The organism is Marinimicrobium alkaliphilum (genome assembly GCF_003259155.1).
GTDB lineage: Bacteria > Pseudomonadota > Gammaproteobacteria > Pseudomonadales > Cellvibrionaceae > Marinimicrobium_A > Marinimicrobium_A alkaliphilum.
Window position 1 is genome coordinate 282,141 of the sequence record NZ_QGMQ01000002.1, and the last position, 56,122, is coordinate 338,262.

Here is a 56,122-nt window from a genome sequence, read left to right on the forward strand (position 1 = left end):
TGGTAGGGCAGGTCAGAGTTCTCAAAAAAGTGTCGGAACAGCGGGTCATCCATAAGCGGATGGCCGCGGCGCTGGCTGAGCTTGCGGGTATAGATGTTGACCACGGCAGGCGCGGCCCGGCGCACGGCCTCCGAATAGGATACGGGGCTCTCAAAGTCGCTCGACGACGTCGCCTGGCGCTGCCCGTTATTGGCCAGCTGGGGAAACGCCAACAGCGCCGCCAGCGCGGCGATCAGCCCCAAGGCCACTGGCCAGGCCAGGAAACGAAACAGCGGGTGGGTGGCCATATAAGCTCCGGTTACAGTGGCGAGGAGAGGGCGCGATCAGTTTTTACGCGCGATCTCCTCGTCCCGATCGACGCCAGTCTCAGTCTCGCTGGTCACCTCGGTCTCGGCCTCGCTTTCGCTCTCGGGCTGCGCCTCGGTATCGTCGAGCCCGTAATCTTCGCTCAGCGCGCCTTTTTCGCCCCGAGGGGCCCAGTCGCGTGGTGGCTCGACGCTGGTGTCCTCGCTGTAGGCATAGGCAGCGGTTTCACTGGACAACAAGTGGCCTTTCGCCGACTCCAGGATTTGTCGGCTGATGGCGGGCGTGGCAAGTTTGAGCGCACCTTTGGCCAGATGCTCATGCACATCCCGGTAGCTCTGGGTCAGATTGTTGACCAATGCAGAGGTCTCGCCAAAGTGCTGGGCGACGTCGTGCTGATAGTTTTTCAGGGCGTTTTCTGCCTCTGCAACCCGGCGCTCCATTTCGCGCGAATAGGTGTGACTGCGCAGTGCGTTGAGCAGTGCTGCCCCCGCTGCCGCGCCTGCGATCAGGCAGATAATGCCAGTAAACACCAAGGCTCCAAATGAATACACAAAACACTCCTTAAACGTTGAGTCAAATACTGCCGAGCTTCAGTGGGCAAGGATGCCCTTCTTACGTAAAAGTCTAGCCCGAACTGTGCCGTGCTGCTCGTGAGCGTGCAAGGCGCCATTTGTGAAAGTGTGAAACCGGACCGACGTTCAGGTTATTATACGGACTTTTTCGCTCGGGGCGGTGCTTTTGGGCGAGGAATTCCCCCAACAGCCAGGGCCTGGAAATAATGACGCTATTCTCGCAAAACCCCGGTGCAATTACCATTGATGGCCCCTGCGGGGCGCTCGAAGCGCGCCTGACTCCGGCTGCGAACGAGGGCATGCTCGGCGCGGGGTGGCTGGCGCTGGTGTGCCACCCGCACCCGCAACATGGAGGCACCATGAATAACAAGGTGGTGACCACGCTGGAGCGTTGTTACCGGGATCTGGGCGCCGAGGTCATTTGTTTCAATTTTCGTGGCGTCGGCGCCAGTGCAGGGACGTTTGACCATGCTGTGGGCGAGGTGGACGATCTGTGCGCTGTGGCTGAGTGGGCCAGGCGCCAGGCGCCGGACGCCAAGTTGCTGTTGGCCGGTTTTTCATTTGGGTCGTCGGTGGCCGCCCAGGCGGCGCATCGCCTGGACGGGGTCCGCCACCTGACGCTGGTCGCCCCGCCCGTGGAGCGCTATCCCTACGACCGGGACGGAGGCTTCCCCTGTCCTGTATGCGTGCTGCAGGGGCTGGAGGACGAGCGGGTGGATGTGCCCGGTGTCCAGGCCTGGACAGATGCCCTGCGGACGCCAGCGCGCTGGCTGCCTTTCCCCGCCGCTGGCCACTTTTTTCACGGCAAGCTGACGCCCATGAAGCGGGCCCTGGCCGATGCCCTTAGTGAGCAGCTCAAGCTTGAGGAGCGCCCACGATGAGTCATCAGGACGGTCCGCAGCGGCGCTATGAACGTGACCTGGAGTCCGGCAACTTTACCCGCGACCCCGCCCAGGCTGAGGCGGTTGAGCACCTGCAGCGGCTCTATGAGGCGCTTGTTGCCGGGGACCGCCGGCGGCCCGGCCCGCTGGCGAGAGCCTGGCAGCGCCTGCGTCCGCCCCGACGCACGCCGGTAACGGGGCTCTATTTTTGGGGCGGGGTGGGTCGAGGCAAGACCTGGCTCATGGATAACTTCTACGAGAGCCTGCCCTTTGAGGACAAGCTGCGCTCGCACTTTCACCGCTTTATGCGCCGGGTCCACGCCGAGCTTAAATCGCTCGACGGCGAAAAAAACCCGCTCGAGCAGGTGGCAGAGCGCATCAGTCGTGATGCCCGGGTGATTTGCTTTGACGAGTTTTTTGTCTCGGATATCGCTGACGCGATGATTTTGGCGACGCTGCTGGACGGTTTGTTTCGCCGGGGGGTGACCTTGGTGGCGACATCGAATATCGTGCCCGATGGCCTCTATCGCGACGGTCTGCAGCGCGGGCGCTTCCTGCCGGCGATCGAATTACTGAAAACCCACACCCGAGTGGTCAATATTGACGGTGGCGTTGACTATCGTCTGCGAGCCCTGGAGCAGGCCGAGCTTTACCACGCGCCGCTGGATGAAAGTGCCGACGAAAGTCTGATGGCCAGCTTTCGCGGTCTGGTACCGGCCGAGGGTGAGATCCGTCAGGAGGTTCCGCTCGAGGTCGAGGGGCGGCGCATCCATGCCCGCTATGTGGGGGAGGACGTCGCCTGGTTTGAATTTGCCGCTCTGTGTGACGGCCCGCGCTCGCAGAACGACTATATCGAGCTGGCGCGCGAGTTTCATGCCATCATTATCAGCAACGTACCGGGGATGGGGCGCGCCAATGACGATCAGGCTCGGCGCTTTATCAACCTGGTGGATGAATTCTATGACCGTCAGGTGAAGCTGGTTCTGTCCGCCGCAAGGCCGCTGACCGAACTCTATAGTGAAGGCCGCCTGAATTTCGAGTTTGAGCGCACCGTGAGCCGGCTGCTGGAAATGCAGAGCCATGACTACCTGGCCAAGCCTCACAGGCCCTGAGGGCCGGGGAGGGTGGTTAAAAAACCCGCAAGACCCCCTTGAAAAACACTGGACGCTTATGTAGTATTCGCGCTCGTTTGTGGGAAGCACCCCTCCTATTTTCAAGGCAGGTACAACATGAAGACATACAGTGCTAAACCTGAAACAGTCATCCATGACTGGTTCGTCGTCGATGCAGACGGCAAGACCCTGGGCCGCATGGCCTCAGAGATTGCCACTCGCCTGCGCGGCAAGCATAAGCCGGAGTTCACACCGCACGTGGACACTGGCGATTACATTGTCGTTATCAACGCGGAGAAAGTGCGCGTTACCGGTAACAAGGCTAAAGACAAGCTTTACTATCACCATACCGGTTACATCGGTGGCATCAAGTCGATCAGCTTCGAACAGCAGATCGCTAAGGCTCCCGAGCGCACTATCCAATCAGCTGTCAAAGGCATGTTGCCCCGGGGTCCCCTGGGTCGCGCCATGTATAAAAAGCTGAAAGTGTACGCAGGCAGTGAGCATCCGCACACTGCTCAGCAACCGAAAGCACTGAACATTTAACCGGGAAGCTGATTATGGCAGATTCACAGTATTACGGCACAGGCCGTCGTAAAACCTCCACTGCCCGGGTGTTCATTACCCCAGGTAAGGGAACCATTGTTATCAATGATCGCCCGATTGAGCAGTATTTCGGCCGCGAAGTGGCACGTATGATCGTGCGCCAGCCGCTGGAAAACGTCGAGATGGTCGACAAGTTCGATGTCAAGGTCACCGTCAAAGGTGGCGGTAGCTTCGGCCAGGCCGGCGCCATTCGCCACGGTCTGACCCGCGCCTTGATGGAATACGACGAAGCGTTGCGTCAGCCGCTGCGCGCCGCCGGCTACGTTACCCGGGATTCGCGCGCTGTCGAGCGTAAGAAGATCGGTCTGCGCAAGGCGCGCAAGCGTCCGCAGTACTCCAAGCGTTAAGATTTCTGGCCTCCGGCCTTTCCGGTGGGCAGAAACCATGCTTGCAAAAGGAACGCCCAGGTGCCAGAGCTCCTGGGCGTTTTCTTTATCCGGTACGGAAAGATTGAGCTTATCTTGTAAGATGGGCGTATTTTCATTAAGATTGAGCATTTTTTGAAACTCGAAAAATTATGCTAAGCCATTGTTTTCTGGCGAAATTACAGGCCGTCACAAGCTGTTAGGGGAGATTTCCGTCATGAGTAATGACGCTGTAAACGTAACGCGCCGCCGGGTGCTCACGGCTGCCACCGCGGTGGTGGGTGCTGTGGGTGCTGTAGGTGCTGCTGTACCTTTTGTGGGTTCCTGGAATCCGAGTGCACGTGCCCGGGCCGCCGGTGCCCCGGTGCGGGTGAATATTTCCCGCATGGAGCCGGGTGAAATGGTGACCGTTGAGTGGCGCGGTCGGCCAGTCTATATCGTGCGTCGCACGCGCGAGGCGCTGGCGACTCTGGAGCAGATCGAAGACCGTTTGCGGGACCCGGAGTCCGAAGTCCCCCAGCAGCCCGAGTATGCCCGCAACCGCCACCGCTCCATCAGAGAGGAATATCTGATACTGCTTGGCTTGTGCACCCACTTCGGCTGTGCGCCGACTTTCCGCCCAGATGTGGGCGCCCAGGACCTGGGTGGCGACAGCTGGCTTGGCGGTTTCTTTTGTGCCTGCCACGGGTCGCGTTTTGACATGGCTGGCCGCGTCTTCCGCGGTGTACCGGCACCGACCAACCTCGAAGTGCCCCCGCACGCCTATGAAGGCGACGGCTTGGTCATTATCGGCGTGGATCAGGAGGTTTAATAGATGAGCAAGATGGTAGGACTTTGGAACTGGATTGATAAGCGCCTCCCGGTACAGCGTGCCTGGGATACCCACATGGGCAAGTACTACGCGCCCAAAAACTTCAACTTTTGGTATTTTTTCGGCGTCCTGTCGCTATTGGTGCTGGTGAATCAGCTGGTCACCGGTATCTGGCTGACCATGAACTATGTCCCCTCGCCTGATGACGCCTTCCGCTCTGTTGAGTACATCATGCGCGATGTGGAATATGGCTGGTTACTGCGCTATCTGCACTCCACCGGTGCTTCGGCTTTCTTTGTGGTGGTGTACTTGCACATGTTCCGCGGCCTGATGTACGGCTCCTACAAGGCCCCGCGTGAGCTGGTGTGGATCTTTGGTATGACCATTTACGTGGTGTTGATGGCGGAAGCCTTCCTCGGCTACGTGTTGCCCTGGGGTCAGATGTCCTACTGGGGTGCGCAGGTGATTGTGTCCCTGTTCGGTGCGATCCCTGTGGTGGGTGAAGACCTGGTCCAGTGGATTCGCGGTGATTACCTGATTTCCGGTATTACCCTGAACCGTTTCTTTGCACTGCATGTAGTGGCCCTCCCGATCGTACTGTTGGCGTTGGTAGTGCTGCACATTCTGGCGCTGCACGAAGTGGGTTCCAACAACCCGGACGGCATCGATATCAAGGCCAACAAGGATGAAAACGGTATTCCTAAAGACGGCGTGCCTTTCCACCCCTATTACACGGTGCATGACCTGACCGGTATTGCGGTGTTCCTGTTCGTGTTCTGCTTTATCGTGTTCTTCTTCCCGGAGATGGGTGGGTTCTTCCTGGAGCACCCGAACTTTGAAGAAGCGAACAACCTGATGACGCCGGAGCACATCGCACCGGTGTGGTATTTCACGCCGTTCTACGCGATTCTGCGTGCGATTACGGTCGATGTTGGCCCGCTTGACTCGCGCTTCCTGGGTCTGATGGCGATGGGTGCCGCGATCGCGGTGCTGTTTGTACTGCCCTGGCTGGACCGCAGCCCGGTGCGCTCCATGCGCTATAAAGGCATGTTCAGCCGTGTCGCCCTGATCGTTTTTGTCTCGGCCTTCGTGATTCTGGGTTATCTGGGTGTTCAGCCCTCGACTGCAGGTCGTACGGCACTGGCGCAGATCTGTACCCTGATCTATTTTGCGTACTTTATCGGCATGCCCTTCTGGACCACGCGTGAGAAGACGTCACCGGTGCCCGACCGTGTGCAGAAGAAGGGGCTGCCGCTGCGTTTGACCCTGGGTGGCTTGGCGTTGTTTGCCGTGCTGGTTGTGGTACCGATTGCCGCCGTTGGCGCCGGTGCCCCCAGCTGTGGTGATGTGCCCTGTGACGTAATGAAAACCGACCCGCGCAATAAGGACTCCCTGCAGCGCGGTGCGAAGTGGTACATGAATTACTGCATGGGCTGCCACTCGGTGAAGTTTTCCCGCTACGAGCGTGTCGCTGACGATCTGGATATTCCCCACGACCTGATGCGTGACAACATGATCTTCTCCACCCACCGCATTGGCGAGCGTATGGAGATTTCCATGAGCACGCAGGACGGCGCCGCCTGGTTTGGGGTAGCGCCGCCGGACCTGAGTCTGGTGGCCCGCTCGCGCAGTCCCGAGTGGTTGTACACCTACTTGCGTAACTTTTACCGCGATGACAGCCGCCCGTTCGGCGTCAACAACCGGGTGTTCAGCAACGTCGGCATGCCCCACGCCATGCTTGAGCTGCAAGGCCTGCTGGAGTGTGGTGCAGGGCCAGAGCGCGATCAGCGCGGCAATGTGGTACGCGACGGTGCCGGGAACCCGGTCATTGATGAAAACTGCGGCAATCTCGTTGAAGGTGCAATTAGTGGTAGTATGAGCCAGGACGAGTTCGATCAGGTTACTTACGATCTGGTGAACTTCCTCGCCTACGTCGCTGAGCCTTACAAAGTTGACCGTCAGCGCATTGGGATTTATGTGCTGTTGTTCATTCTGGTTTTCTTTGTTTTTGCTTATCTGCTCAACCGTGAATACTGGAAGGACATCCACTGACACTGGTTTGACGTCGGCGTAACCGGGCGCGCAAGCGCCCGTTTGTGCTTTAAAAACATCTTACAGAGGTGAATCGAATGGGTGTTGTGACCAAGCGCTCCTCCATGGCGCTGTTTTCCGATGCCAGGGATCATTACAGTCATCGGGTCAGAATCGTTCTGGCCGAAAAGGGTGTGTCCGTCGATCTTGTCGACGTCGACCCGAAAAGCAAACCCCAGGAGTTGGCGGATCTCAATCCCTACAACTCACTGCCCACACTGGCTGACCGGGATCTTGCGCTGTATGAATCCAAAGTGATTATGGAATACCTCGACGAGCGTTTCCCGCATCCTCCACTGTTGCCCGTGTACCCGGTGGCGCGCGCGCAAAGCCGCTTGTGGATGCACCGTCTGGAAAAGGACTGGGCACCGCTGGTGGATATCATTGTCGGCGCTAAAAGCAAGGATCAGGCGGCCAAGGCGCGTAAGGAGCTCAAAGAGGGCCTTCTTGCGATCGGTCCGATTTTTGCCGAAATGCCCTTCTTTATGAGCGACGAGTTCACGATCGTTGACTGCTGCCTGGGCCCGATTCTTTGGCGTTTACCGATGCTGGAAATTGAGCTGCCCTCAACTCGGCAGAGCAAGCCCTTGCTGGACTATATGGAGCGCCTGTTTGCGCGCGACTCTTTTCAGCAGAGTTTGAGTGAGTTCGAGCGGGAAATGCGTCCCGCTGCCTGAAGTGAGTAACCGCGGGGCCATCGGCCCCGGTTTTTTATCTGTTCCTGTTACGGAGTTCCTCCATGGCCATGACGTCCAGTCGCCCCTACCTGATGCGTGCGCTTTACGAGTGGATTGTCGACAACGACTGCACCCCCCATATTCTGGTTGATGCACATCTTGAAGGTGTTCTGGTGCCACAGAGTTTCGTGAATAAGGACGGTCAGATCATTCTCAATATCAATCCGACAGCGGTCCAGGATCTGGTGATCGGTGACGACGCGATTCGTTTTAATGCCCGCTTTGGGGGAGTGCCCACGGATCTGTTCATTCCCTGTTATGCGGTGTTGGGCATCTATGCGCGGGAAAATGGTCAGGGTATGGCCTTCGAGCCGGAAACGCCGCCGCCGGCACCGCCGACGCCAGAGGACGATACCCCAACGGGGGTAGAGAAAAAACGTCCCAGTCTTAAAGTGGTTAAATAGCGATCAGAAAAGGCGTTTTTATAACTCTTGATACTTTTTGTGGTTCTTTTTATTGCTAATGTGTCTTTGCAGCACAGGCACCTCTAGCTGATACTAGATCCGTACTTACTATAAGAAAACAAGCAGTTAGGAGTAGCAGATGGCGATTTTACAGCACACCCTGGGCATCCTGGTTAACCCCGATCGCGAGTGGCAACGGATTCGCAACGAAGACCAGTCGTTTTTCAAAGTTTTTATGCTGCACGTGCCGATTCTGGCACTGATTCCTGTGATTGCCGGTTACTTTGGCCTGACCCAAGTAGGTTGGGTGGTGGGTAGCGGTCCGGTGGTGAAGTTGACTCACGAAAGTGCGCTGCTGATTTGCGCCTCCGCGTATATCGCGCAGCTGGTCGTGGTCTATGTGTTGGGCGAGTATATCAACTGGATGTCGCGGACATTCGGTGTGAGTGACAGCGCCAGCAAGCGTCATTACGAGGGCACGGCGTTGGCCGTCTATACAGCGGCGCCTATGATGCTGGCCGGGGTGGTACTCCTTTACCCCCAGCTCTGGCTGGTCGTAGGGGTGCTGGTGGTGGCCGCAGCCTATTCGGTTTATCTGACTTACGAAGGCATTCCGATTCTGATGGACATTCCCAAAGAGCGCGGCTTTATCTACGCCAGCTCGGTAGTCACCGTAGCCTTGGTACTGGCGGTGGTGGTGATGGTGTCCAGCGTGATCATCTGGAGCGCGGGCATGGGCCCGGTGTTCACCAGCTAATTGACATGTTCGGGGTGTGATAGGGCGGCTTCGGCCGCCTTTTTTGTGTCTGGGCGAAAAGCGTTTGAGCTTCACACAAGTGTCACAATTGATGGTTAAAGTGCTTGCCAAGGGTGAGGAGACCTCATCTTTACACACTATGACTTAATGTCCTGACTTGAAGATAACGGAGCGCTCAATGAACGCTAAGCAAATCCTGAAAGGCCTGGCTCTTGCCGGCTCACTGGTCTGTGCCTCGGCAAGCAACGCCCAGGTGGACCCCAATCTGCCGGAGTATCGTCCGGTCTCTGGTATCTCTGGCAACCTGAGCAGCATCGGTTCAGATACCCTGAACAACCTGATGACTCTGTGGGCGGAAGACTTCCGCAGCTTCTACCCCAATACCAGCGTACAGATCCAGGGTGCTGGCACCTCCACGGCGCCGCCGGCTCTGGCTGAGGGTACCGCCAATTTCGGTCCCATGAGTCGCACCATGCGCGACAGCGAAGTGGCGCAGTTTGAAGCCGCGCACGGTTATGCGCCGACCATGGTGCGTGTGGGTATCGATACCATTGCGGTATTCGTGAACCGCGATAACCCGATCGAAGGCCTGACCCTGGCTCAGGTGGACGCTATCTTCTCCAGCACCCGTCGCTGTGGTGGTGCTCGCGACATTACCCGCTGGGGTCAGGTGGGCATGGACGGCGCCTGGGCGAACCGCGATATTACCCTGTACAGCCGCAACGCCGTATCCGGTACTTACGGTTACTTCCGTCAGCACGCCCTGTGTGATGGCGACTTTAAAGACAACATGAATGAGCAGCCCGGTTCAGCCTCGGTGGTTCAGGGCGTGAGCGAGTCGCTGAACGGTATTGGCTACTCAGGTATTGGTTACGAAACGGCGGGCGTGCGCGCCATCAAGTTGGGTACAGAAGAAGGTCGCCTGTTTGAGCCTACCGGTGAAAACGCGGCAACCGGCGACTACCCGCTGGCCCGCTTCCTCTACGTCTACGTCAACAAGCACCCCGAAGACGGTCTGGATCCGCGCACCCGCGAGTTCCTGCGCATGGTACTGTCCAAGCAGGGCCAGGAAGTGACTCACCGCGACGGCTTTATCCCGCTGCCTGCGTCGGTCGCCGCGCAGGAGCGTCAGCGCTTGGGTATCGACCAATAACGTTCAGACACGTAGTGACATGAATATCGCTTGGGCCCCTTAAGGGGCCCTTTTTATTGTGGGGTTGTATGACGGTGTTGTGACAGTTTGTCATATAACTGTCATATGGCGCCGATACCATAGCGTCGTCATGAGCAATGGCCGGCGGTCGCCGGTCTGGCCAAGCCGAGGAGAGTTATGAACCAGTCTGCGCCTTCGCTATCGTCCGCGGGTAGAGAACCCGGTCAACCGGGTGCCTTGCCGGACGGTGAGCGCCGCAAACGCCTGCGTCGTTGGCGGACGATCAAAGATTATTTTGCCAAGTATTCCGTGGGCACATTTGGGGTGGGTGTGATCATCGCACTGGCTCTGATCTTTGTGTACCTTTTTAGCGAGGTGGCGCCCATGTTGCGCCCCGCCTCGTTGACGGTCGAAGCTCAGTATCCGGCTCCCGGGGGCACCCAGGCAGAAACCCTGCATATTGCCATGGATCGTCACAAGGCGGTGGCCGTGCGCTACACCAGCGAGCGCGAAGCGGTGTTTTTCAACACTGTCGATGGTAGCGTGATCCGCCGGGAGGCGTTGCCGATACCCGAGGACGTTAGGGTCACAGCCTTCGGCTTGGCGGAGCCACGCAATCGGCTATCGATTTTCGGATTGGAGAACGGCGAGGCACTGCTGGTACGCCATGAGTTTAACGAATCTTTTTCACGCGATGGGCGCCTGTACAACCCCAGCCTGGTGTATCCAGTACGCGATGGCGAGCGGGTGTTGTTGGACGTGGCGGGTGATGGCAGCGGCATCGCATCCATTGCCATTCAGCGCGGGAGCACCGGAACCAGCGTCGCGGCGGCGCTGGATGATGGCCGTTTGCGGCTGGTGCGTTTTGAAGAAACCACGTCCTTCCTGACCGGTGAGGTCACCGTTCGCCGCAACGCCTACGATATTCCGCGGTTGCCGGAAGGTGCAGAGCCGACCCGGGTACTGCTCGATATCACCATGCGCCATCTGCTTGTGGGAGACAATCAGGGGCACCTGCATTATTACGACGTCAGTCGCCCCGCCCAGGCCGAACGGGTGGACTCCAAGCGTATCATCCGTGCTGACAGCGCTGAAGTTTCGGCTCTGGAATACCTGCTCGGCACCGTATCAGTGATTGTGGGTGGTTCCGAGGGCAGTGTCAGTCAGATCATGCTGGTGCGCGATGAGGACAATATCAACCGTATCACCCGTGTGCGTGACTTCGAGTCGCACGCCTCGGCGGTGACAGGTATCTCTCCCGAGTATATCCGCAAGGGGTTTGTCACCTACGATGCCGGTGGCAATCTGAAGCTTCACTATTCCACCTCCTATCGCACCCTGCTGAGCCGCACAGTCACAGATGCTCCACTGGCGTTGGTGCATATGGCGCCGCGCGCCAATGGCCTGTTCGCGGTGGACAATCAGGAACGGGTACATAAGGTGGATGTGTTCAATCCCCATCCGGAAGTGTCTGTGCGCGCACTCTGGGGCAAGGTCTGGTACGAGGGTCGCTCGCAGCCGGAGTATGTCTGGCAGTCGTCGTCGGCAACCGATGAATTCGAGCCCAAGTTCTCGCTCATGCCTCTGACATTGGGAACCGTAAAAGCGGCTTTCTACGCGATGTTGTTTGCCATGCCTCTGGCGATTCTGGGAGCGGTGTACAGCGCCTACTTCATGTCGCCCAAGCTGCGCCAACTGGTCAAGCCTTCCATCGAGATCATGGAGGCATTGCCAACAGTCATTCTCGGTTTCCTTGCCGGCTTGTGGCTCGCACCTTTCGCTGAGCGCAACCTGCCCGCAGTCTTCTCAATTCTGCTGTTGATGCCGGTGTTTCTGATTTTCGCCGGCTACGTCTGGATGAAATGGATGCCGCGCGCCCTGCTGCAGCGGGTGCCGGACGGCTGGGAGGCTGCCATTCTCGTGCCGGTGGTGATCTTTGTGGGTTGGGCTTGTGTGGTGTTGAGCCCCTGGGTTGAGATTGCGCTGTTTTCGGGTGATATGCGTCAGTGGCTGACCGATGTCGGTATCACTTACGACCAACGCAACGCCATGGTGGTGGGTATCGCGATGGGCTTCGCCGTCATCCCCACGATCTATTCCATCTCCGAGGATGCGGTTTTCAATGTGCCCAAGCATCTGACCCAGGGGGCCCTCGCGCTGGGCGCAACCCCTTGGCAAACCGTGACCCGGGTTGTGCTGCTGACGGCCAGTCCGGGCATTTTCTCTGCTGTCATGATCGGTTTCGGTCGCGCTGTAGGCGAGACCATGATTGTGCTGATGGCCACAGGTAACAGCCCGGTGATGAACTTCAACATCTTCGAAGGTATGCGCACCCTCTCGGCCAACATCGCCGTGGAGATGCCTGAGGCGGCAGTTGGAGGCACCCACTACCGCATTCTGTTCCTGGCGGCGCTGGTGTTGTTCGTGCTGACGTTTTTCCTGAACACGATTGCCGAAATTGTGCGTCATCGCTTGCGCAAGCGCTACAGCTCGCTTTAAGGCCCTGGCAGAGACAACTTGAGGAACGATGATGAAAGATTGGTTTAGCAAGGGTTCGCCCTGGATCTGGCTGAGTGGCGGCGCCGTCAGTATCTGTATGGTAGCCGTTACCGGGCTGGTGTTGATGATTGCCATCAATGGCCTGTCGCACTTCTGGCCCAAGCCGGTGGTCGAATTTGAGTACCGCTTACCGGGTCAAAGTGAGGGTCAGCGGGTCATTGGTGAGGTCAACCGCACCGAGACCATGACCGCCATCGCCATGCGCGAGGCGGGCTTGACGGTGCCAGAGGGTCAGGAGTTGGTGACCCGGCATATGATCAAGCGGGGCAATCGTGATGTGACCGGACAGGATTTTGTCTGGTACCTGGACGATCACATGTATGACCGCCGGTTCCCTCGGGATATTCTGGTGCTGGAGCGCCTGACCTGGGGAGACTTTTACGGTTACCTGGTGGATTACCGCATCGATGGCGAAGTGGTGGCTGAAGGCGCTGAAGCGCGAGCGGCGTTTCGCCAGCGTATGGCCGAGACCGCCGATCTTGTGCGCGAAATCAACGTGATCGAGCGGGTGGATATCGGGGACGTCAACTTCCGTATGGAGCAGCTGCGTCTGCGCGATCGGGGTCTGAATCTGAACGAGCGCCTGAGCGAGGCGCAGCGCGAACAGGCCCGAGCGGAAATGGCCGAACGGCAGGCGGCGCTGGATGAAGACTACGCGGTGCTGGAGCAGCGTCGCAATGAACTGCGCCACGAGGTTGGTCGGTATGCTATTACCATGGAGACCATGGAAGGGCAGATGCGTACCATTCGCCTGGATGCGGTGGTCCACGCCTGGTGGCCTAACGATATGAGTATGTTCCAGAAAATGGGTCACTACGGGCGTAACTTCTGGGATTTTGTCAGCGGTTATCCGCGCGAGGCCAATACTGAGGGCGGCATTCTGCCCGCCATTTATGGCACGGTGCTGATGGTGATTCTCATGTCTATTGTGGTCACGCCCTTTGGGGTGCTGGCGGCCATCTACCTGCGTGAGTACGCCAAGCAGGGGTGGCTCACCCGGGTGATCCGGATTTCGGTCAACAACCTTGCCGGTGTGCCTTCCATTGTCTTTGGTGTTTTTGGTCTCGGCTTTTTTGTCTACTTTCTGGGGGGCAACATTGATCGCCTGTTCTACCAGGAGGCGTTGCCTTCACCGACCTTTGGGAGTCCCGCGTTGATTTGGGCCTCGCTGACTCTGGCGCTGCTGACCCTGCCGGTGGTGATTGTGGCCACCGAGGAGGGTCTGTCGCGTATTCCTCGCAGTATTCGCGATGGCAGCCTGGCGCTGGGTGCGACCAAGGCGGAGACGCTGTGGCGAACGGTGATACCGCTGGCGGCGCCCGCAATGATGACCGGTGTGATCCTGTCCGTGGCACGCGCTGCCGGTGAAGTGGCGCCACTGATGTTGGTGGGTGTGGTCAAGCTGGCGCCCAGCCTGCCACTCGATGGCAACGCGCCCTTCCTGCACCTGGATCGCGCCTTTATGCACCTGGGCTTCCATATTTTTGACGTCGGTTTCCAAAGCCCTAACGTCGAAGCAGGTCGCCCCTTGGTGTATGCCACGGCCTTGATATTGGTGGCCCTGATTATTGTGCTCAACCTGACCGCGATGATAATCCGCAATCGCTTGCGTGAACGTTACCGCAGCGAAAGTGACTGACGCACGCTTACCCATTTGAATGTGAGTGAAAGGTTAATATTATGAATGATCAAACGACTCGTACCCACGCGGTTGACAGCAGCCGCCTGCGCAATACCCAAGGACAGCCGCTGAACCTGGGCGATGAGAAGATCTGCCTGAGTATCCGTGATCTCAAGCTGTATTACGGTCAGGATCAGGCGATCAAAGGCGTTGATCTGGAGATTCCCGAGAAGCGTGTAACAGCGTTTATCGGACCCAGTGGTTGCGGCAAATCGACCCTCTTGCGCTGTATCAATCGCATGAATGATCTGATTGATATCTGTCGTATTGAGGGGGAGGTACTGTTGGATGGCGATAACATCTATGACCCGAAAGTTGACGTGGCCGAGTTGCGGCGGCGTGTGGGGATGGTATTCCAGAAGCCCAACCCTTTTCCGAAAACGATCTACGAGAACGTCGCCTTCGGTTTGCGTATTCAAGGCGTCAACTCACGGCGTGTTCTCGACGAAGTTGTGGAAACGTCTCTGCGCCGAGCGGCGCTCTGGGATGAGGTCAAAGATCGCCTGAACGAGAATGCTTTCAGTCTGTCGGGTGGTCAGCAGCAGCGCTTGGTCATCGCGCGGGCCATTGCCATTGAGCCGGAAGTGATCCTGCTGGACGAGCCGGCCTCGGCCCTGGATCCCATCTCGACACTGAAGATTGAGGAGTTGATTTACGAACTCAAGGATAATTACACCATTGTAATTGTGACCCACAATATGCAGCAGGCGGCACGGGTCTCTGATTACACCGCCTTTATGTATATGGGCGAGCTAGTGGAGTATGGCGATACCGATACGGTGTTCACCAATCCGAGCAAGAAACAAACCGAAGATTATATTACCGGCCGTTACGGTTAAGCACACAAGGGGCTATGGCAATGGAAATCAGCAGTCACAAAGATCATATTTCCCAGCAGTACAATATCGAGCTGGATGACATTCGGACGCACCTGTCAGAGATGGGAGGGTTGGCCCAGCGTCAGGTGAACGATGCGATTCAGGCGCTGGTCGATGCCGACCAGGAGAAGGCCGAAGCGGTTGTGCGTGCCGACAGCAAGGTCAACAAGATGGAAATCTCCATCGACGAGGAGTGTGTTCGCATTCTGGCACGGCGCCAGCCGGCCGCCAGTGATTTGCGGCTGGTCATCGCTGTGACCAAAGCGATTACGGACCTGGAACGTATCGGCGACGAAGCGAGCAAAATTGCGCGCCAGGCGATTTCACTCAATCGCGATGGGATTTCGCCCCGGGGCTATGTGGAAGTCCGCCATATCGGGAACCATGTTTCACACATGTTGCACGATGCCCTCGACGCTTTTGCCCGGCTGGATGTCGATACCGCGATGAAGGTGGTGCACACTGACAAGATGGTGGACATGGAGTACGGCACGGCCATGCGCGAAATGATCACCTTCATGATTGAAGACCCACGCAGTATTACCCGGGTGCTCAATATCATGTGGTCACTGCGCTCGCTTGAACGTATTGGCGACCACGCGCGCAACCTGGCTCAGTACGTGATTTATCTGGTGAAGGGTGAGGACGTGCGCCACGATAACACGACCGAGGCCATCGAAGAGCAGATCGGTACCGATAGCGAGTAAAGCCAAGTGCGGCCAGGTATCAGCTTACCAGGCCGCACAACTGCAGCACCCAGAAGCCCAGCGTGACCGTAAAAATCGACCAGAGTGTGGATTGGACGATAATGTTGGCCGCCAGCTGGGTGTTGCCGTTCAAGGCTTGTACCATGATAAAGCTGGCGGTTGCGGCTGGCGCCGCCGACAGAAAGAACACCACACCCACCAATTTATCGCTCAGCCCCAAAGCCACGGCCAGCAGACAGGCAATGATGGGCGAGAGCAGCAGCTTCCAGACGGTTGCCGATACAGTCGCCTTATCGACGTGATGCACCCGTTTGATGTCCAGCGCCCCCCCGATGCAGATAAGCGCCAGCGGCAATACCATTTGGCCCAGGTAGTCGCCTGTGGCACTCACTACGTCCGGGATCGGCAGCCTCACCATGTTGGCGAGCAGTCCCAGGGCGATCCCGATGATCAGTGGGTTGCGTACAATACCTCGGACGACCTTCATGGCCGAGCCGCGCCCTGCAGGGCTCAGGCTGTTATTGAGGATATACACCGAGAGCATATTGTAGAGGATGATCGTCAGCGCCACCGGTAGGGTCGCCAGGGCCAGCCCTTCTTCGCCGTAGGCATTGACGCAAAAGGCCAGGCCAATAATGATCAGATTGCCCCGAAAGGCCCCCTGGACGAGGACGCCGCGGTCCTTGGGGCTCTGGATAAACCAGGAGGCGCTCAGGTTACTGAAGACGAATACCAGCAGGGTAACCATACCGATCACCAGCAGCACCCGCGGGTCGGCCATCTCGCTGGCAAAATCAATGTTTGCGCTGCTGAAGAACAGCAATACCGGGAGGCCCAGGGTAAAGACCAGGCGCGAGGTGACGTCAATAAAGTCGTCGTCAATCATGCGCAGCTGCTTGAGGCCCAGGCCCAGCAACACCATCACAAAAATCGGTGCTGTGACGGAAAAGGCAAAATTTAGGGTTTCAAGGCTCGTCACAAGGGATTGACCCGCTCAGTCTTATTAAATGCTAATCGTATATCATTTTGCCTAGCATAAACAAAAAACCCGGCGATTGCCGGGTTTTTTGTTAGCGAACAACGATTTTTTACTTATTTGGGGACTTCGAAGGGAAAGTAACCTTCGGCGTTGTTGTAGCTGATGTCCCGCACCATGCCCCCGACCATCGCCAGGTCGTCGGGAACATAACCGTTGACCATGTCGCGGCCCAGAATGCGGCACAGCAGGCGGCGGAAGTACTCGTGCCGGCTGTAGCTCAGGAAGCTGCGGCTGTCCGTGAGCATGCCTACAAAGCGGCTCAGGAGCCCGAGTTGGCTCAGGGCCTCGATCTGGCGGGTCATGCCGTCCATCTGATCCAGGAACCACCAGCCACTGCCCATCTGCATCTTGCCGGCGGAGGAACCGTCCTGGAAGTTGCCGATCATGGTGGCGATCATCTCGTTGTCACGGGGGTTCAGGTTGTAGAGGATGGTCTTGGCCAGGCGGTTGTCGCTGTCCAGGCGTCCGAGGAACTTCGACAGGGGCTTGGCATAGCAGTGATCACCGATCGAGTCAAAACCGGTATCCGGGCCCAAATCCCGGAAAAGGCGCGGGTTATTGTTGCGAATGGCGCCGATATGGTACTGCTGGACCCAGCCTTTCTCATGGTCCTGGCGGGCAAATTCAACCAGCATGGCGGACTGAAATTTCTCGATTTCCTCGCCGCTGAGGTCGCTGCCCCCGCGGATCTTGGCGAAGATGGTCTTGATTTCGGCATCGGTGTAGTCGGCAGCCATCACCGTTTCCAGGCCGTGGTCGGACAGGCGGCAGCCCTGGGCGTGGAAAAAGTCGTGACGCTTCTGCAGAGCCTGCATCAGACTGTCGTAATCGCTGATGTCGGTATCGGCCACTTTTGCGAGTGTGTCCAGGTAGCGGTTGTACTCGCGGGCATCTTCCACGGCCATGGCTTTGTCCGGGCGCCAGGTGGGCAGTACCGCGGTTTTGCAGTCGCCCTGGGCGACTTTCTGGTGATGCTCAAGGCTGTCGGTGGGATCGTCGGTGGTGCATACCAGCTTGACGTTGGCCTGAGCCATCAGGCCCTGGGGGGTAAACTCCGGGCTTGCCAGCTTTTCGTTGCACTCGTCCCAGACGCGCTTGGCACTGCTACTGTCGAGCAGGGTGTCAGTAATGCCAAAGGGCTTGCGCAGCTCCAGGTGGGTCCAGTGATACAGCGGGTTGCGCAGGGTGTGAGGCACGGTCTCGGCCCACTTCTGGAATTTTTCCCAGTCACTGGCATCACCGGTGCAGTAGCGCTCGTCGACGCCGTTGGAGCGCATGGCGCGCCACTTGTAGTGGTCACCCGCCAGCCACACCTGGTACAGGTTGTCGAACTGCTTGTTGTCGGCAATCAGTTTGGGGGGCAGGTGACAGTGGTAATCGATAATTGGCATGGCTTTGGCGTAATCATGGTAGAGCGCCTTGGCCTGCTCGGTGTCGAGCATAAAATCTTCGTGAATAAAACTCATTCTCACTCCCTCATCGGTGGTCTCTGGCGATATTCTGCGATATCTCGGTACAAAAACGGGTTGTTGTCGGCGTGCCCGGTTGTGCGGACCGGGCAAATTAGCGGGCCATTATACGGCTTTTACGGGGCAGATTGTAATCGTTAAGCGCGACGCTCAGGCTTCGGATTTCCACTTGATGTTGCAGCCCAGGCTGGGCTTTTGGCTCTCGGCCGGTGGTGTTTCGCCCCGTGCGAGGGCTTCGGCGGCAGCCAACAGGTCCACGCCAGTCACAGGAATGTCGTTACCCGGGCGGCTGTCGTCGAGCTGACCGCGATAGGCGAGCTTGAGCTGGCTGTCGAACAGGAAAAAATCCGGGGTACAGGCAGCGTTGAAGGCCTTGGCCACGTCCTGGCTCTCGTCGTACAGATAGGGATAGCCCAGCGTGTACTTCTGGGCAAACTCGGCCATTTTATCCGGCGCATCGTCCGGGTAGGCGCTGACATCGTTACTGCTTATCGCAACGGTGCGTATCCCCAGGGCATTGAGCTTGTCATCCAGCTCGGCCAAAAAAGGCGCGATATGCAGCACGAACGGGCAGTGGTTGCAGATAAACATCACCAGCAGGCCGTTTTCGCCCTTGCGTTGGGCGATGGGCCAAGTTTCACCGCCCGGGTCAGGCAGTTTGACTTCAGGCAGGGGGGTGCCCAGGGCGAGCATGTTGGATGGGGTGCGGGCCATGATTCCTCCACATCGTTGGCTTGCGAAGCCCTTATTGTATACCCCGAATCGGGTCACTGACAGCTGGCGTAAAAATCAGCGTTGTCGCTGTTCGGCGTTGGCGCTAACATGCACTTTCAGGATACAACAAACCCTAAATAGTGTAAGGAGACAAGCATGTTTCGTTCAATCTTCCCCTTGGGGCGAGCGTTGGCATACGCTTTTTTGCTGTGCAGCCTGTGGAGTCTGCCGGCCAGCGCCCAGAGTGCCTCGTCGGTCTATGAAGTCACGCGCGGCGACCAGCGGCTGCTGTTGGGCGGTACCATTCACCTGCTCCGGCCCGAAGAGTTTCCACTGCCTGCGCCGTTTTACGCTGCCTACCAGGAGGCCGATGTCATCTACCTGGAAGCGGACCCGGCGATAGCCGACGACCCGCACTTTGGCCAGCAGGTCGCTCAGGTCATGCTCTATCCCACGGGCAAGACCCTGTCTTCGGAGTTGGCGCCGGAAACCTGGCAGGCTCTGGTAGCTTACGCTGAAGCCAATGACTTTCCGTTGCAACAGATGATCGGCTTTCATCCGGCGATGGTGTCATTGGTGATCAGCGTGACCGAGGCTCAGCGACGGGGAATGACCGACGGCGTGGAAACCCATTTTGCCCAGATGGCCAGAAAGGATGGTGTGCCCATCGGTGAACTCGAGGGCATGGCTGAGGTGATGACGATGCTGGAAGACATGAAAGCGCTGGATGAGGACGAGATTATCCTGCATACCCTGCGCGACCTGGAAAATTTGGACGATTTTATGGGGCCGGCGCTGGATGCCTGGCGCGTAGGCGATATGGACGCCCTGTATACGGTATTGGGGAAACCCTTTTATGAGGAGTCTGAAGAGTTCTATCACCTGATTCTGACCGACCGCAACAAGCTCTGGGTGGAGCGCCTGCAACCGATTTTTGAGCAGGACGCCACGGCGCTGGTTCTGGTGGGCGCTCTGCATCTGGCCGGCGATAACAGCCTGATCAAGATGCTGGAAGCCCGGGGCTATCAGGTGCGGCCTTACATCGCCGAATAGCGATGCAGGGCTGTTCGTCGGGGTTAGCCAGCCCCGGCGACTGCGGCAATCATCGGCTTTCTTCAGGGGCCTTCGGCTCTTTATATTTGGATTTGCGTATATGTGGATATCCACATATCATAGGCCCATCGTGTGACTGCAACCCAATTATCCGGATGGCCCTATGGCGTCGACTGCAACACTCTCACTGATCAACCCTGCGGCCACCTCGCCGGTGGCTTTTTTCAAGGCGCTTTCAGAACCCACGCGCTTGCTCAGCCTGCTGCTGATCCAGTCTCACGGCGAGCTTTGTGTGTGCGAACTGATGCGTGCGCTGCAGCAACCCCAGACCAAGGTCTCCCGCCATTTGTCGCATCTGCGCCAGGTCGGCCTGCTGTGCGGTGAGCGGCGCGGGCAGTGGGTGTTTTATCGTCTCGCGGCCCTGCCCGAGTGGATGCAGGTGGTGTTGCGCGAGACCCACGCCGCCAATCCGACACTGTTGGGCCCGGCCATCGGCCGGCTCGCGGCCAGTGATCGCCCATCGTGTTGTTGAGCAACACTCAAGCGGAGTAGGGCATGGGTATTTTTGAGCGTTATATGACCTTATGGGTCGCCCTGTGTATTGCCGTCGGAGTGCTGGTGGGAAATCTGGTGCCGGGGGTGTTTTCCGTTATTGCCAGGCTGGAAGTGTTTCATGTCAACCTGGTGGTCGCGGTGTTTATCTGGGTGATGATCTACCCGATGATGGTGCAGATCGACTTTCGAGCCCTCGGACAGGTGACCCGGCGACCCAAAGGACTGATTTTGACCCTGGTGGTGAATTGGCTGATCAAACCGTTCACCATGGCGGCTCTCGGCTGGCTGTTCTTCCGGGTCCTGTTTGCCGGATGGGTCGATCCGCAGACCGCGACTGAGTATATCGCCGGCATGATTCTGCTCGGGGTGGCGCCGTGCACGGCGATGGTGTTTGTCTGGAGTCAGCTGACCAAGGGTGACGCGAATTACACCCTGGTACAGGTGTCGCTCAACGATGTGATCATGATTTTTGCGTTTGCGCCTCTGGCCGCTTTTCTGCTCGGGGTCACTGACATTTACGTCCCCTGGGAAACCTTGACGGTATCAGTCGTGCTCTATGTGCTGCTGCCGTTGGTGGCCGGGGTGCTCACGCGTCACTGGCTCTCGCGCCGCCGCGGTGCGCTCGGAGTCGACAGTTTTCTCGCGCAGGTCAAACCCTGGTCTATCCTCGGGTTGCTCGCAACCGTGGTGCTGTTGTTCGGTTTTCAGGCTGAGCGGATTATCGACCAGCCCGGCGTCATCGGGCTGATTGCGATTCCATTGCTGATTCAAACCTATGGCATTTTTTTCCTGGCCTATGTCGCCGCTTACTGGCTGCGCTTGCCGCACCGGATTGCTGCGCCCGCTTGCATGATCAGTACCTCCAACTTTTTCGAGCTGGCTGTGGCTGTGGCCATCTCTGTATTTGGCCTGCATTCAGGCGCCGCCCTCGCGACTGTGGTGGGTGTCCTGGTGGAAGTGCCGGTGATGCTGTCCCTGGTCGCCATTGCCAATCGCACACGTGCGCATTTTGATCGGCGTGCGGATCACTAACATTCTGTTTTCGAGGATTCACCAATGACCATCAAAGTCGGTATTAACGGGTTTGGCCGTATGGGTCGCCTGACGCTGCGCGCCGCCTGGGGTTGGGATGATATGCAGATCGTCCACATCAACGATCCGGCGGGCGATGCGGCGACCTTGGCGCATTTGCTCAATTTTGATTCCGTTCACGGACGCTGGCAGCATGAAGCGCTGACCGACGGCGATACCATTCTGGTGGATTCGGCGCGTATCAGTACCTCGCGCAACACCGCCATTGCCGACACCGACTGGTCCGGTTGCGACCTGGTGATTGAGGCGTCGGGCAAAATGAATCGCACCGAGGCCTTGCAGGCGTATCTGGATCAGGGCGTCAAGCGTGTCGTGGTGTCGGCGCCGGTGAAGGAAGAGGGCGTGCTCAATGTGGTGATGGGGGTCAACGACCACCTGTATGAGGCGGACAAGCACCGGATCGTGACCGCGGCGTCCTGCACTACCAATTGTCTGGCACCGGTGGTCAAGGTGATTCACGAACATCTGGGCATTGTCCATGGCAGCATGACCACCATTCACGATATCACCAACACCCAGACGATCATTGATGCGCCGCACAAGGATTTGCGTCGGGCGCGCGCCTGTGGCAGTAGCCTGATTCCCACCACCACGGGCTCGGCCACGGCCATCACCCATATTTTCCCCGAGCTCAAAGGCAAGCTGAACGGCCACGCGATCCGGGTGCCGTTGACCAACGCTTCGCTCACCGATTGTGTGTTCGAAGTGGCGCGGGCCACCACGGCGGAAGACGTTAACGCGCTTCTGAAAAAAGCGGCCGAAGGCGAGCTTAAAGACATCCTCGGTTATGAATCCCGTCCATTGGTGTCGGTGGATTACAAAACTGATCCGCGCTCAAGCATTATCGATGCGCTCTCCACGCTGGTCGTTGACGGCACCCAGGTAAAAATCTACGCCTGGTACGACAACGAGTGGGGTTACGCCAATCGTACTGCCGAGCTGGCGCGTAAGGTCGGCCGTTCGGATCAGAGCGCCTGATATGGGGTGGCTTGCAGCACTGTCGCCCGGGGTGCGCCAGTACCTGGTGGTCACCGGCAACTACTGGGCGTTTACCCTTACCGACGGCGCTTTGCGCATGTTGGTGGTGCTGCACTTTAATGCCCTGGGTTACTCGCCCCTGGAAATCGCGCTGTTGTTTCTGTTCTACGAGTTCTTCGGTGTAGTCACCAACCTCGCGGGCGGCTGGTTGGGTGCGCGCATCGGCCTGAACAAAACCATGAACATTGGCTTGGCGCTCCAGGTAGTGGCGCTGAGCATGTTGCTGGTGCCCGCGGCGCTGCTGACCGTGCCCTGGGTGATGGCGGCCCAGGCGCTTTCCGGGGTCGCCAAGGATCTCAACAAAATGAGTGCCAAGGGTGCGATCAAACTGCTGGTGCCGGACGAGGCCCAGTCCGCGCTTTATCGCTGGGTCGCCCTGCTCACCGGTTCCAAAAACGCGCTCAAAGGCGTGGGCTTTTTTATGGGCGGCGCGCTGCTGGTAGCGCTCGGTTTTACGGGGGCGGTGGCGGTCATGGCCTTGGCCTTGGCGCTGGTGTGGGTGGCCAGCCTGTTGTTGCTCAAGCGTGACTTGGGGCGGGCAAAAGCCAAACCCAAGTTCAAAGACATTTTTTCCAAAAGTCGGGCCATCAATGTGCTGTCGGCGGCACGGATGTGCCTGTTCGGCGCACGCGATGTCTGGTTTGTGGTGGCGCTGCCGGTGTTTCTGGCCCAAAGTCTGGGGTGGAGCCCGTGGCAGACCGGGGGCTTTATGGCCGCCTGGGTGATCGGTTACGGGGGCGTGCAGGCGCTGGCGCCGAGCATCAGTGGGCGTCACCCGGACGGGCGTGCGGCCTTGCTGTGGGCCAGTCTGCTCTTCCTGTCGCCGGTGGGTATTGCGCTGGGGCTGGCCCGGGGTGTCGATCCGGCCGGGCTGGTGATCATCGGTTTGCTGATTTTTGGTGGGCTCTTTGCCGTCAACTCGTCATTGCACAGTTATTTGATCGTGAGTTTTGCCGGTCGCGATGGGGTTTCGCTGGATGTGGGCTTTTACTATATGGCCAATGCCATGGGGCGGCTGCTCGGCACGCTCCTGTCCGGCTGGGTATTTCAGGTGGCGGGGCAGGGCAGTTCCGGGTTGGCGGCCTGCCTGTGGCTGTCCGCGGGGCTGATTCTGGCGACCGTGCTCATCTCAACAGCGCTACCGAGGCAGCGCCGTGACAGACTGACTTAAACGGCACTTTCATCCTGCTGCCTGTTGCGGCGGCGAATCATCACCAGACACAAGAGGCCCAGACCCAGCATAGCGGCTGCGCCGGGCTCCGGCACGGCTACGGGCTGAATGCCGCCCAGGCGTACCTGGCGCAGGTCATCGGCCAGAAAATCAACGCTGTTGATGCCGGCAGACGTGAAAAACGTCAGGGACGAAAAGTGTTCCCCAAAAATGGTAAAGCGGTTCTGGCCGTTGCGCCGCAGAGCCATAGGATCGCTCTCGCCGCCCGGCGCGCCGCTAAAGGTCACGGTGCCATTGGCGTTGGCATTGATATTCAATTGTAGGGTCGAGAAGGTAAAACCCGGGTCTGCGAGGGAGATGGTCAGCCAGTTGAGGCTGCCCGACTCCGCCATCAGCATCGCCTGGCCGCCACCGCCAAATACCAGGTTCTGGTCGCTGGTAAAGTCCACCAGAAAGTCGTGATCGGTATTCAGGCAGCCCTGAATACGGGTGGCCGGGCCGGTAATATTGCCGTTACAGGCTTTGGACAGAACATTGTCCAGGGAACCGCTGCCGCCGGCCTGCCCGGAGACCACAATCATTGCACCACTGGCAACACCGGATGTGCCCAGTGTTGCTGCCAGAATAAGTCCCTTGATCCATTGTCTTGTCATTTCGGTCCACGATCTCTTTCTAGAGTGCGCTGATGGTCTGGCGTGTTTTGCCAATTATTCGCCTGAAAATTGACGGCCTCTGAAGCTGGCGCATTAATCAACGCAGGCTTGACGGGATATTAGCACCTCTGTCACAAGAAAGGAATAATGCGCCAAAAAAATCGCTGGTGTCACAGACGGGGGAATACGCTCGGGCTGACGCCGGTTCGGTCTTTCGCCTGGCATTTTCGTGCTCAACATTCCGCTGTGACGAGCCGGACAAAAACGGTATCCTGCGCCCTATGGCCAAACTCTTTGAAGAACTCGACAGTCGCGACACGCCTATCGGCGAGATTTCCCTGCGCCGGCGTGTTATTCCCGCCCTGGGGGCAACACCCATCTACGAGGTCAAATTGGGCGAGGAGTTTTTGATGTCCAGCCTGTTTGTGGCCGCGGAAGAAGCGCTGGCCGAGCAGGGACTGGCGGCCTGTAACGGCGACGCGCTGGATGTGGTGGTCGGCGGTCTGGGCCTGGGGCATACGGCCGTGGCGGCCCTGCAGGACGCCCGGGTACAGCGGGTCAAAGTGGTCGAGTTGTTGGCGCCGGTCATCGACTGGCATCAGCGTCACTGGGTACCCTTGGGCAAGACCCTGAGCGACGATCCTCGCTGTGAATTTATCAACGGCAGCTTTTTCGAGCTCGCGGTCTCCGACTTTGACAGCCAGGAGCCCGGGCATCAATACGATGCCATTCTGCTGGATATCGATCATTCCCCTCGCGCTTTTCTGCACACGGGCAACGCGGGCTTCTACGTCCCCGACAACCTCGTGGCCATGGCCCGACAGCTCAAGCCCGGCGGCGTCTTTGCCATGTGGAGTCAGGATCTGCCAGAGCCGGAATTTGTCGCCCTGCTGGAACAGGTTTTCCCCTCGGTGAGCACCGAGATTGTTTATTTCGACAACCCTTTCCGCCAGGCCAGAGAGAGCAATTGCCTGTATATCGCCCGCACCCACGGCTGATAAGTCTGACCATCGAGTGGTTTTGGTTTCCTGTGGGCGCGTTTGACGTTGTGGGCCGGGTAGGTCGAATGTATGATATGACAAATCATAATTTTGCCCCGTCTTGATGCGGGCAAGTGCTCTATAAGGAAATGTCATGCTGAAACTCCCGCGCGCACGGTACCTGTCCACACTCGTCATCGCGCTGCTCGCCGCCGCCTGCACGCGTACCGACACCACAACTGACACGCCCCAGCGCTTCGATCGTTCCCAGACACTGACGCAACTGGGCATCGCCCCGGAAAAAATTGGCGAGATTGACGCGCTCCTGCAATCCTATGTCGATGACCATAAAACCGGCAGTGTCGCTGCCCTGGTCGCCAAAGACGGCAAGGTGGTGTACGCCGATGCCTTTGGCTGGCGCGACCGGGAGAACCGCGTGCCCGCCTCGCTCGACGACTACTATGTGCTCTTCTCCCAGACCAAAGCAGTCACCACCGTGGCCTTTATGACTCTGGTGGAGCAGGGGCTGGTGGACATTCACGATCCGGTGGCCGACTACTTCCCGGGCATCTCCGATCAGGTGCTGGTCCACATCAACGACGACGGCAGCTATGAAACCCGACCCGTGGCCAGCCCCATGACCTTTGCGCACCTGATGGCCCATACCTCGGGCCTGTACGCGGGTCTGGCCGGTGAGGCGCGCCGCGCTGACACCGATGGCAGCGGCGCCCCCCTGGGATTCGGCGGCCAGGAGCCCGAATTTCAAATCAGCGGCCAGCGCACCGGCGGTGGTAACTTTGCCGCGCCTTTTCTGGAAGATGAAATGCTGGTGATGGCCGGGTACCCCCTCGGCTTTGATCCGGGCACCCAGTGGAACTACCACGTCAGCACCAATATGCTGGGCTACCTGGTGGAGCGGATATCCGGCCAGCCCCTGCGCGACTACGTCAGGGAAACCATTCTCGACCCGCTGGGCATGGACCAGACCGATTGGTTCTACGCGCCGGAGGCCCTGGAGCGTTTTGTGCGGCCCTACAGCGCCGTGGACGGCGAACTGGTGCCGGGCTCTACCGTGTACATCAAAGGTGCCGTCAGCTCCGAGCAAACCTACGCCGAAGGTGCCATCGGCCTGAACGGCCCCATCGAAGACTACGCCAAGTTCGCCCAGATGTTGCTCAACAAAGGCACATTCAACGGCCAGCGGATACTGCAACCGGACACCGTCGAGCGGATGACCACCATCAACCGCCTGCCTGGGGCGGAAGAGGGTGAAGAGGACTTCCGCTTCGGCCTGGGCTTTGAACTCTACCACGAGGACAAAAAGCCCGCGCCGGAAGTCTCCAACAGCGCCTACGCCTGGGGCGGCATGCTCGGCACAGAGTACATTATCGACCCGGAGGAAAACCTGATCGCACTCTTCTACATCAATATGTACCAAAGGGAACCGCTCTACCCGGCGTTTCTGAGTAAGGCTTATCAGTTATTTGAGGAATAAAGCGTCGAGATGAAAGTCGGGTCCCGGCGGCAACGGGTTTGCTGTGTGGTCTGAGCCCAGTGCCTGATAGGTAAGGGTGGTCAGTTGTGACGCACAAGGACGTCACGCTGGAGTTCTTTTCCGAGCCGCGACGCTGTGCGCGAACAGCGTGCGAATCTGTTGCTGGCGTTGGAAACCAGGCCTGTATATTAACCATTATAGGAAATTAATATGTTCAGGTATTTTGGGGTCGTTTTCTTGGCTGCTTTTCCGTCTATTGCTCTGGCATGCAGCTGCCTGCATGCGCCGCTTGAGCGACATGTCTCTGATGCTCGAGACATTTATGTTGGTGTTCTCGTCTCGTCAAGAGTGGTTGAGTCGGAGTCGGGCGAGGATTGGCCTCACATAGAAGGAACGCTAAGAGTGGAGACGGTTATAAAAGGATCGCCGAATCAGGTGGAAATCGTCCGTACGGGATTCGGGGGTGGCGACTGTGGTATCCCTATGACGGTTGGTCGCGCGTATGTCATATTTATCGATAACGATCGTCGATCAATTGGGAACTGCGGGGCTTCTGAGCAGTTGCGGCGTTATGAAGAAAAGCGTTATATCGAAAGGCTCAAGGGAATTGTTTACGATCAGACCCTTTAAGCAATTGGTCGCGACGTCGGCGCGTGTCCGCTGGTTCGCTGGCACTGTAAAGAAGGTTATTTCATTCGGGAGCGTGCAAACAGGTGACACGGTGAAAATTACTATTGTTTTGCTTATTTTTCTAAGTTGCGTAGCCAATGCATCTACGCCCATCGAATTTCACGCTCATGAAATGAGCATGAGTGGGGTTCTCCCTCAGCCCTATGGAACGTTGGAGTTTACGATAAGGTTAAACGAAGAGACGGATGACGTTGAGGAATTCGTTATCTTCAGAGGAGCAGAGAGGATTCATGTTCCGGATGGCATAATTTCGCAATTGACGGATATCGAGCTTGGCACATTGCAGGTGTCTCACGAGATGCACCGGGGTGATGATCCGTTTGAGTCACTCTTTGGGGATGACGGAGACTGGCTTCATTTTACCTTCGAGCATGGACCTCGTCATCGGGCGGAGGCAGTAAGAGATGAGGTTCCTGTATTTCAGTGGGGAAGGGACAGAATCACGGTAACGATTATCAAAGGAAAGGATGTCACCGTAACCAGGGAGCCTCTGGTAGACTCTTACGAGGGTTGGAGGGAAAGAACGTGGTAGTTAATAGATGAAAACCGTCGAATTTCTCGCCCTCGGCCTTCGCCTGGTAGGCATTTATGCGTTTCTCAAGGGTATTCAGAATATTGCGCTAGTCTTTTCTCAGGCGCCGATTTATCACGCACAGAACGTCGATTTTACGGCGTACTATCTGGTGTCTGGCATTCTTGTCGCGCTCTACTTTGCGGTGGCACTGTTGCTGGTGATTCGGCCAGTCTGGCTGGCTCAGCTGCTGATGCCCAAGGTGCCCGTACAAGAAGATGCAACGCCTGATTCTTCCTATAGTGCCTTACAGACGGCAGCGCTGACTGTGCTGGGTGTCTACATTGTTTCCTATTCGCTGCCGCAAGTGGTGCACAATTTGGCGCTTTTCTGGCAAGCAACAACGATGGTCGAGTACTACTCTCAGATTCAGCGTCATAATCACGGCTTCCACTTGCTGGCGCGTTGTATTGAATTGGGCATCGGCATTTATCTATGTCTTCAGGCCAAGGGGCTCGTCAATCTCTTGCAGCGGTTAAGGGGGCGTGGGTAGTGGCGTACAGAGAATACAAAGTGCTTATTAAATTGCTCCGGATCCAAGGGGCTGCCCTTCTGATGGTTCTTCTGGCATCTTGTCACAACGTGTCACCTGACGTTGCGGGAAGCAGTGCTACCAAAGTTCCGCTCGATCACCTGCCTGCGTTGAGTGGCGATTACTTTCGGTTTGACTCCCGGTCGGTGGGTAGGCCATTTCATATCTACGTTCGATTTCCTGAAGGCTACTCGGCCAGCGATCGCGATTACCCTGTTGTTTATCTGTTGGATGGCGATTCGCTATTTCCCATTCTGGCGGCCAATCATCTGTTTCTCACCTACGACGAGGGACTGGAGGAAGCGATAGTGGTGGGGATTGCCTATGGCTCCTTTGACGGTTCCATCAATAGGCGCGGACATGACTTTTCTACGCGATCTCTCGATGATGACTCGAAGCAGGGTGGCGCGGAAGCCTTCCATAACTTCCTCGAGTCCGAGTTGATACCGGAGGTGGAGGATCGTTACCGGGCTGAACCGTCAAGGCGCATCCTGTTCGGTCAGAGCCGGGGTGGGTATATGGTGCTTTATTCCGCGTTCACGCACCCGGATGTGTTCTGGGGCCGAATCGCCAGTAACCCGACGTTCGATCCCGAGCGTGAACAGTTTTTCTCGCCGGCTGCCTCTGCATCACGGGACGACCTGGGTTTGGTGGTGACCAGCGGCACTCGCGATTTTTCAACCCTGAGGGAAGTTGCATTAGAGTGGCATGAAGCCTGGAAAGAGGCCGATGGCATGCCGTGGGCACTCAATTTTGTCTCCATCGAGGACGGAACCCATGCGGCCAGCAGCACAGATAGCTATCGATCAGGTGTGTTGTGGCTTTTCTCTGAGGACAGGTAACAAGGTAATTTGAACTATGAGCAAGGAAAAGGCATTCAGCTTCATTAAAGGGTATTCATTTTCATTCGAGGATGAGGGGCGAAAGATCGAGGCGTGGTTCAGTACCTTCTCCGGTCTGGAGAAAGTATACGTTGATGGCGAGCTGGTGTCGTCCCAGAGAAACTTTGCCAAGGAATCGTCCAATACATTTGTGATTGGCGCTGATGAGTATGCCACAAGACTCAAGATGGTCAGCCTACTCAAAGGCCCGTTTGAATGCACTTTGAGTAAGAACGGAAACGCGCTCAGACGTCAAAAAATGGTTTTCCCTAAGAGGACGTCAGGGGCGGAAAGATTTCCGTTTTTTGTTCAGTTGGCATTTTTTATTGCTCTGGGCGGGGTGTTTGGTTTTGCCAAAGCTTATTGGCAGCTCCCGGAGGTATCCATGTATGTTTTTCTGGGAATCTTGTTTGTCTTGATCGTTGTCTTACAGGGTAAAGGTTATATGGGATCGCGACCGGTTTTTGAGGACGATGACCTTACCTGACGTCTGTTTGAAAGGCTGCGCCGTTACTCGCGTTTCATCGCCCTGAACTTCCGCAGTTTTCGCACGCTATCCACCGACGCTACAAGGATGTAGCCAGCCAGAATCGGGCCGATCACGCCCTGGCCGATATCCCACTGACTGATCCCTTCTTCGGTGTTCATGTGCAACGCTATGGCGTTGTCCCATTGGTAAATGATGGCCAGTATGATCACGGCGGGAATGTAGAGGCACAGATCGAGCGCAATTTTGCGCCGTGTCCAGTAGGGGAATAGCAGCTTGCTGAGGCTTAGGGTAACGCTGGCGATGATCACAGCGTTGATCCAGGGCAACAGGCTCGGCCACTGTTCGGAAAACACCAGTCCAACGGGGTTATCAAACAGACTCTGTGGAACGATGTGGTTGAGCCACGCGAAAAAATACACGGTGACGACCGTTTCAATGGCGGAGCCGGTGCGGCTGATGTATTCACCTTGCGGCGTGACCCTGGGCAGGGACTCGGGTTTCCAGTTTTTGAAGAAATCGGTCAGGTTGATGTATTCACCGAACAGATAAAAGATCAACGTCAGCCAAGCGAAGCCATAGAGACTGGCGTGCAGGGTGTTCCAACTGAGATGGATGATTGATTGCCCGATGTTTTGCTCTGGTTGGTTAAGTACTGATATCGCTGCCAATCCGATCTGCACGACGGCAATGGCGACGATCACCCAGCGCAGAAGTAGCAGGAAGAGAGGGTATAACTCTTCGCTCACCAGTGCCCGGCGGGGTTGATAGTTGGCTGCGACCAGCAGTGGGTGCCCGCGCTCTTTGAGCAGCGCTTTGGTCTCATCATCGGTGAGCTCGCGGCCCAGGGATTCGGCCCGGTGATCCCGCTCGTCCAGGAGGTCGCTGAGTAGCTCGTCTGCCACATCCTGGCGGACGTCCGTCGGCAGATGTGCCTTTACGGCGAAGGTATAACGTTCCAACCAGTTCATGGTGTGTTCCCCGCAATACGGTGTAGTGCCTGATTCAGTAACTGCCATTCTTCGAGCATTGACTGGTGTGCGGCGTCGCCTGCGCCTGAACGCCGGTATACCCGGCGTTTGCGGCCCTCCTGCAGTTCCCATACGCTGCTGAGCAGTCCTTGGGCCTCGAGCCGTCGCAGGAGCGGGTAGAGGGTGCCTTCATCCACCTCCAGACCCTTCTCCCCGAGGAAGCGGCGCAGCGAGTAGCCATAGTGGGGGGCCGCCAGGGCCTCCAGCACCGCCATGACCAACACTCCCCGACGCAGCTCCATGGTGAGCTTGGTTTGCCGTTCACTCTCTGTTGTCACGAAATACCCAGTACTGTGTGATACACAGTAAATACTATGTATCACACGGTATGGTTTGTCAAGATCCGGGTTTACGTGGTCCGGAAGCGGCTAAAGGGTTGGGTATAAGGCGGTAAAAGGGGCGGGGGGCAAGGTCGGTGAACTGGCCTCCCGAGCCGACCGCCGGGAGGCCAAGGGGAGTTACTTGCTGATGCCCTTGCCCGTGGCAGCCCACAGCAGACCACCGAAGACGTGCTCCAGGAACAGGTCGTCTTCGTAAAGGGCGGGTACGTGCCCCAGGGCGGTATAGAAGGAGCGGCCGCCATCGTACTCGTGGTACCAGGCCAGCGGGTGGAAGTCACCCATGCCGTCACCGGATACCCGACCCCAGTCGGCGGAGGGGTCGTAGGTGCTCTCGTCAACGGCCAGAAGGTAGTTGAGGCCTTCGATCTTCTCCGGGCCGAACTCGTAGTATTCGTCGGTCAGCCAGAAGCGCTCGGGCATACTTTCCATACCGGGAAAGTTGCTGTCCAGTACCTCCAGTTGCGCGGTCTGGATAGGCGGGTGGATGACGAACATGCGGCCCACCAGCTTGGTGTACCACTCCCAGTCGTAATGGGTGTCAGACGCGCTGTGGATGCCCACAAAGCCATTGCCAGCCTGAATAAAGCGCTTCATGGCGCCTTGTTGCTCTTCATTGAGGATATTGCCCGTGGTCAGCAGAAACACCACGGCATCATATCGGGCCAGGCGTTCGTCGGTGAAGACACCAGAGTCTTCGTGCCAGTCGATGGAGAAGTGATGCTTCTGACTGAGCTTGCGCATGGCGGTGACACCTTCGTTCACCGCTTTATGGTGAAAGCCATCCATCTTGGAGAACAGCAGCACATTGAATTGAGGCGGATCGGCGTGAGCCGTTGCATGGGTAAGCAGAAAGCCGAACAGGCAGAACATTGTTAGAAGAGTCTTCTTTAACATTTTGAGGCTCCGTTGGTTATGGTTTTGTGGACTATATTGTGCCGTGGAGATTCTGACATTGGAAGTGTCGACTGGGTTAAGTTTGGTAACGGTGCTGGCGCAATATAGCGATGTCACTCTCAGTCTACGAATCTGATGGTTTTCCAGTGGTCAAAAAACAACCATTTTGTCACCTGAATTTGCAAGCTGTGTGAAATCGTCCACACTTGTTGTTGATGCCGAGTACATTTTGTGACACAGCCTTGGGTTCGTACTTGTCCGCTGTAGTGATCAAGCAGAAAATCCGCGCGCTTTACGCGCGCTATTTTGGGGGATAGGGTTCAAGCGTTGAGAACGTGAGGTTAAATATGAGCGTTGCAAAGACCTTTGATCTGATTGATTGGCTAAGAAGAGCAAGATTACCGCTTGTCATAGTGATTTCTGTAATGATTTTGGGGGTTTGTTTTTTAGTTTACGTGACGGGCGGTGTAAGGTATGTGTTTGCCCATTCGATGTACGTTCCCATCGTCCTGGCCGCTATATTTTTTGGTGTTAAAGGAGGGATTCTCGCGGGGTTGATTGGTGGTCTTGTTTTGGGGCCGCTTATGCCTATCGACACAAATACCGGTGAAATGCAAAACACCATTAACTGGCTTTACAGGGTTGGTTTTTTCTCACTTATAGGGTTTGTTGTAGGCTTCGCCAGCGATAGGGTAGCCATCTATATTAAAGAAATGAAATGGCAGTCCTCGCATGATCGGCCCACAGGGCTACCTAACAGGGCGTTGATGGCGGATTCTATACGAGACCTTTCCAAGCTTTCTGAGAGAGAAGGGCATTCGCATTTCCTGATGGGGATTGTAATGTCGAATGCGGATGAAGTCGAAATGAATTTCGGCGTTAGTGCAATACATCAACTGATCACTCAGATGGCACATGTAGCACGATGTGAATTAGGGAGCAGTTCGACAGTTTATCGTATTGCCCATGATTGCCTTGGGGTAGTCCTTCCTGAAATCACGGAGGCTGATGTAACGCAGTATGCAAAGAATCTTGGGTCCGTTTACAAAGAGCCTTTGGCGTTTGGTGGTCTGCGTCTTCATTGCGATATCTATCTTGGCGGGGTTTCGTTAGATGGTGTTACAGACGATCCTGCCAGATACATTGAAAAAGTCAGGTACATTGCATCAGAGTCGAGAGCAAAAAAGAAACAGGGGATGTTACTTGTCAGTTCCAAGAATGATGCCAGCGTAAGAGAGAATATCGAGCTTCTTGGTGAGTTGTCTCAAGCATTGGATGTCGGGCAGCTGTCCATGCACTATCAGCCAAAGATTGTTATGAAGACAGGCTGCATTTATGGCGCTGAGGCGCTTATGCGATGGACGCACCCTGTTCGTGGAAAAATTCCACCAAACATGTTTATACCGCGCGCTGAGGAAAGCACGCTGATTGACTTGGTTACGCATTTTGCAATTGATCAAGCGCTAGGCCAGCTTTCAGTATGGGAAAAGAGCGGAATATCGGGGATGAATATGGCGGTGAACATATCAACCAGAAACCTGATGAATCGCGACTTTGGAAAAACGGTTCACCAACTTTTGGATTTCCATGGGGTAAGCGGTGAATCGCTTGAGCTTGAAATTACTGAGACGTCTTTTATGGAAGATGTTGAGAGCTGCATGGAAAATCTGACGGAGCTATCTGACTATAATGTTATTCTTTCGATCGACGATTTTGGCACGGGATATTCATCATTGCAGTATCTGGACAAGCTCCCTGTTTCTATCATAAAGATTGATCAATCGTTTGTTCGTGGGCTTCCTGGTGATATGGGGTCGATACATATTGTAGAGGCAGCTGTAGATCTGGCTCACAAGCTGGGGATGAAGGTTGTAGCCGAGGGGGTAGAGACCTCGGAGGCATGTGACTTTCTCAGAAACGCAGGCTGTGACATACTGCAGGGGTACTATGCGAGTGCGCCGGTGACCGCTGAGGAGTTCGATAGACTGTACAGTCAGTGCAATGGTCAGCTGTTGAGCTACCCGCGTTATGGCAGCAGCGCAGTGCGTACTTGATTGCCCATTCGTTGCAGGTTGTCATTGTCGCCATTAAGCAGGCAGGCATGATGACATCATGGAACTTGTGATTTGACTGGAAGGGGCGCTGTTGGGCGCCCCTTCCTCCGTTGTCATTTTACGATGGCTGTTCCCGCGCTATCGCCCGGTAGGCGATATCGGTGCGATAGTAAACATCATCCCAGTGGATCTGTTTGAGCAGCTTATAGGCCCGCTGTTGCGCTTCGCTGACACTGTTGCCCAACGCGGTAGCGCAAAGCACCCGGCCGCCGTTGGTGACCGCCTCATCGTATTTCAGCGTGGTGCCCGCATGGAACACTTTCTCGCCGGCGACTTCGTCGGTGGGCAGGCCGGCAATCACATCCCCTTTGCGATAGCTGCCCGGGTAACCGCCGGCGGCCAGCACCACACCGACAGCGGCGCGTTCGTCCCAGTCGGCCTTGGCGTTATCGAGTTTGCCATCGAGTGCCGCCAGGCACAGGTCAGCCAGGTCGGATTTCAGGCGCAGCATGATCGGTTGGGTTTCCGGATCCCCAAAGCGGCAGTTGTACTCGATGACTTTGGGTTGACCGTCGGGGCTGATCATCAGGCCCGCGTAAAGAAAGCCGGTGTAATCATTGCCCTCCGCCGCCATGCCATCCACGGTGGGACGAATGACCTGGTCCATGATCCGTTGATGGACTTCGTCAGTCACCACCGGTGCGGGTGAGTAAGCACCCATGCCGCCCGTGTTGGGGCCGCTGTCGCCATCGCCCATGCGTTTGTGGTCCTGACTGGTGGCCATGGGCAGAATGTTTTTACCGTCCACCATGACGATAAAACTGGCTTCTTCGCCGCTCAGAAATTCCTCGATGACAACCCGGCAGCCGGCATCGCCGAAAGCGTTGCCGGAGAGCATATCGCGCACCGCGTCCTCGGCCTGCTCCAGCGTCTCCGCCACAATCACGCCTTTACCCGCCGCGAGTCCGTCGGCCTTGACCACGATGGGAGCGCCTTTTTCGCGCAGGTAGGCGAGGGCGGGCTCGACTTCGGTGAAGTTCTGGTAGTCGCCGGTGGGAATCTTGTGGCGCGCCAGAAAGTCTTTGGTGAAGGCCTTGGAGCCTTCGAGTTGGGCGGCGCCTTTGCTGGGGCCAAAGCAGGGCAGGCCGCGCTCGCTGAAGTAGTCGACCACACCTTCAACCAGCGGTGCCTCTGGGCCTACGATGGTCAGGCTGACCTGGTTGTCCTGGGCAAACTGCGCGAGCTTGTCGAACTCGAGTACATCGATAGCGACGTTCTCCACCTTCGGCTCAAATGCTGTGCCGGCATTGCCTGGCGCTACAAAAACCGTCTCTACGGCGGCGCTCTGGGCGACCTTCCAGGCCAGTGCATGTTCGCGGCCACCGCCGCCGATAATCAATACATTCATGTTGCTTGTCCTGTCAAATTGCGCTTTCGGTTGGGAGCTTGTGGGGAGGCACAGGCCGTAGTGTTATTGTCGGATTACGCCCTGTGGGCTAATCCGACCTACACAAGCAATCAGTGGCGGAAATGGCGCATGCCGGTCAATACCATGGCGATGCCGTGTTCGTCAGCGGCGGCGATGACTTCGTCGTCACGCATGGAGCCGCCCGGCTGAATCACCGCCGCAATCCCCGCAGCGGCGGCATTGTCGATACCGTCACGGAACGGAAAGAAAGCATCGGAAGCCATGACCGAGCCCTTCACCTCCAGCCCGGCATGGTCGGCCTTGATGCCGGCAATGCGCGCCGAGTTGACCCGGCTCATCTGTCCGGCGCCCACGCCCACAGTGGCGCCGTCCTTGCCGTAAACAATGGCGTTGGACTTGACCATTTTGGCCACCTTCCAGGTAAACAGCAGATCGCGCATCTGTGCCTCGGAGGGCACCTGCTTGGTCACTACCTTCAAGTCGCTGGCAGCGACGGTGCCGTTGTCCCGATCCTGAACCAGCAGGCCGCCGGAGACACGCTTGTAGTCAAAGTCAGCGGCTGCCTGGCCCCAGTCACCGCACACCAGCAGGCGGACGTTTTTCTTGGCGGCGACAATCTCGCTGACACCCTGGGCGACACGGGGGGCAATAATCACTTCGACAAACTGCTTCTCGACTATCGCCTGGGCGGTGTCCGCATCCAGCTCGCGGTTAAAGGCGATGATGCCGCCAAAAGCGGACTCGGGATCGGTATCGAAGGCACGCAAGTAGGCCTCTTTGAGGGTGTTGGCACTCGCGACGCCGCAAGGGTTGGCGTGTTTGACGATCACGCAGGTAGGCGCGTCAAAGAGTTTGACGGTTTCCAGGGCGGCATCGGTGTCCGCGATATTGTTGTAAGAGAGTTCTTTGCCTTGCAACTGTTGGGCTGTTGCGATGGTGCCTGTTGCCGGGTTCTTCTCGACGTAAAAAGCACTTTTCTGGTGAGAGTTCTCACCGTAACGCAGGGTTTGTACTTGGTGGAACTGGCTGTTGAAGGTGCGCGGGAAGTCGGCGTTGCCACCGGGCACTTTGCGGCCGAAATAGTTGGCGATGGCGCCGTCGTAGGCGGCAGTGTGCTCGTACGCCTTGATGGCCAGGTCGAAGCGGGTGTCGAGTGAGGTCGATCCCTGGTTGGCTTTCATCTCGGCGATGATCGCCGGGTAGTCGCTGGCATTGACCACGATATTGACCCAGGCGTGGTTCTTGGCGGCGGCGCGCACCATGGTGGGGCCCCCGATATCGATGTTCTCCACCGCGTCCTCAAGGGTGCAATCGGGTTTAGCCACAGTTTGTTCGAAGGGGTAAAGATTGACCACGACCATGTCGATCGCCTTGATGCCGTGCTCGGCCATCACCGCGTCGTCCTGGCCGCGTCGGCCGAGGACGCCGCCGTGCACTTTCGGGTGCAGCGTCTTGACCCGCCCATCCATCATCTCCGGAAAGCCGGTGTAATCCGAGACTTCTATGGCCGGGATGCCGGCATCGGTGAGCAGGCGGAAAGTGCCGCCGGTGGACAGAATTTCAACGCCCTGGCTGTGCAGCGCCTGAGCGAATTCCACAATGCCGGATTTATCGGAGACGCTGATCAGCGCACGCTTGACGGGGACAAGGTTGGTACTATTGGACATGGTGTGGGGTATTCCAATCGACAGTGAATAAACGGGTTAAAAACAAAAGGGCGAGTCATGGCTCGCCCCTTACAATCGGTGGTTGTGTGTTTACAACAGGTCGTATTGCTTGAGTTTCTTGCGCAGGGTGCCGCGGTTCAAGCCCAGCACCTGAGCCGCACGGGTCTGGTTGTGGCGCGTGTACTTGAGTACGGTTTCGAGCAGGGGGGCTTCGACTTCGGCCAGGACCATCTCGTAGACATTGCTCACCGATTGGCCATCGAGGTTCTGGAAGTAGTTTTCCATTGCGCGCTCAACGCAGCCGCGTAGCGACTGGGTCTCGACGACCTGTTCTTGTTGTGGTGGCGTGGCCTGGGGGCCGTCGGCGAAAAAGTTTTCTGCTGTGTTCATGCCGCTTTATCCTCTTGCGTGGTCAGCTGTTCGAAAAAATTCAGAACGCTGGCATGTTGTTCTTCCAAATGTTCGAGAGTGTTGAACTGTTTGCGAAAATCATCGCCCTGGTCCAGGGTCTTCAGGTACCAGCCCACGTGTTTGCGGGCGATACGCGGCCCCATGACATCGCCATAAAAGGCGGACAGTTCGCGCAAATGGTTGCAAAGTATGTCCCTGATTTCACTCAGGGGGGGCTCGGGCAATCGCTCACCGGTTTGCAGGTAGTGATCGATTTCCCGAAAAATCCAGGGTCGGCCCTGTGCTGCACGGCCGATCATCACCGCCGCTGCACCCGTGTATTCAAGCGCTTGGCGGGCCTTTTCCGGCGAGTCGATATCGCCGTTGCAGAACACCGGAATATTCACCGCGTCAACGACGCGCGCGATGGTATCGTACTCCGCTTCGCCCCGATAGCCGCACGCCCGTGTACGGCCGTGGACGGCCAGCGCCGCAATGCCCAGATCTTCCGCCATGCGCGCTACGGTCACGGCATTGCGGTGATCGGGCGACCAGCCTGTCCGGATTTTCAGGGTCACGGGAACGCTGACGCTCGCCACGACGGCCTGAAGAATATCGTAGACCAGTGGTTCGTCCTTCAGCAGTGCCGAACCCGCGGCCTTTTTGCAGACTTTCTTTGCCGGACAGCCCATGTTGATATCGATAATCTGGGCGCCATTGGCGGCGTTGAGCAAAGCCGCCTCGGCCATCATCTGCGGGTCGCCACCGGCGATCTGGACACTGATCGGGCCTGCTTCGCCCCGGTGGTCCATACGCAGCTGGCTTTTCCGGCTGTACCACAGACCGGTGTCCGAGGTGACCATCTCCGATACCGCCAAACCGGCGCCCAAGCGGCGGCACAATTGCCGAAAGGGACGGTCAGTCACCCCGGCCATGGGCGCGAGTATGACCTGATTGTCAATACAATAGGGCCCAATCTGGAGCACAGGACGGTTTCCGCTTTGCGTCAATGGTTACTGCTGTCTCGCCCCGAACAGGGCGATCTGAATACCGCTGAAAAGGTTGGCTATGATACCTTGTTGGCGGCCGCTTTGGAACGCGAAAAAGTGCCCAATTGATGTTTTTTTGAGCACTATTTTTGCTTGGTATTTGTACAAGCCTGGCCGCCACTGGGTTCTGTGGTCAGTTGGTTTTGGCGCGTGCGCGTACCGGTATTCCCGTCAGTCGGGGATATAGGCGCGGTAGTTGACGGCCTCCGGGCCAGGGTCAACCAATTCCAGGGTCAGGTGCACCGGCTGGTTGCGGGGCATCAGTCGGTGCCCAGTCAGCTCGCCGCGCAGATACTCCTCGGGGCTAAAGCGGCGTGAGGCCAGGGTATTTTCCTGAATATCGCTGAAGGTCAGCACCAGGTCGGGGAAGGGTTGTTCAAATCCGGCCTGGTTGAGCAGAATGGCGTCCACAATAAGGGCGTTGTCGGTCTCTGGGTGGTTGCGCACCACCAGATTGTAGGCGCGAATCTGCTGGCGATCGATCAAATCGGGCAGTGAGCATCCCAGCCAGGGGCAGATTTTGGCGTACACGCTGCGATAGGGCTCGATACGGCTCAGGCTGTGAAATTGTAGCCAGGCGATCTGGGTGATCAGCACCAGGGCTGCCAGCAGACAGAGTCCGGGCCACATCAGCCGTCGTGCACCCCGCGTGGGCTGCCAGTCCAGTTCCAGGGGGGCCGCTTCGATGCGATTGATCAGCGCGGCACGATCGTCGGGCGCGTTGTTCAAGTCAAAGTCTTGCGTCTTTTCTTCGGACAGCGGGGTGAGATCGCCGGTGACCTTGACGCTGCCTTTCGGAGGGGCCAGCGGGGCTTCTGCCAGGCTCCGTTGCGCCTGGGGGGTTTCCTCTGGCGCGATGAAATCCGCCTGTCCCTCCGCGGGCGACAGGGGCTGGGGGTTCTTATGGATGTCGAGAACGTCATCCTCATCGTCGTCAAGCAGGCTCAGGGCCCAGGACTCGTCAGCACCGTCGCTGGACTCTTGCTGAGTCTCCTGGATTTCCCGGTCGAACAGCGAGGTACGCGTCTGTTTGCCGCTGCCATCCATCGCCAAAAACTCTTCGCTGAGCTCGACGTCGTACCGGCTCTTACCATTTTCCATGTCATCGCTGATCAGGAAGTCTTCGTCGTCTTCCGGGCGCTCGGGGGCGCGTGGTAGCTCGGCGGCCTTGGCCGGTGGCGCTGTCGGGCGCGTTGGCTGGGGTTTCGGTTGGTCAGTGCGGGTGCCGAGGTCGGGCTTATTCCCGGGTGCCGCCGCCGGGCGTTTTACGGCTGTCGGGCGCGCGGAGGCGGACTTTTGTGGTCGTATGCCCGGTGGCGCCGCACGTGCGGGTGCACGGTTGTCACCCACGAGGTGATCCTGAGCCCGGAAGACGTGCAGGCACGAGCCGCACCGAACCACCCCTTTGGCTGTACTCAGCTGGGAGGTGGTGAGGCGGAACGAGGTCTTGCAGCGTGGGCACCGGGTGACCAGGGATGTGCTCATGGCGGATTTGCCGTCCTATTTGTTCCGTTATTCAGGCGCCAGTTTAGCCCCACTGGGGCGTCGGGTAAATCGACTAACGCACACGGCGTGCGCTCAGGCACACCCACTCCTCTTTTTGGGCCACCGGCTCGAACTCAAACCAGGGCTTGTAGGCGGCCACAACCGTATCTGCCTGGGTTGCCAAAATGCCCGACAGGCACAGTCGTCCGTCGAGGCGGGTCAGGTCACGCAGTGTGGGGGCCAAGTCCACCAACGGACCGGCGAGAATGTTGGCCAGCACCACGTCAGCGCAGATTTGTGGGCATTGCTCGGGAAGATACACCGGCATAGCGTCGCCGGGCAATTGGTTGCGCCGGGCATTTTCCGTCGTGGCAAGCAATGCCTGCGGGTCGATGTCTACGCCTACGGCTTGTTTCGCACCCATCAATAATGCGGCGATGCCCAGGACCCCGGAGCCACAGCCGTAGTCGATAACGGTGGCATCGGTCAGAGACTGTTGATCGATCCATTGCAGGCACATAAACGTGGTGGGGTGCGTACCGGTACCGAAGGCCAGGCCGGGGTCGAGCATCAGGTTGACCTTGTCCGGCTCTGGGGGTGTTTGCCAACTGGGGCAGATCCAGAGGCGTTCACCGCAGCGGATGGCGTGGTAATTTTTCATCCACTCCCGCTCCCAGTCTTTGTCCTCGAGCTGTTCCCACTGATGTTCCGGGAGTGCGCTTCCCAAAAGCTGCTCAATGAGCCCTGTCATCTGTGCGATATCGATATCGGCCTGGTACAGGGCGCTGATTCTCACCGTGTCCCACAGGGGCGTCTCTCCGAGGGCAGGTTCGAAAATGGGTTGATCGGCGTTGTCCTGCAGGGTCACAGAAGCCGAGCCGCTGTCGAGCAGCGCGTCCTCGAGTGCGGGTGCCTGATCGCGCCCGGTGATGAGTTTGAGTTGAAGCCAAGGCATAGCTGGGTATCCAAAAAACGCTGCGCGCCGGCAGCAGAAGGCTAGCGGCGCGCAGGGTCTGACTGGGGGCGGGTCAGCGCCGGTTACAGGGAGAGTTTTTTCTCCAGGTAATGAATGTTGACCCCACCTTTGCGGAACTCCGAGTCGCGGACCAGATCCTGTTGCAGCGGGATGTTGGTGCGAATACCCTCGATCACGGTTTCGTCCAGTGCCTGGCGCATACGATCCAGGGCAACTTCACGCGTTTCGCCGTGAGTAATGATCTTGGCGATCATCGAGTCATAGTTGGGCGGAACCGTATAGCCACTGTACAAATGTGAGTCGACCCGTACACCCAGGCCACCAGGAGCATGAAAGTTCTTGATGGTGCCGGGGCTGGGCATAAAGGTGCGTGGATCCTCGGCGTTGATCCGGCACTCGAAGGAATGACCGCGGATCACAATATCTTCCTGTTTATAGGAAAGCTTCTCACCCGAGCACACTCGGATTTGCTCCTTGATCAGGTCCACGCCGGTGACCATTTCGGACACCGGATGCTCGACCTGAATACGGGTATTCATCTCGATAAAGTAGAAGTTGCCGTCTTCGTACAAAAACTCGAACGTACCGGCGCCACGATAGCCGATTTTGATACAGGCGTTGACGCAAGCCTGGGCGGTTTCCGCTCGTATATCGTCCGGGATACCCGGTGCAGGTGCCTCTTCCAGCACTTTCTGGTGGCGGCGCTGAAGGGAGCAGTCACGGTCACCCAGGTGAATAGCGCTGCCCTGGCCGTCAGACATGACCTGAATTTCCACGTGACGTGGATTTTGCAGGAATTTTTCCATATACACGGTATCGTCGCCGAAGGCGGCTTTGGCCTCGGTTTGCGTGATGTGGATTGAGCTCATCAGGGACGCTTCGGTATGGACGACGCGCATACCGCGTCCACCGCCACCGGCGGCGGCTTTGATAATAACGGGATAGCCAACGCGCCGACCGATCTCCAGGCACTTATCGCGATCGTTAGAGGGCAGGGGGCCATCGGAGCCCGGCACTGTGGGCACACCGGCAACTTTCATGGCTTTAATGGCGGAGACCTTGTCGCCCATCATGCGGATGGTTTCGGCGTCGGGGCCGATAAAGGTAAAGCCGCTGTTGCGGACCTGCTCGGCAAAGTCAGCGTTCTCCGACAGAAATCCGTAGCCCGGGTGTACGGCTTCGGCATCGGTGACTTCCATGGCGGCGATGATGGCCGGAATATTCAAATAGCTTTTGGTCGACGGGTTGGGACCAATACACACGGTCTCGTCGGCCAGGCGCACGTGTTTCAGGTCGCGGTCGACCTGGGAGTGCACGGCGACGGTCTTGATCCCCATCTCTTTGCAGGCTCGCAAAACGCGCAGCGCGATCTCGCCACGGTTGGCGATCAAAATTTTGTCAAACATAAGCCAACTCCTCAGTCGTCTGGTTTATACGATGGTGACCAGCGGCTGATCAAACTCCACCGGCTCGCCGTCCTCGACCAGAATGGCTTCGATGACGCCTGCTTTGTCGGCTTCGATCTGATTCATCATCTTCATGGCTTCGATGATGCAAATGACTTCGCCGGCTTTTACATGCTGCCCCACCTCGATAAACGCGGCTGAGCCGGGGCTGGGTGAGCGATAGAAGGTACCGACCATGGGCGATTTGACTTGATGGCCAGAGGAAACTGGTGCTGCCGGCGCTGCGGCGGCGGGCTCGGCCGCTGCCGGCGCTGCGGGTGCAGGAGCGGGCGCGGGCGCTGCATAGGCGTACTGGGGCGGCATGGCGTAGCCAGCGTTCGGTGAGTTGCGGCTGATGCGCACCGACTCTTCACCTTCTTTAATTTCCAGCTCGCCGATATCGGATTCTTCGAGCAACTCAATGAGTTTTTTGATCTTGCGAATATCCATAGTGCCCTCTCATGACTGTCAATACTGAGCCCGCCACCGCAGTGGCGGGCATGTTGAAAACCGAAATTATTCGGTGACTTCCTGAAGGCGGAAGGTGGCGCGTTCGCGTTCGTTTCGGCTGACCGAATCGACACGGACGTCATCCAAACCGCGCTGAACCAGGTATTTGTTGCGCTCGCCGTAGGCCTGCAAAGAGGTCCACTGGCGATCCGCCAGACCGCGAACCTTTTTAAAGGTGGCGAGTCGTTCAAAGTCGTCACTGCCATCGTGCTTGGCAATGATCACGCGCCCAGTGCTGGTGCGCTTCAGGTAAAAGCCAGGCAGATTCTCTGCCTGCAGTGAAACATAGTCGCTTCCGTCATTGGCGAGCCCGGGAACCACGTGCCACTTGTAGTCGTAAGCGGCCAGGCGTTCGTCGTGATTGGGGCTGAGCAGCGGCTCGCCCGGGTTGGCAATCTTGGGCGTACGGTTCTGGTGGCGCAAAAAGTGATTTGGGCCGGCCATAACCTGGAGCCTGTAAGGAGTGTAGGCAATACCCGAGGCTGTCGCTATTAATTGGTCAATACTGCCGTCGGCGTTGTGATCGAATTTCTCGATCGATACGGCGCGGCGATAGTTGCCGCCGGTGGGCAGCGCGGCGGTGTGGTAAATGAAGTACCACTGGCCATCGAAATATTCCACGGCTGGGTGGCTGGTCCCGGTGTCGGGCAGAACATCCAGCAGCAGGCCGCCGTAGGACCAGGGGCCTTCTAGGCTGGGCGCAGTGGCGTAGCCGATACGCTCGGGATAATCCATGGCGTAGGTCATGTAGTAGGTGTCATTGTGCTTGTGCAGGTAGGGGCCTTCGGTAAAGGTACCGGGCATATCCTGAATTTCGACCTGCACGATATCACCATCCAGTTCGAGCATGTTGTCTTTGAGTTTGGCGTAGTAAAGGTGGCTGTTTCCCCAGTAGAGAAAGGCCTGACCGTCATCGTCGATATACACGGTTGGGTCGATGTTGTCCCAGGTTTCGTGTGACTGCATGTGCGCCGGCGCTTCCGTCATATCGCTACTGACCAGGGGACCCCCGAGAGCGTCACGCCAGCCGTCGACCGGATTGTCGGAAACCGCAACGCCGATGGCAAAGCCGTTTTTCTCGGGTTCATCCGGTGCGTCGTTGAGTACGGTCACATACCAGTAGAACTTGCCGTCGCGTTCAATGGCCTGTGCTGCCCAGGCGGTGGGGCGACGTGCCCATTCGAAAATCGAGCGCGGTACAGCGTTTTCATACTGCCAGTTGAGCATGTCGTCGGACGAGTAGATGACCCACTCGTTCATGACAAAGAAGTTGCCATCTTCGGCCGCTTCGTCGTGGCCCGCATACAGATAGGCGCGCCCGTCGTGAACCAGAAGCGCTGGGTCGGCGGTAAAGCGGTCGCGAATAACCGGGTTCCCGGCATGTGCTTGTACGATCGCCAGCAGGCTTACAAAGGCCGCTGCGAGCAATGTTGTTACTTTTTTCATCGTGCCCTTCTCCAATCAGAGTATTGTTTTTCAAATCGGTTGACTGATTTGCCGCATGTAGGCGGAAAACAATCTCTCACGGGTGTTACTGCTCTTTTGGCAAGAGTCTTAATCACGTGAAGTTCTCGGGTCACGCGTGTGTGTTCAGGTGTGCGAAGGCCGCTTCCAGTGCCAGCGTGTAGCTGTTGGCACCAAAGCCGCAGATCACACCTTGAGCGACGTCGGAAAAATACGAATGCTGACGAAAGGCTTCGCGCGCATGCACATTGGACAGGTGGACTTCGATAAAGGGGATAGCCACCGCCAGCAGGGCGTCTCGGAGTGCCACGCTGGTATGGGTAAAGGCTGCCGGGTTTATCAGAATGAAGTCCACGCCTTCCTTGCGGGCGTCGTGAATTCGGTCGATCAGCTCGTACTCGGCGTTGCTCTGCAGCGTTTGCAGGTGGTGGCCCGCTTCGATGCAGCGCTCGGTCAGATCACGATTGATGGTTTCCAGGCTGGTGGCACCGTAAATCCCGGGCTCGCGAGAGCCCAGAAGATTTAAATTGGGGCCGTGTAAAACCAAGATGGTTGCCATAAATCCGATCCAGTACCTGTTATATGCGCGCGTTTCCGGCGATTGTCTCTGGCGGTTGCCCTGCGATGGGGCCGTTGCCAGGCCGGTTGCTGCCGAGCATGATGCTTTTGATGGTGTGAGGAGAAGTTTGCCGCAAAAGCGCGGGCGTGTCCACGCCCTGAGTAAAAATTGTGACAAATCCGGTGTTTTGTCTGCACGATTAAAGAAATTAGGCCGGTTTTTCGGATAAGACGAGGTGCGCTAGTGGCCGCAGGGGGCATGTTTCGACACGATAACCTCCAATCGCGACCTGTTGGGGGCGAGATTGAAGGTGTTGTTTCCATCTTCGGCGAATACTTAGGTAACGTCCGCTATCATGGGGTGATTATGGGGTTAACGTACCGTTTATTGTGTTGATGACGCGGTTTCGGGTCAGCACTTGGGGCAAAATGTCTGCTGCTCCTTCGCGCCCCGCCGGGTACCAGAGGTAAAGCGGGACGCCGCTGCGGCCGTAATTTTCCAGTAGAGCGGTGATTTGCGGGTTGGTGTTGGTCCAGTCGCCCTTCAGCGTGACAACGCCGTGCTCGTCAAAGGCCGCCTCGACGTCACCGGTGCTCAGTACCATGCGTTCATTGGCGAGGCAGGTCAGGCACCAGTCAGCCGTGAGATTGATAAATACCGGGCGACCTTCAGCGCGTAGCTGCTGGAGGCGCTCGGGGGTATAGGCCTGCCAGCGGTTGGTTTCGTTTTGGCTGTTCAGCCAGTGCCAGGGCAGCGCCAGGGCCAGCAGCCAGGCGATAACCGCAAAGCCGCGCCGAATCATCAGGCCGCGATGGGTGCGGGTGTGGCGATGGCTGAGCCAGCAGGCAAAGGCAATCAGAATCATGCCAACAATGGCGGCAACAATGGCGTCGCTGCCCGCCTGTCTGCCCAGGACCCACAACAGCCAAGCCGCAGACAAGTAGAGAGGGAAGGCCAACAATTGTTTGAGGGTGTCCATCCAGGGGCCGGGTTGGGGTAGTTTACGTGCCAGGCCGGGGGCGTAACACAGGGCCAGCAAGGGCAGTGCCATGCCCAGCCCCAGAGCGGCAAATACGCTCAGGCTGACCAGGGCGGGCTGAGTCAGGGCAAAGCCCAGGGCGGCCCCCATAAATGGGGCGGTGCAGGGGCTGGCAACCACGCTGGCGAGAACACCGGTGAAGAAAGAGCCGCTCAGCCCGCTGCGTTGGGTCAGCGACTGACCCGCGCCCATCAAGCGGGTGCCCAAGTGCAGCAGGCCGGACAAGCTCAGCCCCAGAACAAAGAACAGGTACGCCAGCCCCGCAATGAGTAGGGGTGATTGCAATTGAAAGCCCCAGCCCACGGCCTCGCCGCCCGCCCGTGCGACCAGTAAGGCAACGGCAATGGCGACAAAGCTCGCGACAACCCCCGCTGTGTAGGCCCACCCGTGCAGGGGCAGGCGTGCGCGATCGGCCTGAGCCAGGCTCAGCACTTTGATCGACAATACAGGAAAGACGCAGGGCATCAGGTTGAGAATAACCCCGCCGAGCAAGGCAAACAGCAGGGCGTAGCCGAGCCAGGCACTGCTTGCGATCGATTCAGCGCCATCGGCTGGCTGCTCACTCCCATCGCGATAGTCAAAAAACTGGGCCCGTTCCAACCGGGTGACTTCGCCGGTTTGAGGGTCGACCCACAAGTAGTCACTGTGGGGAGGGTAGCAGAGCCCGGCGTCCGCGCAGCCTTGGGAGACCACTTCCAGGGCGAAAGGGGACGTTGCGGTGTCCAGGTCGACGTAGAGGGTCGCGGTGCCGTAAAACACTTCCATGTCGCGCTCAAAGTACTCGTCGAACACCACGCGCCCAGCGCGGGAGAAACTGTGCCCGGGAAGCTCGGCGTCAACCGGGGCCAAGCGGAAGCGTTCCTCGTAGAGGTAGTATTCCGGGGCAACATCCCAATGCAGTACCAGACGATCGTTGTGGACGGCGGCTTCCAGTTGAAAGGCTTCCTCTACCGGCAGAAAGTCGTCGCTGTTGCCGAGAATGTCCGTGCCGCCACTGCGGCTGCCGCCGAACGGGTCCTGGGCGCTCGCCAGCGCGCTTGCGAACAGCGCCAGGGCCATTGCAAGCGACCGGGACAGTCGACTTGGTGCGGGAAGCTGCCAGTGAAAGGCGGGTGCGAGGTCAACGGTTCGATATAGAAGAGAAAGTAACCGGTGCAACATAGATGCCGATGCTCATTGTTGGAGGTTTTGGCCAGGGAAGGCTGCGCCTGAGCGCGGCTTTCGGGTAGTATTGGCCAGCAGTGCGATATTGTAACGGAAATGACCGGGATGTGTGGTGATGCAGACGAGTAAATCGAAACGCCTGCTGGGCGGCGCTCTGGGGGTGCTGCTGATGGCAGGTTGCCAGTCCGCGCCAGAACCTGTCGAGGTGCCGGCCGGCGCATCCGGCCCAGAGCCTGAGGCACCTCCCGAGCCCGCTGTCGACTACCAACCTTATGACTGGCAGGGGCGGATCGACACGCTCCTGAATCGGGGCGACCGAGCCCTGTCGGCAGGGCGATTACTGGAGCCTTCGCGCGATAACGCCTACGATTATTATCAGCAGGTGTTGTTGATCGAGCCCGATAATGCCATGGCGCGCACTGGGATTCAGGCGATTATGCTCAGCTACCTGGATAGCGCGCGCACGGCAGCGGCCAATAGTGACCATCGCGGTGCGCGTCGGGCGCTTGCCCAGGCCGCTTCCATTGACCCTGAGAGTGATTTGGTGGCGGAAGTGCGCGCAACCATTGAAGCCCAGGCCGAAGCGCGTGTACGTGCCCAAGGTGGCGCTGAGGGAAGCTTCCACCGGCTTGATTCGGGAGCGCTTAGCGCCCGCTCCGACGCGGTAGCGGCGCAGTTGGTTGAGCTGGCTGAGCAGGTGCGTGAACAGGGCGCCAGTATATTGATCAGCGCTCGAAACGACGCTGAGGGCCGCTGGATCTATCAGCAGATGCGCGCGGCCGTGCCCGGATTTTTGCTCCGCGGTGACATTGCCATACAATCGCCGCCCGGGGTCAGGGTGTTGCCGCCCATCTGACCCCCAAGTGGCTGACGACAAAGAGGAAAATAATGATGAAGTGCATTGCAACATTCCTGAGAGCGGCGGCCGCCGCCCTGACGCTCTCGCTGGTGGGGCTCCCGGCCGCGATGGCGGGGGCGGGCGTGAGCGTTGAGGACGGTTATGTCCGGGCACCGGTGCCCGGGCGCAACGTCAGTGCGGGCTTTTTTACGTTGCACAACCACACCGAGGCGTCGGTCACGTTGGTGGCCGTGCAGGCCGACTTTGCCGAGCGGGCTGAAATTCACAGCCACACCCACAGCGACGGTATGATGCGTATGCGCAAGGAGGAAAGTGTCAGTGTCGAGGCAGGTGCTACCCTGGCGTTCGCCCCGGGCGGCTATCATATTATGCTGTTTGGATTACAGGAAGGTATCGGCGTAGGTGACGAGCTGGACCTGACAATCGTATTCGACGACGGCGAATCTCTGACTGTGCCAGTGATGGTGCGCTCGCTGTCGCGCCAATCCCACCACTGATCGGGAGATCCCGCGATGCCTTTATCGAAAGCCCGGCAACTGTGGGTTGCCGGCTTGCGCAAGACCCGCGACACCGTTGCCGACACCCGCGATGACGTTAATCGCGCTTGGCGCTATTGGCGCTTTGGGGCGGGTTTATTGGTTGCTTATTTGCTTATTACTTTGGTGCTGGGTGTATTCTGGAGTCGCCCGCCAGCCTTGATGGAGCTGCAAGCTGGTGTGGACCGGCGGTTTGAAGACAGGTCGGTGCCTCCTGGCGCGGCGCTCAGTGTTGGCGTGATCGATGTCGCTCAGACCCTACTCGACAAGCGCGGCGGCTACCTGGCTAATGATATTGCCCCGCCGGGGGTGTGGCTGGATAACATGCCCAGTTGGGAGTACGGGGTGCTGCAGCAGGTGCGCTTGCTTAGTGGAGCGCTTGATCAGCACTTCACAGGGGGTGCCGACAGTGAGCTGACGCTTGCCGCCTCGCGTTTCCAGTTCAATCACCGCAGCTGGATAATGCCGGCGAGTGAGTCGCGCTACCGTGACGGCATCGCCAAAACGGAGAACTATCTCGAGCGCCTGCAGGCCGGTGAGGCGAACTTCGATGCCCGGCGCGGGCCCCTTGATGCCTGGTTGGCCGAGGTCGAGCAGGCCCTGGAGCTGTTGGTGGCGCGCCTTAACGCCAGCGTCGGCGATGTGCGGGCTCCGCAATGGCTGGAGGATCAGGACGGCAATGACGAGGGCATGATTGGCCGCACGCGTTGGCGGGATCTGGACAATGTGTTTTTTGAAGCGCGGGGATCGGCTTGGGCGCTACACCATTTTATCCAGGCGCTCGAGCGGGATTTTGCCGACGTGGTCGCCCGTCAGGGCTTGGCCCCCTTGCTGGAGGAGTTGCGTGGGGAGCTGGCCGACAGTCAGCGCCGTCTGCGCAGTCCAGTGATTCTCAATGGCAGCGGCTACGGAATTCTGGCCAATCATTCGCTGGTCAAGGCGGCCTACCTGAATCGCAGCTACCGCTTGGTGGCCGCCATTCGCGCACGCTTGGCCAGTGCACCCTAATCACTTTACTGACAGAAAGCCCGTTATGGACGATATGATTGATTTACTGCGCGAGCGCCATCAGGCAGTGCCTGTGCCGCTTGAGCTTCCCACCCATGATCAACTGGTGGTGGTGGAAGAGGAGCTGTTGCTGCCTTTGCCGCGTGAATTGCGCACGTTTTTGTTGGAGGCCAGCGATCTGATCATCGGCTCCCTCGAGCCGGTGACGGCGGCGGATCCGAGCAGTCATACCTACCTGTCCGATGTCGCGGCTCGAGCCTGGGATGAGGGAATGCCCCGCCACTTGGCCCCGCTGTGTGAAACTGCCCAGGGCTTCTATGCCGTGGAGCCGGAAGGTGAAGTGGTTTATTGGTGTTCGGGGGAGCTGACCGAGGAAACCTGGCCCTCGGTCTGGCACTGGGCCCAAGAGATCTGGCTGGAGTCTTGAGGTGAGCCGCGACCCCTGGGGTATCGATGACGGCTGGTTGCGCAGCGCCCGGCTGTGCCCTTCACCCAACTGCAATGACCGTCCCGCAGGGGTCGCCATTGACTTGTTGGTGGTTCACAATATCAGTCTGCCGCCGGGCCAGTTTGGCACCGGTTGTGTTCAGCGGTTTTTCTGCAATCAGTTGCCACCTGATGAGCACCCCTATTTCGTGGAGATTGCCGCGCTCAAAGTGTCGGCACACCTGCTGATTGAACGCACTGGCGCGCTCACGCAGTTTGTACCCTTCGAGCGGCGCGCCTGGCATGCGGGACAGTCGCGTTACCGGGGGCGGGAAAACTGCAATGACTTCAGTATCGGGGTCGAACTGGAAGGAACCGACGAGCAGCCCTACACTGAGGCGCAGTATCAGCAATTGAGTGCGGTGGCGCGCACCCTGATGCGTCATTACCCGGGCCTGAGCGCAGATCGAATCACGGGACATGCCGATATTGCCCCGGGGCGTAAAACGGATCCCGGATCCGCATTTGATTGGTCATATTTTCGCCAACTGTTGGCGGTATAGTGCCGCTGAGTGCGCGAGCGTCGATCGACGTCTACGCGCTGATTAAAAAAGGAATCTGCAATGATATTTCTCACGGTAATTGTGGTGTTAGCGCTGGTGCAGTTCTGGGGCTCCGGGGCGCCGTTGCAAAAAGATGGTTGGTTTGTGATGCTGCAGGAGCGTTTGAAGACCCTGCCGGTTGTCGACGGTTGGCCCGCGCTGCATCTGGCCTTGAGTTTGGCGATTCCGCTGTTGGTGCTCGGTTTGGTCATCGGCTTGATCGGCGCGCTGTTTTCGCCGTTCTGGGCGATTTTGGTTTACGTACCCGTGCTCCTCTACAGTCTTGGGCGGGGTGACTTCAGCGCCGACATCAAGGCGTACCTCGTCGCCAGTCGACGCGAGGACTCGGTGGCGGCGGTGACGGCGCTTGACCAGCTGCGCGGCGGTGCGGGACATGAGCGCGATGAGCTCGACAGCGACGATTGGCCGAGTTTGCACGCCGAGGCGCTGCGGGTCATCGGATATCGCGGCTTTGAGCGGATGTTTGCTGTTATTTTCTGGTTCTTTATATTCGGGCCGGTGGGTGCTTTGCTTTATCGCTTGAGTGTCCTTTACCGGGAGCAGGAAGCGAACACTGACTTGCTCCTGGCGCGTCGTTGGCTGTGGCTCGTGGAATGGCCTGCGGTCCGGGTGCTGGGGTTGACCTGGGCCCTGGTGGGCGACTTTGACCTGTGCATCAAACGCTGGCAGCGCAGCCTGACCGACTTCAGCAGCACATCCATGGCGGTGCTGGCGACCTGCCTCTCCGGTGCGCTGGGGCGTGCCGAGCAGCCCGCCGCCGCTGGTCCTGAAACGGTACCTGCACAGGATGACGAAAGCGAGGAGAGTGAGGTTGATGATGAGGTGCCCGTGGGGGAGCCCAAGCCTTATTCGCGCACCATGATCAAGGTCACCCAAGCGCTCTTTTCCCGGTCGTTGTTACTCTGGGTCAGCCTTGTCGCACTGGTGACGCTGCTGGTATAAAGTGCCTGTCTAACTTATTGTCTAAGGAAATAACATTATGCCGTCTTTTGATGTGGTGTCCGAGGTCGACAAGCACGATTTGACCAACGCCGTTGATCAAGCCAATCGCCTGATCGGTAATCGCTATGACTTCAAGGGCGTCGACGCCAGTTTTGAGCGCAATGACTTTCAAGTCACCCTCACCGCCGATGCGGACTTTCAGGTGCAACAGATGCTCGATGTGCTTCAGGGGGCGCTCCTGAAAAACAACATCGATATCATCTGCCTGGAGATCAAGGACCCCAAGCCTTCGGGCAAACAGGTCAAGCAGGAGGTGGTTGTGCGTACCGGGCTGGAGTCCGATATGTGCAAAAAAATTGTCAGGTTGCTCAAGGACAGTAAAATCAAAGTACAGTCCCAGATTCAGGGTGATCAGGTGCGGGTCACGGGCAAGAAGCGCGATGACCTGCAACAGGCCATCGCACTGCTGCGCGAGGCCGAGGGCATCGACATGCCGCTGCAGTTCAACAACTTTCGGGATTGATGCCCACTTCCTCATTGCGTGCGGCTGCGCCCGCGCGCGAGTGCCTTGACGGTTACCCCCTATGAAGTCTTATTTTTCCCTGTTCGTCGATCGGCGCTTGCTGTTTATTTTCGTGCTCGGGTTTGCCAGTGGGTTTCCCTGGGCCCTGATCGGCAGTACGTTTTCCGCGTGGTTGTCTGATTCGGGGCTGACCCGAACCAGCATTGGCATTCTGGGCAGCGTCACCATGATTTATGCCCTCAATTTTCTCTGGGCGCCGCTGCTGGACCGGGTGCGCCTGCCGTGGGTGTGCGCGCGCATGGGGCAGCGGCGTGGGTGGATTCTGCTGGCGCAGATCGGGATCTTGCTGGGTACCCTGGCCATTGCAACCACGGATCCTGGCTTGGGCACTGGCGCGACGGTATTGGCCGCTGCGTTGATTGTGTTCTCCTCGGCCACTCAGGATGTGGGGGTTGATGCCTATCGGATTGAAATGATTCCTGCGGAGGAGAGCCGCAAATTGGCAGCGGGCTCGGCAGTTACCGCCGCGGGCTGGTGGACCGGTGCGGGCTTGCCCGGCGCGGTCGCGTTTATGATTGCGGGCCAGGCTGATAGCGGCTGGACGGCGGCTTACTTCTTTTTGGCCGGTGTCATGGCCGTGCTCTTGCTGGTGACCCTGTTGTTGCCTGAGCCGGTATCCGATCGCGAAGCGCATCAGGCCGAAGACGAGGCGAAGGTGCGTGAAACCCTCGCGGCTACCGGAAGCACCGGCGCCCTGGCCGCTGCGGGGGCTTGGCTGACCGTCACGGCGGTGCATCCGCTGGCAGAGTTTGTGCGCCGCAATGGCTGGCGTCTGGCGGTGCTGATTCTCAGTTTCATCGTGCTGTTCAAGGTGGGCGAAGCCTTTATGGGGCGTATGGCCACGGTGTTTTACCTGGAGCTGGGCCTGACACACAACCAGATCGCGATGGTCAGCGGCTTTATGGGCTGGTTTACCATGGTTGGCTTCATTCTGCTCAGTGGCCTGATCAATGTCCGCCTGGGTATTTTCCGGGGGTTGTTGATCAGTGGCGTGGCGATGGCCCTGGCGAACCTGATGTTCTCGCTGATGGCGGTGGTCGGGCCTCATATGGGCGTCTTCGCGGTGGCAGTGATTGTTGATAATTTCACCACAGCGTTTTCTACGGTTGCCTTTGTGGCGTTTATTTCATTTTTGACCAGTAAGGTTTACACCGCAAGCCAGTATGCGCTTATGGCCTCGCTTGGAAACCTCAGTCGCACATCCCTGGCGGCAGGCAGTGGTTATATGGTGGATGTACTCGGGGGCAATTGGGCGGTTTTCTTCGCGATTACCGCCGTGATGGCCATTCCGGGGTTGTTGCTGCTGATCAGTATCCGGCACAAGCTGACCCACCGCCTGGGTGACGTATTCCGGCGAGCAACGCCGACTGTTGCCAAAGACCCGGGGTAAAGCAACCGCAAAGAAACGTCAGTGTTTGTTGATACGCTTCGTCGCTTTGTTCAACGCTTGTCCAATGTGTTAATATCCGCCGCCAAAGCCACGCTGCTCACTGCGTGTGCCAGGCGGTCGGTGAAAATACGAACCCTCATTCATCCGGACGCTGGCAATCCGGAGTGAACCTCATAACGATAATCCCCTCAAACGACCAGTTGCTGGCCAGTCCGTGTGGGCATGGGCGGCTCCAGCTACAGCGGCGACAACCAAGAGACCATTGATCAGGTATTAGCGTGAGACAACTTATTGGGGCACTACGGGTATTGGCGGGAGGTGTGGTGGCGGTCGCGCTGGCGAGCACGCCTGGCGCGCTCGCCGGTACGCTCGACCTGCGCAATGGCGACCGGGTCGAGGGGCGCTTTGTGCGGGTTGAAGACGGGAAAATTGTCTGGGCATCGCGCCATTTCGGGCGCCTGAGCATCCCTCAGGAGCAGGTGAGCAACATCGAGACCACGACACCCATGAAGATCGACGGCGTGAGCACACCCTGTCTGATCGAGGGTATGGAAGACGAATTTCTGATTTATATCTGCGGTGGCGATCCGACTCAGCGGCGGGTTCCGCTTGCCTCATTCAGTAATATCATCCCCTACGAGAGCTTTATTGCCGGTGACTACAGTTACCACGGGCGCCTGAATATTTCGGGTAACTATGCCCGGGGCAACGAAATTCGTGACGACTGGCGGTTGTTCACGAGCACTGAATACCGGCGCGCCGACTGGCGTCACAACGCCAGCCTGGAGTATGCCAGCTATTCTCGCAACCACGGCTCACCGGAAAAAAAATGGGGTGGGCGTTACCGGATCGATTGGTTCTTTCGCGAGCGCTGGTTCTGGTTCAACGACACCACCCTGGGACGCGACGAGCAGCGCAGTATCTCTCATTATTATACCGCCGGTAGTGGTACCGGTTTACAGGTTTGGGAGAATCAGCGCACGGCACTCGCGTTTACCGCCGGTCTGATGTACCTCTATGAAGCCTACCTGGCGCCCGAAAGCCCCGATTCCGATTTTAGCAGCAGTGATGAACGGGCCGCCTGGCGTGTGGGTATGGACTTTCGCTACCGGTTGCCTCTGGGGGTCAACATGTACCATCGCAATGAGCTGGTGCGTTCGTTCCAGGAAACCGAAGATTGGCAGCTCACCAGCACCACGGGCCTGAGCACCACACTGATAGGGCAGCTGCGCTCGGAGCTGAGCCTGGACTACAATGTCGATAATACGCCGCAACAGGGGCGCAAGCGCGAAGACGTGCGGATGCGCATTGGCCTGAGCTACGACTGGTAGCCGCAATATTACACGGAGGCCTTATGGGCTTGGTTTTACTGGTACTTATTCTGATTCCGATCACCGAAATCTGGCTCCTGATTCAAGTCGGCAGCGAGATCGGGGCCTTTGCAACCATCGCATTGATTCTGCTGACAGCGGCCGTTGGTCTGGTATTGGTTCGCCTGCAGGGGCTTTCCACCCTGATGCGCTTCAATCAACGGGTTGCCGAGGGCGAGGCGCCCGCACGTGAGATGGTCGAGGGGCTGTTGCTTGTGCTCACCGGGATTTTGATGATTGTGCCGGGATTTGCCACCGATGTGGTCGGTTTCGCCCTGCTTCTGCCGCCCCTGCGCCAGTATCTGGCGCAACGCTGGCTGTCCCGGGCAGGCGGAATGTCCTCGGTTCATGTCTATCATACCCAAGGCCGCGCCAAGGACGTTACCCCGCCGACCAAGGATCCCTCGTCCGGTCGCACCCTGGAGGGGGATTTTGAGCGCAAGGACGACGAGCGCTAAAAAAATCCGCCCCTTGGGTATTGAAATCCCCAAATCCAACCCCACCTCAGTACACAGCCGAGCCAGGGCCCCAAAGCGGCACCTGGCCTTCGTGATCGGCCCTTGAAATTTTATCGGCCGACACCATATAGGCATCACTCCCGGGTAAACCCGGCTTAATTTCAGTTCAACCACGCTATTTGGAGATAACAGTCCATGAAAATTCGTCCTTTACACGATCGTGTTGTGGTTCGCCGCAAGGAAGAGGAAGAAAAGACCGCTGGCGGCATCGTGTTGCCGGGTTCAGCCAAGGAAAAGCCCAATCAGGGTGAGGTGGTTGCCGTCGGTAACGGCCGCGTGCTGGATAACGGCGAGACCCGCCCGGTTGACGTAAAAGTCGGTGACGTGGTG

At 57.9% G+C, this 56,122-nt stretch carries 58 protein-coding genes (2 of these 58 only partly in view); 38 read left to right on the forward strand and 20 right to left on the reverse strand.

The genetic code is table 11. The features are described from left to right. Both DKW72_RS04735 and DKW72_RS04740 read right to left on the reverse strand, forming a co-directional pair. Positions 1-287, reverse strand: partial view of a trypsin-like peptidase domain-containing protein gene (locus DKW72_RS04735; RefSeq protein ID WP_111641173.1) — the 5' end (the start) only. 850 nt of this gene lie to the left of the window's left edge; only the first 287 of its 1,137 coding nucleotides appear in the window; it begins with the start codon at positions 285-287; its stop codon lies beyond the left edge, outside the window. Between the two features lie 36 nt (positions 288-323). Continuing rightward, entirely contained in the window at positions 324-857 is a 534-nt protein-coding gene (locus DKW72_RS04740; protein ID WP_111641174.1) for a YhcB family protein, read from the reverse strand. 227 nt (positions 858-1,084) lie between these two features. On the opposite strand from DKW72_RS04740, the gene DKW72_RS04745 reads away from it, so the two are divergent. The 14 genes from DKW72_RS04745 (at position 1,085) to phoU (ending at position 15,620) form a co-directional block, all read left to right on the forward strand. Beyond that, positions 1,085-1,759 carry an alpha/beta hydrolase gene (locus DKW72_RS04745; protein ID WP_111641175.1) on the forward strand — a complete coding sequence of 225 codons (675 nt, stop codon included), beginning with the start codon at positions 1,085-1,087 and terminating at the stop codon, positions 1,757-1,759. Next, on the forward strand, positions 1,756-2,871 hold the full coding sequence (zapE, locus tag DKW72_RS04750; protein WP_111641176.1) for a cell division protein ZapE: 1,116 nt from the start codon (positions 1,756-1,758) through the stop codon (positions 2,869-2,871). Before DKW72_RS04745 ends, zapE begins: the two co-directional genes overlap by 4 nt. Positions 2,872-2,988: 117 nt before the next feature. After that, positions 2,989-3,417, forward strand: a complete 429-nt coding sequence (rplM, locus tag DKW72_RS04755; protein ID WP_111641177.1) for a 50S ribosomal protein L13 — start codon at positions 2,989-2,991, stop codon at positions 3,415-3,417. A gap of 14 nt (positions 3,418-3,431) precedes the next feature. Further along, the gene (rpsI, locus tag DKW72_RS04760) at positions 3,432-3,824 is read left to right on the forward strand and encodes a 30S ribosomal protein S9 (protein WP_111641178.1); all 393 of its coding nucleotides are present in this window, start codon (positions 3,432-3,434) and stop codon (positions 3,822-3,824) included. A gap of 235 nt (positions 3,825-4,059) precedes the next feature. After that, positions 4,060-4,653: a ubiquinol-cytochrome c reductase iron-sulfur subunit gene (gene petA / locus DKW72_RS04765; RefSeq protein WP_111641179.1), complete on the forward strand. Its 594-nt coding sequence runs from the start codon at positions 4,060-4,062 to the stop codon at positions 4,651-4,653. Between the two features lie 3 nt (positions 4,654-4,656). Next, on the forward strand, positions 4,657-6,705 hold the full coding sequence (locus DKW72_RS04770) for a ubiquinol-cytochrome c reductase (protein ID WP_111641180.1): 2,049 nt from the start codon (positions 4,657-4,659) through the stop codon (positions 6,703-6,705). Between the two features lie 77 nt (positions 6,706-6,782). Further along, a complete protein-coding gene (locus DKW72_RS04775) occupies positions 6,783-7,421 on the forward strand; it encodes a glutathione S-transferase N-terminal domain-containing protein (RefSeq protein WP_111641181.1) in 639 nt (212 codons plus the stop codon). A 62-nt stretch (positions 7,422-7,483) separates the two neighbouring features. Further along, the gene (locus DKW72_RS04780; RefSeq protein ID WP_111641182.1) at positions 7,484-7,885 is read left to right on the forward strand and encodes a ClpXP protease specificity-enhancing factor; all 402 of its coding nucleotides are present in this window, start codon (positions 7,484-7,486) and stop codon (positions 7,883-7,885) included. Positions 7,886-8,024: 139 nt separating this feature from the next. Next, positions 8,025-8,642, forward strand: a complete 618-nt coding sequence (locus DKW72_RS04785; RefSeq protein WP_111641183.1) for a Yip1 family protein — start codon at positions 8,025-8,027, stop codon at positions 8,640-8,642. A gap of 178 nt (positions 8,643-8,820) precedes the next feature. Further along, entirely contained in the window at positions 8,821-9,795 is a 975-nt protein-coding gene (locus DKW72_RS04790) for a PstS family phosphate ABC transporter substrate-binding protein (protein WP_111641184.1), read from the forward strand. A 177-nt stretch (positions 9,796-9,972) separates the two neighbouring features. Continuing rightward, on the forward strand, positions 9,973-12,294 hold the full coding sequence (locus DKW72_RS04795; RefSeq protein ID WP_111641185.1) for an ABC transporter permease subunit: 2,322 nt from the start codon (positions 9,973-9,975) through the stop codon (positions 12,292-12,294). A gap of 31 nt (positions 12,295-12,325) precedes the next feature. Further along, positions 12,326-13,993 (forward strand): phosphate ABC transporter permease PstA, encoded by a 1,668-nt coding sequence (gene pstA / locus DKW72_RS04800; RefSeq protein ID WP_111641186.1) that lies wholly within the window; start codon positions 12,326-12,328, stop codon positions 13,991-13,993. Between the two features lie 41 nt (positions 13,994-14,034). Next, positions 14,035-14,874, forward strand: a complete 840-nt coding sequence (pstB, locus tag DKW72_RS04805; protein ID WP_111641187.1) for a phosphate ABC transporter ATP-binding protein PstB — start codon at positions 14,035-14,037, stop codon at positions 14,872-14,874. 20 nt (positions 14,875-14,894) lie between these two features. Next, complete coding sequence (gene phoU, locus DKW72_RS04810; RefSeq protein WP_111641188.1) at positions 14,895-15,620, forward strand: phosphate signaling complex protein PhoU; 726 nt, start codon at positions 14,895-14,897, stop codon at positions 15,618-15,620. Positions 15,621-15,639: 19 nt separating this feature from the next. Here the strand turns inward: phoU and DKW72_RS04815 are convergent, their stop codons facing one another. From DKW72_RS04815 to DKW72_RS04825, 3 genes are all read right to left on the reverse strand, one after another. Beyond that, positions 15,640-16,599 carry an AEC family transporter gene (locus tag DKW72_RS04815; protein WP_232522316.1) on the reverse strand — a complete coding sequence of 320 codons (960 nt, stop codon included), beginning with the start codon at positions 16,597-16,599 and terminating at the stop codon, positions 15,640-15,642. A 113-nt stretch (positions 16,600-16,712) separates the two neighbouring features. Continuing rightward, a complete protein-coding gene (gene uxaC, locus DKW72_RS04820) occupies positions 16,713-18,125 on the reverse strand; it encodes a glucuronate isomerase (RefSeq protein WP_111641190.1) in 1,413 nt (470 codons plus the stop codon). Positions 18,126-18,278: 153 nt separating this feature from the next. Next, positions 18,279-18,842, reverse strand: a complete 564-nt coding sequence (locus tag DKW72_RS04825; RefSeq protein WP_111641191.1) for a thioredoxin family protein — start codon at positions 18,840-18,842, stop codon at positions 18,279-18,281. A 156-nt stretch (positions 18,843-18,998) separates the two neighbouring features. Here DKW72_RS04825 and DKW72_RS04830 point away from each other — a divergent pair, with 156 nt between their 5' ends. The 5 genes from DKW72_RS04830 to arsJ all read left to right on the forward strand — a co-directional run bounded on the left by DKW72_RS04830 (position 18,999) and on the right by arsJ (position 23,751). Continuing rightward, positions 18,999-19,895, forward strand: coding sequence for a TraB/GumN family protein (locus DKW72_RS04830; RefSeq protein ID WP_111641192.1), 897 nt, complete (start codon positions 18,999-19,001; stop codon positions 19,893-19,895). A 163-nt stretch (positions 19,896-20,058) separates the two neighbouring features. Next, positions 20,059-20,427, forward strand: coding sequence for an ArsR/SmtB family transcription factor (locus tag DKW72_RS04835; protein WP_111641193.1), 369 nt, complete (start codon positions 20,059-20,061; stop codon positions 20,425-20,427). A 23-nt stretch (positions 20,428-20,450) separates the two neighbouring features. Continuing rightward, positions 20,451-21,482: an ACR3 family arsenite efflux transporter gene (arsB, locus tag DKW72_RS04840; RefSeq protein ID WP_111641194.1), complete on the forward strand. Its 1,032-nt coding sequence runs from the start codon at positions 20,451-20,453 to the stop codon at positions 21,480-21,482. 24 nt (positions 21,483-21,506) lie between these two features. Then, a complete protein-coding gene (locus tag DKW72_RS04845) occupies positions 21,507-22,520 on the forward strand; it encodes an ArsJ-associated glyceraldehyde-3-phosphate dehydrogenase (protein ID WP_111641195.1) in 1,014 nt (337 codons plus the stop codon). A 1-nt stretch (position 22,521) separates the two neighbouring features. Then, on the forward strand, positions 22,522-23,751 hold the full coding sequence (arsJ, locus tag DKW72_RS04850; RefSeq protein WP_111641196.1) for an organoarsenical effux MFS transporter ArsJ: 1,230 nt from the start codon (positions 22,522-22,524) through the stop codon (positions 23,749-23,751). Here arsJ and DKW72_RS04855 read toward each other — a convergent pair. Further along, positions 23,748-24,404 (reverse strand): PEP-CTERM sorting domain-containing protein, encoded by a 657-nt coding sequence (locus DKW72_RS04855; RefSeq protein ID WP_111641197.1) that lies wholly within the window; start codon positions 24,402-24,404, stop codon positions 23,748-23,750. The two genes, arsJ and DKW72_RS04855, sit on opposite strands and share 4 nt — an antisense overlap. Before the next feature lie 281 nt (positions 24,405-24,685). Here DKW72_RS04855 and DKW72_RS04860 point away from each other — a divergent pair, with 281 nt between their 5' ends. From DKW72_RS04860 to DKW72_RS04885, 7 genes are all read left to right on the forward strand, one after another. Then, complete coding sequence (locus DKW72_RS04860; RefSeq protein ID WP_111641346.1) at positions 24,686-25,402, forward strand: polyamine aminopropyltransferase; 717 nt, start codon at positions 24,686-24,688, stop codon at positions 25,400-25,402. 136 nt (positions 25,403-25,538) lie between these two features. Further along, entirely contained in the window at positions 25,539-26,879 is a 1,341-nt protein-coding gene (locus DKW72_RS04865) for a serine hydrolase domain-containing protein (RefSeq protein WP_111641198.1), read from the forward strand. Positions 26,880-27,089: 210 nt separating this feature from the next. Next, complete coding sequence (locus DKW72_RS16330) at positions 27,090-27,509, forward strand: hypothetical protein (protein WP_157960393.1); 420 nt, start codon at positions 27,090-27,092, stop codon at positions 27,507-27,509. A 91-nt stretch (positions 27,510-27,600) separates the two neighbouring features. Next, positions 27,601-28,101, forward strand: a complete 501-nt coding sequence (locus DKW72_RS04870) for a hypothetical protein (RefSeq protein WP_157960394.1) — start codon at positions 27,601-27,603, stop codon at positions 28,099-28,101. Positions 28,102-28,108: 7 nt separating this feature from the next. Then, positions 28,109-28,633, forward strand: coding sequence for a hypothetical protein (locus DKW72_RS04875; protein ID WP_111641200.1), 525 nt, complete (start codon positions 28,109-28,111; stop codon positions 28,631-28,633). An 89-nt stretch (positions 28,634-28,722) separates the two neighbouring features. Then, on the forward strand, positions 28,723-29,514 hold the full coding sequence (locus DKW72_RS04880; protein WP_198411221.1) for an alpha/beta hydrolase: 792 nt from the start codon (positions 28,723-28,725) through the stop codon (positions 29,512-29,514). A 16-nt stretch (positions 29,515-29,530) separates the two neighbouring features. Then, positions 29,531-30,040 (forward strand): hypothetical protein, encoded by a 510-nt coding sequence (locus tag DKW72_RS04885; RefSeq protein ID WP_111641201.1) that lies wholly within the window; start codon positions 29,531-29,533, stop codon positions 30,038-30,040. A 23-nt stretch (positions 30,041-30,063) separates the two neighbouring features. On the opposite strand, the gene DKW72_RS04890 is transcribed toward DKW72_RS04885, so the two are convergent. The 3 genes from DKW72_RS04890 to DKW72_RS04900 form a co-directional block, all read right to left on the reverse strand. Continuing rightward, positions 30,064-31,011: a hypothetical protein gene (locus DKW72_RS04890; RefSeq protein WP_111641202.1), complete on the reverse strand. Its 948-nt coding sequence runs from the start codon at positions 31,009-31,011 to the stop codon at positions 30,064-30,066. Continuing rightward, positions 31,008-31,349: a PadR family transcriptional regulator gene (locus tag DKW72_RS04895; protein WP_232522317.1), complete on the reverse strand. Its 342-nt coding sequence runs from the start codon at positions 31,347-31,349 to the stop codon at positions 31,008-31,010. The genes DKW72_RS04890 and DKW72_RS04895 overlap by 4 nt, the downstream gene beginning before the upstream one ends. 180 nt (positions 31,350-31,529) lie before the next feature. Continuing rightward, positions 31,530-32,306 (reverse strand): ThuA domain-containing protein, encoded by a 777-nt coding sequence (locus tag DKW72_RS04900; protein ID WP_111641204.1) that lies wholly within the window; start codon positions 32,304-32,306, stop codon positions 31,530-31,532. A gap of 347 nt (positions 32,307-32,653) precedes the next feature. Here DKW72_RS04900 and DKW72_RS04905 point away from each other — a divergent pair, with 347 nt between their 5' ends. Further along, positions 32,654-34,360: a putative bifunctional diguanylate cyclase/phosphodiesterase gene (locus DKW72_RS04905; protein WP_111641205.1), complete on the forward strand. Its 1,707-nt coding sequence runs from the start codon at positions 32,654-32,656 to the stop codon at positions 34,358-34,360. A gap of 118 nt (positions 34,361-34,478) precedes the next feature. Here DKW72_RS04905 and purD read toward each other — a convergent pair whose 3' ends face one another. The 11 genes from purD to DKW72_RS04960 form a co-directional block, all read right to left on the reverse strand. After that, the gene (gene purD, locus DKW72_RS04910; RefSeq protein ID WP_111641206.1) at positions 34,479-35,768 is read right to left on the reverse strand and encodes a phosphoribosylamine--glycine ligase; all 1,290 of its coding nucleotides are present in this window, start codon (positions 35,766-35,768) and stop codon (positions 34,479-34,481) included. Between the two features lie 110 nt (positions 35,769-35,878). Then, positions 35,879-37,456: a bifunctional phosphoribosylaminoimidazolecarboxamide formyltransferase/IMP cyclohydrolase gene (gene purH, locus DKW72_RS04915; RefSeq protein WP_111641207.1), complete on the reverse strand. Its 1,578-nt coding sequence runs from the start codon at positions 37,454-37,456 to the stop codon at positions 35,879-35,881. Positions 37,457-37,546: 90 nt separating this feature from the next. Further along, on the reverse strand, positions 37,547-37,846 hold the full coding sequence (fis, locus tag DKW72_RS04920; protein WP_111641208.1) for a DNA-binding transcriptional regulator Fis: 300 nt from the start codon (positions 37,844-37,846) through the stop codon (positions 37,547-37,549). Further along, positions 37,843-38,832, reverse strand: a complete 990-nt coding sequence (gene dusB / locus DKW72_RS04925) for a tRNA dihydrouridine synthase DusB (RefSeq protein ID WP_111641209.1) — start codon at positions 38,830-38,832, stop codon at positions 37,843-37,845. Before dusB ends, fis begins: the two co-directional genes overlap by 4 nt. A gap of 234 nt (positions 38,833-39,066) precedes the next feature. Continuing rightward, complete coding sequence (locus DKW72_RS04930) at positions 39,067-40,380, reverse strand: DUF3426 domain-containing protein (RefSeq protein ID WP_111641210.1); 1,314 nt, start codon at positions 40,378-40,380, stop codon at positions 39,067-39,069. A 73-nt stretch (positions 40,381-40,453) separates the two neighbouring features. After that, entirely contained in the window at positions 40,454-41,335 is an 882-nt protein-coding gene (gene prmA, locus DKW72_RS04935; RefSeq protein WP_111641211.1) for a 50S ribosomal protein L11 methyltransferase, read from the reverse strand. 83 nt (positions 41,336-41,418) lie between these two features. Continuing rightward, positions 41,419-42,762 carry an acetyl-CoA carboxylase biotin carboxylase subunit gene (gene accC, locus DKW72_RS04940; protein WP_111641212.1) on the reverse strand — a complete coding sequence of 448 codons (1,344 nt, stop codon included), beginning with the start codon at positions 42,760-42,762 and terminating at the stop codon, positions 41,419-41,421. Between the two features lie 24 nt (positions 42,763-42,786). Continuing rightward, positions 42,787-43,251 (reverse strand): acetyl-CoA carboxylase biotin carboxyl carrier protein, encoded by a 465-nt coding sequence (accB, locus tag DKW72_RS04945; RefSeq protein ID WP_111641213.1) that lies wholly within the window; start codon positions 43,249-43,251, stop codon positions 42,787-42,789. 66 nt (positions 43,252-43,317) lie between these two features. Beyond that, a complete protein-coding gene (locus tag DKW72_RS04950; protein ID WP_111641214.1) occupies positions 43,318-44,757 on the reverse strand; it encodes a family 43 glycosylhydrolase in 1,440 nt (479 codons plus the stop codon). Positions 44,758-44,887: 130 nt separating this feature from the next. Further along, positions 44,888-45,334, reverse strand: coding sequence for a type II 3-dehydroquinate dehydratase (aroQ, locus tag DKW72_RS04955; RefSeq protein ID WP_111641215.1), 447 nt, complete (start codon positions 45,332-45,334; stop codon positions 44,888-44,890). Between the two features lie 364 nt (positions 45,335-45,698). Continuing rightward, positions 45,699-47,432, reverse strand: coding sequence for a protein-disulfide reductase DsbD family protein (locus tag DKW72_RS04960; protein WP_111641216.1), 1,734 nt, complete (start codon positions 47,430-47,432; stop codon positions 45,699-45,701). Positions 47,433-47,652: 220 nt separating this feature from the next. On the opposite strand from DKW72_RS04960, the gene DKW72_RS04965 reads away from it, so the two are divergent. The 11 genes from DKW72_RS04965 to groES all read left to right on the forward strand — a co-directional run. Then, positions 47,653-48,393: a hypothetical protein gene (locus tag DKW72_RS04965; RefSeq protein ID WP_111641217.1), complete on the forward strand. Its 741-nt coding sequence runs from the start codon at positions 47,653-47,655 to the stop codon at positions 48,391-48,393. Positions 48,394-48,425: 32 nt separating this feature from the next. Then, on the forward strand, positions 48,426-48,893 hold the full coding sequence (locus DKW72_RS04970) for a copper chaperone PCu(A)C (protein ID WP_111641218.1): 468 nt from the start codon (positions 48,426-48,428) through the stop codon (positions 48,891-48,893). A gap of 15 nt (positions 48,894-48,908) precedes the next feature. Further along, positions 48,909-49,940 carry a DUF2333 family protein gene (locus DKW72_RS04975; RefSeq protein WP_111641219.1) on the forward strand — a complete coding sequence of 344 codons (1,032 nt, stop codon included), beginning with the start codon at positions 48,909-48,911 and terminating at the stop codon, positions 49,938-49,940. Between the two features lie 25 nt (positions 49,941-49,965). Beyond that, positions 49,966-50,367, forward strand: a complete 402-nt coding sequence (locus DKW72_RS04980) for an SMI1/KNR4 family protein (RefSeq protein ID WP_111641220.1) — start codon at positions 49,966-49,968, stop codon at positions 50,365-50,367. Position 50,368: 1 nt separating this feature from the next. Next, positions 50,369-50,929 (forward strand): 1,6-anhydro-N-acetylmuramyl-L-alanine amidase AmpD, encoded by a 561-nt coding sequence (gene ampD, locus DKW72_RS04985; protein WP_232522318.1) that lies wholly within the window; start codon positions 50,369-50,371, stop codon positions 50,927-50,929. Positions 50,930-50,989: 60 nt separating this feature from the next. Continuing rightward, positions 50,990-51,931, forward strand: coding sequence for a regulatory signaling modulator protein AmpE (ampE, locus tag DKW72_RS04990; protein WP_111641221.1), 942 nt, complete (start codon positions 50,990-50,992; stop codon positions 51,929-51,931). 37 nt (positions 51,932-51,968) lie between these two features. Beyond that, the gene (locus DKW72_RS04995) at positions 51,969-52,454 is read left to right on the forward strand and encodes a YajQ family cyclic di-GMP-binding protein (protein WP_111641222.1); all 486 of its coding nucleotides are present in this window, start codon (positions 51,969-51,971) and stop codon (positions 52,452-52,454) included. A gap of 61 nt (positions 52,455-52,515) precedes the next feature. After that, positions 52,516-53,904 carry an AmpG family muropeptide MFS transporter gene (locus tag DKW72_RS05000; RefSeq protein ID WP_111641223.1) on the forward strand — a complete coding sequence of 463 codons (1,389 nt, stop codon included), beginning with the start codon at positions 52,516-52,518 and terminating at the stop codon, positions 53,902-53,904. A 278-nt stretch (positions 53,905-54,182) separates the two neighbouring features. Next, positions 54,183-55,235, forward strand: a complete 1,053-nt coding sequence (locus tag DKW72_RS05005) for a DUF481 domain-containing protein (RefSeq protein ID WP_157960395.1) — start codon at positions 54,183-54,185, stop codon at positions 55,233-55,235. 23 nt (positions 55,236-55,258) lie between these two features. Beyond that, positions 55,259-55,732, forward strand: coding sequence for an FxsA family protein (locus tag DKW72_RS05010; protein ID WP_111641225.1), 474 nt, complete (start codon positions 55,259-55,261; stop codon positions 55,730-55,732). Between the two features lie 195 nt (positions 55,733-55,927). Then, positions 55,928-56,122: the 5' portion of a co-chaperone GroES gene (groES, locus tag DKW72_RS05015; RefSeq protein WP_111641226.1), read on the forward strand. 96 nt of this gene lie beyond the right edge of the window; 195 of the gene's 291 nt are visible here — the first part of the coding sequence; its start codon is at positions 55,928-55,930; the stop codon falls past the right edge of the window.

Bases quoted from the DNA above. Each gene is read 5' to 3' on its own strand.
- DKW72_RS04745 (WP_111641175.1), top strand. From the start codon at position 1,085: ATGACGCTATTCTCGCAAAACCCCGGTGCAATTACCATTGATGGCCCC.
- zapE (WP_111641176.1), top strand. From the start codon at position 1,756: ATGAGTCATCAGGACGGTCCGCAGCGGCGCTATGAACGTGACCTGGAG.
- rplM (WP_111641177.1), top strand. From the start codon at position 2,989: ATGAAGACATACAGTGCTAAACCTGAAACAGTCATCCATGACTGGTTC.
- rpsI (WP_111641178.1), top strand. From the start codon at position 3,432: ATGGCAGATTCACAGTATTACGGCACAGGCCGTCGTAAAACCTCCACT.
- petA (WP_111641179.1), top strand. From the start codon at position 4,060: ATGAGTAATGACGCTGTAAACGTAACGCGCCGCCGGGTGCTCACGGCT.
- DKW72_RS04770 (WP_111641180.1), top strand. From the start codon at position 4,657: ATGAGCAAGATGGTAGGACTTTGGAACTGGATTGATAAGCGCCTCCCG.
- DKW72_RS04775 (WP_111641181.1), top strand. From the start codon at position 6,783: ATGGGTGTTGTGACCAAGCGCTCCTCCATGGCGCTGTTTTCCGATGCC.
- DKW72_RS04780 (WP_111641182.1), top strand. From the start codon at position 7,484: ATGGCCATGACGTCCAGTCGCCCCTACCTGATGCGTGCGCTTTACGAG.
- DKW72_RS04785 (WP_111641183.1), top strand. From the start codon at position 8,025: ATGGCGATTTTACAGCACACCCTGGGCATCCTGGTTAACCCCGATCGC.
- DKW72_RS04790 (WP_111641184.1), top strand. From the start codon at position 8,821: ATGAACGCTAAGCAAATCCTGAAAGGCCTGGCTCTTGCCGGCTCACTG.
- DKW72_RS04795 (WP_111641185.1), top strand. From the start codon at position 9,973: ATGAACCAGTCTGCGCCTTCGCTATCGTCCGCGGGTAGAGAACCCGGT.
- pstA (WP_111641186.1), top strand. From the start codon at position 12,326: ATGAAAGATTGGTTTAGCAAGGGTTCGCCCTGGATCTGGCTGAGTGGC.
- pstB (WP_111641187.1), top strand. From the start codon at position 14,035: ATGAATGATCAAACGACTCGTACCCACGCGGTTGACAGCAGCCGCCTG.
- phoU (WP_111641188.1), top strand. From the start codon at position 14,895: ATGGAAATCAGCAGTCACAAAGATCATATTTCCCAGCAGTACAATATC.
- uxaC (WP_111641190.1), bottom strand. From the start codon at position 18,125: ATGAGTTTTATTCACGAAGATTTTATGCTCGACACCGAGCAGGCCAAG.
- DKW72_RS04825 (WP_111641191.1), bottom strand. From the start codon at position 18,842: ATGGCCCGCACCCCATCCAACATGCTCGCCCTGGGCACCCCCCTGCCT.
- DKW72_RS04830 (WP_111641192.1), top strand. From the start codon at position 18,999: ATGTTTCGTTCAATCTTCCCCTTGGGGCGAGCGTTGGCATACGCTTTT.
- DKW72_RS04835 (WP_111641193.1), top strand. From the start codon at position 20,059: ATGGCGTCGACTGCAACACTCTCACTGATCAACCCTGCGGCCACCTCG.
- arsB (WP_111641194.1), top strand. From the start codon at position 20,451: ATGGGTATTTTTGAGCGTTATATGACCTTATGGGTCGCCCTGTGTATT.
- DKW72_RS04845 (WP_111641195.1), top strand. From the start codon at position 21,507: ATGACCATCAAAGTCGGTATTAACGGGTTTGGCCGTATGGGTCGCCTG.
- arsJ (WP_111641196.1), top strand. From the start codon at position 22,522: ATGGGGTGGCTTGCAGCACTGTCGCCCGGGGTGCGCCAGTACCTGGTG.
- DKW72_RS04855 (WP_111641197.1), bottom strand. From the start codon at position 24,404: ATGACAAGACAATGGATCAAGGGACTTATTCTGGCAGCAACACTGGGC.
- DKW72_RS04860 (WP_111641346.1), top strand. From the start codon at position 24,686: ATGGCCAAACTCTTTGAAGAACTCGACAGTCGCGACACGCCTATCGGC.
- DKW72_RS04865 (WP_111641198.1), top strand. From the start codon at position 25,539: ATGCTGAAACTCCCGCGCGCACGGTACCTGTCCACACTCGTCATCGCG.
- DKW72_RS16330 (WP_157960393.1), top strand. From the start codon at position 27,090: ATGTTCAGGTATTTTGGGGTCGTTTTCTTGGCTGCTTTTCCGTCTATT.
- DKW72_RS04875 (WP_111641200.1), top strand. From the start codon at position 28,109: ATGAAAACCGTCGAATTTCTCGCCCTCGGCCTTCGCCTGGTAGGCATT.
- DKW72_RS04885 (WP_111641201.1), top strand. From the start codon at position 29,531: ATGAGCAAGGAAAAGGCATTCAGCTTCATTAAAGGGTATTCATTTTCA.
- DKW72_RS04890 (WP_111641202.1), bottom strand. From the start codon at position 31,011: ATGAACTGGTTGGAACGTTATACCTTCGCCGTAAAGGCACATCTGCCG.
- DKW72_RS04900 (WP_111641204.1), bottom strand. From the start codon at position 32,306: ATGTTAAAGAAGACTCTTCTAACAATGTTCTGCCTGTTCGGCTTTCTG.
- DKW72_RS04905 (WP_111641205.1), top strand. From the start codon at position 32,654: ATGAGCGTTGCAAAGACCTTTGATCTGATTGATTGGCTAAGAAGAGCA.
- purD (WP_111641206.1), bottom strand. From the start codon at position 35,768: ATGAATGTATTGATTATCGGCGGCGGTGGCCGCGAACATGCACTGGCC.
- purH (WP_111641207.1), bottom strand. From the start codon at position 37,456: ATGTCCAATAGTACCAACCTTGTCCCCGTCAAGCGTGCGCTGATCAGC.
- fis (WP_111641208.1), bottom strand. From the start codon at position 37,846: ATGAACACAGCAGAAAACTTTTTCGCCGACGGCCCCCAGGCCACGCCA.
- DKW72_RS04930 (WP_111641210.1), bottom strand. From the start codon at position 40,380: ATGAGCACATCCCTGGTCACCCGGTGCCCACGCTGCAAGACCTCGTTC.
- prmA (WP_111641211.1), bottom strand. From the start codon at position 41,335: ATGCCTTGGCTTCAACTCAAACTCATCACCGGGCGCGATCAGGCACCC.
- accC (WP_111641212.1), bottom strand. From the start codon at position 42,762: ATGTTTGACAAAATTTTGATCGCCAACCGTGGCGAGATCGCGCTGCGC.
- accB (WP_111641213.1), bottom strand. From the start codon at position 43,251: ATGGATATTCGCAAGATCAAAAAACTCATTGAGTTGCTCGAAGAATCC.
- DKW72_RS04950 (WP_111641214.1), bottom strand. From the start codon at position 44,757: ATGAAAAAAGTAACAACATTGCTCGCAGCGGCCTTTGTAAGCCTGCTG.
- aroQ (WP_111641215.1), bottom strand. From the start codon at position 45,334: ATGGCAACCATCTTGGTTTTACACGGCCCCAATTTAAATCTTCTGGGC.
- DKW72_RS04960 (WP_111641216.1), bottom strand. From the start codon at position 47,432: ATGGCCCTGGCGCTGTTCGCAAGCGCGCTGGCGAGCGCCCAGGACCCG.
- DKW72_RS04965 (WP_111641217.1), top strand. From the start codon at position 47,653: ATGCAGACGAGTAAATCGAAACGCCTGCTGGGCGGCGCTCTGGGGGTG.
- DKW72_RS04970 (WP_111641218.1), top strand. From the start codon at position 48,426: ATGATGAAGTGCATTGCAACATTCCTGAGAGCGGCGGCCGCCGCCCTG.
- DKW72_RS04975 (WP_111641219.1), top strand. From the start codon at position 48,909: ATGCCTTTATCGAAAGCCCGGCAACTGTGGGTTGCCGGCTTGCGCAAG.
- DKW72_RS04980 (WP_111641220.1), top strand. From the start codon at position 49,966: ATGGACGATATGATTGATTTACTGCGCGAGCGCCATCAGGCAGTGCCT.
- ampE (WP_111641221.1), top strand. From the start codon at position 50,990: ATGATATTTCTCACGGTAATTGTGGTGTTAGCGCTGGTGCAGTTCTGG.
- DKW72_RS04995 (WP_111641222.1), top strand. From the start codon at position 51,969: ATGCCGTCTTTTGATGTGGTGTCCGAGGTCGACAAGCACGATTTGACC.
- DKW72_RS05000 (WP_111641223.1), top strand. From the start codon at position 52,516: ATGAAGTCTTATTTTTCCCTGTTCGTCGATCGGCGCTTGCTGTTTATT.
- DKW72_RS05010 (WP_111641225.1), top strand. From the start codon at position 55,259: ATGGGCTTGGTTTTACTGGTACTTATTCTGATTCCGATCACCGAAATC.